Origin of the sequence: Synechococcus sp. R70.1 (genome assembly GCF_047461675.1) — a bacterium.
GTDB lineage: Bacteria > Cyanobacteriota > Cyanobacteriia > Thermostichales > Thermostichaceae > Thermostichus.
In genome coordinates this window covers 11608-67566 of the sequence record NZ_JANSHR010000109.1, presented here as the reverse complement: position 1 = coordinate 67566, position 55959 = coordinate 11608, and the positions used below count along the sequence as shown (strand labels likewise).

Annotated in this window: 56 protein-coding genes; 34 read left to right on the top strand and 22 right to left on the bottom strand. The window is 60.5% G+C overall.

Annotation, left to right across the window (positions count from 1 at the left end; all coding sequences use genetic code 11):
- The first annotated feature begins 450 nt into the window (after nt 1–450).
- Nucleotides 451–606: a chlorophyll a/b-binding protein gene (locus NW807_RS10850; protein WP_414395779.1), complete on the top strand. Its 156-nt coding sequence runs from the start codon at nt 451–453 to the stop codon at nt 604–606.
- Nucleotides 607–662: 56 nt separating this feature from the next.
- Here NW807_RS10850 and NW807_RS10845 read toward each other — a convergent pair whose 3' ends face one another.
- Both NW807_RS10845 and uvrC read right to left on the bottom strand, forming a co-directional pair.
- Nucleotides 663–2333 carry an NAD+ synthase gene (locus NW807_RS10845; RefSeq protein ID WP_414426106.1) on the bottom strand — a complete coding sequence of 557 codons (1671 nt, stop codon included), beginning with the start codon at nt 2331–2333 and terminating at the stop codon, nt 663–665.
- Nucleotides 2334–2386: 53 nt separating this feature from the next.
- Nucleotides 2387–4270 carry an excinuclease ABC subunit UvrC gene (gene uvrC, locus NW807_RS10840; protein WP_414426105.1) on the bottom strand — a complete coding sequence of 628 codons (1884 nt, stop codon included), beginning with the start codon at nt 4268–4270 and terminating at the stop codon, nt 2387–2389.
- A gap of 155 nt (nt 4271–4425) precedes the next feature.
- On the opposite strand from uvrC, the gene NW807_RS10835 reads away from it, so the two are divergent.
- Genes NW807_RS10835 through NW807_RS10820 form a run of 4 tightly spaced genes read left to right on the top strand, consistent with a single transcriptional unit; the run spans nt 4426 to nt 7546 of the window.
- The gene (locus tag NW807_RS10835) at nt 4426–5526 is read left to right on the top strand and encodes a quinone-dependent dihydroorotate dehydrogenase (RefSeq protein WP_414426109.1); all 1101 of its coding nucleotides are present in this window, start codon (nt 4426–4428) and stop codon (nt 5524–5526) included.
- A gap of 22 nt (nt 5527–5548) precedes the next feature.
- On the top strand, nt 5549–6439 hold the full coding sequence (btpA, locus tag NW807_RS10830) for a photosystem I biogenesis protein BtpA (RefSeq protein WP_414426104.1): 891 nt from the start codon (nt 5549–5551) through the stop codon (nt 6437–6439).
- Between the two features lie 19 nt (nt 6440–6458).
- Nucleotides 6459–7373, top strand: coding sequence for a diguanylate cyclase (locus NW807_RS10825; protein WP_414426103.1), 915 nt, complete (start codon nt 6459–6461; stop codon nt 7371–7373).
- Nucleotides 7374–7393: 20 nt separating this feature from the next.
- Nucleotides 7394–7546 carry a hypothetical protein gene (locus tag NW807_RS10820; RefSeq protein ID WP_414426102.1) on the top strand — a complete coding sequence of 51 codons (153 nt, stop codon included), beginning with the start codon at nt 7394–7396 and terminating at the stop codon, nt 7544–7546.
- Nucleotides 7547–7552: 6 nt separating this feature from the next.
- Here NW807_RS10820 and NW807_RS10815 read toward each other — a convergent pair whose 3' ends face one another.
- From NW807_RS10815 to NW807_RS10790, 6 genes are all read right to left on the bottom strand, one after another.
- Complete coding sequence (locus NW807_RS10815) at nt 7553–9178, bottom strand: peptide chain release factor 3 (RefSeq protein WP_414419911.1); 1626 nt, start codon at nt 9176–9178, stop codon at nt 7553–7555.
- 55 nt (nt 9179–9233) lie between these two features.
- Nucleotides 9234–10418: a pyridoxal phosphate-dependent aminotransferase gene (locus NW807_RS10810; RefSeq protein WP_414395767.1), complete on the bottom strand. Its 1185-nt coding sequence runs from the start codon at nt 10416–10418 to the stop codon at nt 9234–9236.
- Nucleotides 10419–10460: 42 nt separating this feature from the next.
- Nucleotides 10461–11021, bottom strand: a complete 561-nt coding sequence (locus tag NW807_RS10805; protein WP_414406260.1) for a hypothetical protein — start codon at nt 11019–11021, stop codon at nt 10461–10463.
- An 88-nt stretch (nt 11022–11109) separates the two neighbouring features.
- Nucleotides 11110–11769 (bottom strand): DUF2232 domain-containing protein, encoded by a 660-nt coding sequence (locus NW807_RS10800; RefSeq protein WP_414406259.1) that lies wholly within the window; start codon nt 11767–11769, stop codon nt 11110–11112.
- A gap of 36 nt (nt 11770–11805) precedes the next feature.
- Nucleotides 11806–12090 (bottom strand): RNA-binding S4 domain-containing protein, encoded by a 285-nt coding sequence (locus tag NW807_RS10795; RefSeq protein WP_414395762.1) that lies wholly within the window; start codon nt 12088–12090, stop codon nt 11806–11808.
- Between the two features lie 63 nt (nt 12091–12153).
- Nucleotides 12154–13212, bottom strand: coding sequence for a serine hydrolase (locus NW807_RS10790; RefSeq protein WP_414426101.1), 1059 nt, complete (start codon nt 13210–13212; stop codon nt 12154–12156).
- 248 nt (nt 13213–13460) lie between these two features.
- On the opposite strand from NW807_RS10790, the gene NW807_RS10785 reads away from it, so the two are divergent.
- Genes NW807_RS10785 through NW807_RS10775 form a run of 3 tightly spaced genes read left to right on the top strand, consistent with a single transcriptional unit; the run spans nt 13461 to nt 15175 of the window.
- The gene (locus NW807_RS10785; RefSeq protein ID WP_414426100.1) at nt 13461–13688 is read left to right on the top strand and encodes a hypothetical protein; all 228 of its coding nucleotides are present in this window, start codon (nt 13461–13463) and stop codon (nt 13686–13688) included.
- Nucleotide 13689: 1 nt separating this feature from the next.
- A complete protein-coding gene (mutY, locus tag NW807_RS10780; RefSeq protein WP_414406256.1) occupies nt 13690–14871 on the top strand; it encodes an A/G-specific adenine glycosylase in 1182 nt (393 codons plus the stop codon).
- 28 nt (nt 14872–14899) lie between these two features.
- The gene (locus NW807_RS10775) at nt 14900–15175 is read left to right on the top strand and encodes a hypothetical protein (protein WP_414426099.1); all 276 of its coding nucleotides are present in this window, start codon (nt 14900–14902) and stop codon (nt 15173–15175) included.
- A 26-nt stretch (nt 15176–15201) separates the two neighbouring features.
- On the opposite strand, the gene folD is transcribed toward NW807_RS10775, so the two are convergent.
- The 3 genes from folD to xseA form a co-directional block, all read right to left on the bottom strand.
- On the bottom strand, nt 15202–16071 hold the full coding sequence (folD, locus tag NW807_RS10770) for a bifunctional methylenetetrahydrofolate dehydrogenase/methenyltetrahydrofolate cyclohydrolase FolD (protein WP_414406254.1): 870 nt from the start codon (nt 16069–16071) through the stop codon (nt 15202–15204).
- 106 nt (nt 16072–16177) lie between these two features.
- Complete coding sequence (xseB, locus tag NW807_RS10765) at nt 16178–16417, bottom strand: exodeoxyribonuclease VII small subunit (protein ID WP_414395752.1); 240 nt, start codon at nt 16415–16417, stop codon at nt 16178–16180.
- The gene (gene xseA / locus NW807_RS10760) at nt 16398–17630 is read right to left on the bottom strand and encodes an exodeoxyribonuclease VII large subunit (protein WP_414426098.1); all 1233 of its coding nucleotides are present in this window, start codon (nt 17628–17630) and stop codon (nt 16398–16400) included. The genes xseB and xseA overlap by 20 nt, the downstream gene beginning before the upstream one ends.
- A gap of 130 nt (nt 17631–17760) precedes the next feature.
- Here xseA and NW807_RS10755 point away from each other — a divergent pair, with 130 nt between their 5' ends.
- The 5 genes from NW807_RS10755 (at nt 17761) to mraY (ending at nt 24126) form a co-directional block, all read left to right on the top strand.
- The gene (locus NW807_RS10755; RefSeq protein WP_414406252.1) at nt 17761–18912 is read left to right on the top strand and encodes an AI-2E family transporter; all 1152 of its coding nucleotides are present in this window, start codon (nt 17761–17763) and stop codon (nt 18910–18912) included.
- Between the two features lie 88 nt (nt 18913–19000).
- Nucleotides 19001–19375 (top strand): DUF1257 domain-containing protein, encoded by a 375-nt coding sequence (locus tag NW807_RS10750; RefSeq protein WP_414406251.1) that lies wholly within the window; start codon nt 19001–19003, stop codon nt 19373–19375.
- 18 nt (nt 19376–19393) lie between these two features.
- On the top strand, nt 19394–20497 hold the full coding sequence (locus NW807_RS10745; protein ID WP_414426097.1) for a pentapeptide repeat-containing protein: 1104 nt from the start codon (nt 19394–19396) through the stop codon (nt 20495–20497).
- A 99-nt stretch (nt 20498–20596) separates the two neighbouring features.
- Nucleotides 20597–22972 (top strand): phosphoketolase, encoded by a 2376-nt coding sequence (locus NW807_RS10740; RefSeq protein WP_414426096.1) that lies wholly within the window; start codon nt 20597–20599, stop codon nt 22970–22972.
- A 77-nt stretch (nt 22973–23049) separates the two neighbouring features.
- Complete coding sequence (mraY, locus tag NW807_RS10735; RefSeq protein WP_414426108.1) at nt 23050–24126, top strand: phospho-N-acetylmuramoyl-pentapeptide-transferase; 1077 nt, start codon at nt 23050–23052, stop codon at nt 24124–24126.
- A gap of 6 nt (nt 24127–24132) precedes the next feature.
- On the opposite strand, the gene NW807_RS10730 is transcribed toward mraY, so the two are convergent.
- From NW807_RS10730 to NW807_RS10715, 4 genes are all read right to left on the bottom strand, one after another.
- Nucleotides 24133–24648, bottom strand: coding sequence for a hypothetical protein (locus NW807_RS10730; RefSeq protein WP_414411682.1), 516 nt, complete (start codon nt 24646–24648; stop codon nt 24133–24135).
- A 143-nt stretch (nt 24649–24791) separates the two neighbouring features.
- Complete coding sequence (locus tag NW807_RS10725; protein WP_414405903.1) at nt 24792–25409, bottom strand: Npun_F5749 family FMN-dependent PPOX-type flavoprotein; 618 nt, start codon at nt 25407–25409, stop codon at nt 24792–24794.
- A gap of 49 nt (nt 25410–25458) precedes the next feature.
- A complete protein-coding gene (locus tag NW807_RS10720; RefSeq protein ID WP_414421242.1) occupies nt 25459–26676 on the bottom strand; it encodes a GNAT family N-acetyltransferase in 1218 nt (405 codons plus the stop codon).
- Between the two features lie 95 nt (nt 26677–26771).
- Nucleotides 26772–27425 (bottom strand): DUF3386 domain-containing protein, encoded by a 654-nt coding sequence (locus NW807_RS10715; protein WP_414395733.1) that lies wholly within the window; start codon nt 27423–27425, stop codon nt 26772–26774.
- A 359-nt stretch (nt 27426–27784) separates the two neighbouring features.
- On the opposite strand from NW807_RS10715, the gene murA reads away from it, so the two are divergent.
- Both murA and NW807_RS10705 read left to right on the top strand, forming a co-directional pair.
- The gene (gene murA / locus NW807_RS10710) at nt 27785–29104 is read left to right on the top strand and encodes a UDP-N-acetylglucosamine 1-carboxyvinyltransferase (RefSeq protein ID WP_414426107.1); all 1320 of its coding nucleotides are present in this window, start codon (nt 27785–27787) and stop codon (nt 29102–29104) included.
- Between the two features lie 59 nt (nt 29105–29163).
- A complete protein-coding gene (locus NW807_RS10705; protein WP_414422977.1) occupies nt 29164–30294 on the top strand; it encodes a geranylgeranyl reductase family protein in 1131 nt (376 codons plus the stop codon).
- On the opposite strand, the gene NW807_RS10700 is transcribed toward NW807_RS10705, so the two are convergent.
- Entirely contained in the window at nt 30291–30818 is a 528-nt protein-coding gene (locus NW807_RS10700; protein WP_414426095.1) for an ATP-binding protein, read from the bottom strand. The two genes, NW807_RS10705 and NW807_RS10700, sit on opposite strands and share 4 nt — an antisense overlap.
- Nucleotides 30819–30990: 172 nt before the next feature.
- On the opposite strand from NW807_RS10700, the gene NW807_RS10695 reads away from it, so the two are divergent.
- From NW807_RS10695 to NW807_RS10665, 7 genes are all read left to right on the top strand, one after another.
- On the top strand, nt 30991–31242 hold the full coding sequence (locus tag NW807_RS10695; protein WP_414411685.1) for a hypothetical protein: 252 nt from the start codon (nt 30991–30993) through the stop codon (nt 31240–31242).
- Between the two features lie 85 nt (nt 31243–31327).
- A complete protein-coding gene (ndhC, locus tag NW807_RS10690) occupies nt 31328–31690 on the top strand; it encodes a photosynthetic/respiratory NAD(P)H-quinone oxidoreductase subunit C (RefSeq protein WP_414405908.1) in 363 nt (120 codons plus the stop codon).
- The gene (locus NW807_RS10685; RefSeq protein WP_414395725.1) at nt 31681–32421 is read left to right on the top strand and encodes an NADH dehydrogenase subunit K; all 741 of its coding nucleotides are present in this window, start codon (nt 31681–31683) and stop codon (nt 32419–32421) included. Before ndhC ends, NW807_RS10685 begins: the two co-directional genes overlap by 10 nt.
- Before the next feature lies 1 nt (nt 32422).
- A complete protein-coding gene (locus NW807_RS10680) occupies nt 32423–32968 on the top strand; it encodes an NAD(P)H-quinone oxidoreductase subunit J (protein WP_414395724.1) in 546 nt (181 codons plus the stop codon).
- A gap of 244 nt (nt 32969–33212) precedes the next feature.
- On the top strand, nt 33213–34475 hold the full coding sequence (locus tag NW807_RS10675) for a class I SAM-dependent methyltransferase (RefSeq protein WP_414426094.1): 1263 nt from the start codon (nt 33213–33215) through the stop codon (nt 34473–34475).
- Between the two features lie 24 nt (nt 34476–34499).
- Entirely contained in the window at nt 34500–35471 is a 972-nt protein-coding gene (locus NW807_RS10670) for a LysR family transcriptional regulator (RefSeq protein ID WP_414421237.1), read from the top strand.
- Nucleotides 35468–36508, top strand: a complete 1041-nt coding sequence (locus NW807_RS10665; protein WP_414426093.1) for an anthranilate phosphoribosyltransferase family protein — start codon at nt 35468–35470, stop codon at nt 36506–36508. The genes NW807_RS10670 and NW807_RS10665 overlap by 4 nt, the downstream gene beginning before the upstream one ends.
- Nucleotides 36509–36546: 38 nt before the next feature.
- Here the strand turns inward: NW807_RS10665 and glgP are convergent, their stop codons facing one another.
- Complete coding sequence (gene glgP, locus NW807_RS10660; RefSeq protein WP_414426092.1) at nt 36547–39153, bottom strand: alpha-glucan family phosphorylase; 2607 nt, start codon at nt 39151–39153, stop codon at nt 36547–36549.
- 135 nt (nt 39154–39288) lie between these two features.
- Here glgP and mnmE point away from each other — a divergent pair, with 135 nt between their 5' ends.
- The 4 genes from mnmE (at nt 39289) to gpmI (ending at nt 43514) form a co-directional block, all read left to right on the top strand.
- Entirely contained in the window at nt 39289–40668 is a 1380-nt protein-coding gene (gene mnmE, locus NW807_RS10655) for a tRNA uridine-5-carboxymethylaminomethyl(34) synthesis GTPase MnmE (protein WP_414405913.1), read from the top strand.
- Between the two features lie 106 nt (nt 40669–40774).
- On the top strand, nt 40775–41275 hold the full coding sequence (dps, locus tag NW807_RS10650; protein ID WP_414395712.1) for a DNA starvation/stationary phase protection protein Dps: 501 nt from the start codon (nt 40775–40777) through the stop codon (nt 41273–41275).
- A 23-nt stretch (nt 41276–41298) separates the two neighbouring features.
- On the top strand, nt 41299–41823 hold the full coding sequence (locus NW807_RS10645) for a tetratricopeptide repeat protein (protein ID WP_414395710.1): 525 nt from the start codon (nt 41299–41301) through the stop codon (nt 41821–41823).
- Between the two features lie 98 nt (nt 41824–41921).
- Complete coding sequence (gene gpmI, locus NW807_RS10640) at nt 41922–43514, top strand: 2,3-bisphosphoglycerate-independent phosphoglycerate mutase (protein ID WP_414426091.1); 1593 nt, start codon at nt 41922–41924, stop codon at nt 43512–43514.
- 13 nt (nt 43515–43527) lie between these two features.
- Here gpmI and NW807_RS10635 read toward each other — a convergent pair whose 3' ends face one another.
- Together NW807_RS10635 and NW807_RS10630 are read right to left on the bottom strand one after the other, a co-directional pair.
- On the bottom strand, nt 43528–43842 hold the full coding sequence (locus tag NW807_RS10635; RefSeq protein WP_414426090.1) for a hypothetical protein: 315 nt from the start codon (nt 43840–43842) through the stop codon (nt 43528–43530).
- Entirely contained in the window at nt 43839–44426 is a 588-nt protein-coding gene (locus tag NW807_RS10630; protein WP_414426089.1) for a DUF3177 family protein, read from the bottom strand. The genes NW807_RS10635 and NW807_RS10630 overlap by 4 nt, the downstream gene beginning before the upstream one ends.
- Nucleotides 44427–44731: 305 nt before the next feature.
- On the opposite strand from NW807_RS10630, the gene NW807_RS10625 reads away from it, so the two are divergent.
- The 8 genes from NW807_RS10625 to NW807_RS10590 all read left to right on the top strand — a co-directional run bounded on the left by NW807_RS10625 (nt 44732) and on the right by NW807_RS10590 (nt 50718).
- Nucleotides 44732–45262 (top strand): hypothetical protein, encoded by a 531-nt coding sequence (locus NW807_RS10625; protein WP_414410377.1) that lies wholly within the window; start codon nt 44732–44734, stop codon nt 45260–45262.
- Between the two features lie 5 nt (nt 45263–45267).
- Nucleotides 45268–46014 (top strand): F0F1 ATP synthase subunit A, encoded by a 747-nt coding sequence (gene atpB, locus NW807_RS10620; protein ID WP_414395700.1) that lies wholly within the window; start codon nt 45268–45270, stop codon nt 46012–46014.
- 227 nt (nt 46015–46241) lie between these two features.
- Entirely contained in the window at nt 46242–46490 is a 249-nt protein-coding gene (gene atpE / locus NW807_RS10615) for an ATP synthase F0 subunit C (RefSeq protein WP_414395918.1), read from the top strand.
- 92 nt (nt 46491–46582) lie between these two features.
- Nucleotides 46583–47056 carry a F0F1 ATP synthase subunit B' gene (locus NW807_RS10610; RefSeq protein ID WP_414426088.1) on the top strand — a complete coding sequence of 158 codons (474 nt, stop codon included), beginning with the start codon at nt 46583–46585 and terminating at the stop codon, nt 47054–47056.
- 54 nt (nt 47057–47110) lie between these two features.
- On the top strand, nt 47111–47620 hold the full coding sequence (locus tag NW807_RS10605; protein WP_414426087.1) for a F0F1 ATP synthase subunit B: 510 nt from the start codon (nt 47111–47113) through the stop codon (nt 47618–47620).
- Between the two features lie 25 nt (nt 47621–47645).
- Entirely contained in the window at nt 47646–48194 is a 549-nt protein-coding gene (atpH, locus tag NW807_RS10600; RefSeq protein WP_414426086.1) for an ATP synthase F1 subunit delta, read from the top strand.
- 32 nt (nt 48195–48226) lie between these two features.
- Complete coding sequence (atpA, locus tag NW807_RS10595; RefSeq protein WP_414411699.1) at nt 48227–49747, top strand: F0F1 ATP synthase subunit alpha; 1521 nt, start codon at nt 48227–48229, stop codon at nt 49745–49747.
- A gap of 26 nt (nt 49748–49773) precedes the next feature.
- A complete protein-coding gene (locus tag NW807_RS10590) occupies nt 49774–50718 on the top strand; it encodes a F0F1 ATP synthase subunit gamma (RefSeq protein ID WP_414410373.1) in 945 nt (314 codons plus the stop codon).
- Here NW807_RS10590 and NW807_RS10585 read toward each other — a convergent pair.
- From NW807_RS10585 to NW807_RS10575, 3 genes are all read right to left on the bottom strand, one after another.
- Nucleotides 50715–52388 carry an ABC transporter permease gene (locus tag NW807_RS10585; RefSeq protein ID WP_414426085.1) on the bottom strand — a complete coding sequence of 558 codons (1674 nt, stop codon included), beginning with the start codon at nt 52386–52388 and terminating at the stop codon, nt 50715–50717. The genes NW807_RS10590 and NW807_RS10585 overlap by 4 nt on opposite strands.
- Before the next feature lie 121 nt (nt 52389–52509).
- Entirely contained in the window at nt 52510–53556 is a 1047-nt protein-coding gene (locus tag NW807_RS10580; protein ID WP_414426084.1) for a Fe(3+) ABC transporter substrate-binding protein, read from the bottom strand.
- A gap of 216 nt (nt 53557–53772) precedes the next feature.
- A partial coding sequence (locus NW807_RS10575; protein ID WP_414426083.1) for a GAF domain-containing protein occupies nt 53773–55959 on the bottom strand: 2187 nt, incomplete at its 5' end.

The window sequence follows — 55959 nt, the reverse complement described above, 5'->3', positions numbered from 1 at the left end:
CGCTCGGCGTTGAGCCTTTCTTCCTGCTTCAGCGACCCATGGCTAGTGGCAGAGTTTACCTCTACTACCCCGCCAGAGGGATCTCCACAGGCGTGACTTCCCCGCAAGCTGCAGGTAGTTGCTCCTTGCCCCCATAAGGCACACCGGCTAAAGACGGAGCCAACTTTAGCCTAGGCAAAACGCCTACTCAAGAAGCAAGAAGATGTACCGGCTAGCCTACTAGCTCAGCCCATCTCCGTCAAGGCAGAAGGTTGGTTATGCCACAAAGTGGCCAACTGTCCGGTGAATCAAGGACTAGAGGAGATCCCTAGTCGGCAAGAAGGCTGCGATTTCCGAATTTTTGTAACAGGGAAGGCAAAGCCTAGCCCCTAAGGCGAGAAGCGGCTGAGGTTGCGATCGTGAAGAAATGCAAAGTATACTGAAGGGCAGGTGCCGCTTGTGGAGGTTTCCATGTCCAACCCCAACCTGTCTGAGCCCAAGTTTGGCTTTAACGAGTACGCCGAGCGCCTCAACGGCCGCGCAGCCATGATTGGCTTTGTGCTGGCCATCGTTATTGAAGCGGTAACGGGCCAAGGCGTCGCCTCCTGGCTAGGTCTAATTCAGTGATCCCCCTCCGGCTCTAGCACCAGATCAAGCCTGCCGTGGAGCAGGCTCTTTGTTCTTTAGCTGATCCCTTCTTGCCGTTTGGCAATCGGCATGCGCCAGCCGGTGCCAAAGGCTCGATCGGTAACCCGCAGGCCAGGGGGAGCCTGGTGGCGCTTGAACTCAGCATTCTGCACCAGCCGCAGCACCTGCTGCACCGTGTCAGGTTCAAACCCCTGGGCCACCAGCTCAGCGGCCGACTGGTGCTGTTCGATGTGCCGCTGGAGGATAGCGTCCAGCAAGTCGTAGGGAGGCAGGCTATCGCTATCTTTCTGGCCAGGTCGCAGCTCTGCTGAGGGGGGCTTGGTGAGGATGGGGAGGGGAATCCGTTCCTGGTGGCGGTTGATCCAGCGGGCCAGGCGGTAGACCCAGGTTTTGGGCACATCGGAAATCACGGCCAGGCCGCCGGACATATCCCCGTAGATGGTGCAGTAGCCCACCGCCAGCTCCGACTTGTTGCCCGTGGTCAAGAGCAGCCGGCCAAACTTGTTGGAGAGGGCCATGAGCAAGGTGCCGCGAATGCGCGACTGCAGGTTCTCTTCCGTGATGTCAGAGGGCAGGCCAGCGAAGGGCTCAGCCAGGAGGTGCTGGTAGCTCTCCATAATCGACTGGATGGGCAGCTTCAGGGTAGGGATCCCCAGGTTCTGCGCCAGTTGGTAGGCGTCCGTCAGGCTGCCCGGGCTGGAATAGGGAGAGGGCATGAGTACCCCCAGCACCCGCTCTGGACCTAGGGCGTCGGCGGCAATGACGGCAGTTACCGCTGAGTCAATCCCCCCCGACAGGCCCAGCAACACCTCGCGAAAGCCGCATTTGCTGACGTAGTCGCGGGTGCCTAAGACCAGCGCCTCGTAGAGCTCTGCTTCCGGCTCCGTTGGCCAGCGGGATCCCTGAACTTCCGGGCCTTCCTCAGGAGGGTGAACCAGCGCCTCCACATCTACCATCAGGCAGTCCGGCTGAAAGGCAGCGGCTTGGGCCACCACCCGGCCCCGGCAGTCTAGGGCGCAACTGGCCCCGTCGAAAATGAGGTCGTCGTTGCCCCCCACCTGGTTGACATAGAGGATGGGCAGGGCGTGCTTGCGGGCCAGGGATCCCAGCATCTCCACCCGCAATTTCTGCTTGCCCAGGCTAAAAGGCGAGGCCGATAGATTGATGAGCAAATCGGCGCCGCAGCGGGCCATCTCGTCTACCGGATCCCGGTGGTAGCGGCGGTGCTGCCAGAAGTCGCGGTCGTTCCAGATGTCTTCACAGATGGTGAAACCCAGGCGATAGCCGCCGTACTGGACGGGCTGGGGCTGGGATCCCGGCTCAAAGTAGCGGTCTTCGTCGAAGACATCGTAGGTGGGCAAAAGCGACTTCTGGAACCAGTGGCGGATCTGCCCCCCCTCTAGCCAGGCCGCGGCGTTGTAGAGAGGCCGCCCCTCCGGTAGGGGGTTGGGCTGCACGGATCCCACCACCACCGGAATGCTATCCCGCAGCCAGTCAGCCAACTGCTGCAAGACTTGGCCTGCCCTCTCGACTAGAGCAGGGTAGAGCAGCAGGTCCCGGGGCGGGTACCCCAACAAGGCCAGTTCAGAAGTAATCGCCAGCTCTGCCCCCTTGGCTGCTGCCGCCTCAACTGACGCACGGATGCGCTCGGCATTGCCGCTGAGATCGCCAACGGTATAGTTAAGTTGCAACAGCGCTACCTTCACTTAGCTCCCTTGGTCGAGAATGGCGGACTCCACGATGATACGCCAGCTCAGACTTAGGTTTGGCCAGAGGCGGGTTGCACTGTTGCTGGCAACTCGGTCTCGGCGTCTGGGTGGAAGTAGCGGTAAATCTGGCGGGCCAGCTTGGGGCCAATGCCTGGCACCTGGGCCAACTGCTCTTCGGTGGCCACTTGAATGCGGGCAAGGGAGCGAAACGCCTCCATGAGCAGCTTTTGGCGCTGCTTGCCTAGGCCAGGGATCTCCTCCAAAACAGAAGCCTGTTGGCGCAGTTTCCGCTGCTGGCGATGGTAGGCAAGGGCAAAGCGGTGGGCCTCATCCCGTAGGCGCTGCAATAGCAGGCGAGCTGGATCTTGGGGTGGCAGCCGCAGCGGCTCGGGATCCCCAGGCCGAAAGATTTCCTCCTCCCGCTTGGCCAAGGCAATGACCGGCAGGTGATCTAGCCCCAGCTCCGCCAGAACAGCCATCACCGCGGCCAGTTGCCCTTTGCCCCCGTCGATGAGCACCAAGTCCGGCTGATCCTCAGGGGTCATTTTGCTAAAGCGACGCCGCGCCACCTCGGCATGGCTGGCAAAATCGTCGGAGTGGCCAGGACGCACCTCGGGGTTGCGAATCTTGTAGCGGCGGTAGTGCTGCTTGGCTGGCAGGCCGTCGATAAACACCACCTGGCTGCCCACCGCATCGGATCCCTGAATGTGGGAAATATCGTAGGCTTCCAGGCGGCGGGGGGCTGACGGCAGATCCAAAACTTCTGCCAAGCGCTCCAGGGCTGCTGCCTCCCGGTCTGCCAAGCGCTGGCTGCGGGCTAGCTCCAGCTGGGCGTTCCGCTCCACCAGGTCAATCAGCTCGGCTTTACTTTGCCGCTGGGGGGCAATGAGACTGACTTTGCGCCCCTTTTTTTGGCTTAGCCAAGACTCGAGAAAATCGCGATCCGGCAGCTCGTACTGCGTCAAGATTTCCGAGGGAATTTCCACCGGATCGCAGTACTGGTAATGCTCCTGCAAAACCCGCTGCAAAATCAGGGCTGGATCGTCGCCCCGGTTTTCGGCCACAAACCCCAGCCGACCCACCAGCTTGCCCGCTCGCACCTGAAACAACTGAATACAAGCCCGCGAGTCGTCCATCGCCAAGGCCAGAGCATCGCGGCTAACTGTCGAGTTGGGCAAAGACACCTTCTGGGATTCGCCCAACTGTTCTAGGCCGCGGATTTGATCCCGATACCGCGCTGCTGCCTCGTAATTTTCTTGCTCGGCCGCCTGGGCCATTTTCTCCTTCAACTCCCGGATGAGCTCGTCCGTCTGCCCCTGGAAGATCATCGCCACTTGAGCAACGGTCTTGCGATACTCCTCGGGGCTGATCAAGCCCTGACAGACACCAGGGCAACGCCCGATGTCGTAGTTCAAACAGGGGCGATCTTTGTAAAGTGGCTTGGGACGCTGGCGCAAGGGAAAAATCCGCTTCACTAGCCCAAGGGTGTACCGCAGCAGGCCTACATCGGTATAGGGACCATAGTACTTATCTTGATTTTGGTCGAGACGGCGGTGGCGGGTAATGTAAATCTGAGGGTAGGGCTCTGACCATGTAATGCACAAATAGGGGTACTTCTTATCCTCTTTGAGGAGAACATTGTAGGGTGGCTGATAGGTTTTAATCAGATTGTCTTCTAAAGCCAGGGCCTCACTCTCGTTATCAGTTACAATAAACTCGATCTCGCACACCTGGGCTACCATGCGCTGAATGCGAGGGGGGAGATCCCCAAGGCAGCGAAAATAGGATCGCACCCTGGAGCGCAACTTCTTAGACTTGCCCACATAGAGGATTTGATCGCTGGCATCTCGCATGAGGTAGACACCAGGCTCAGCCGGGATCTCCTTGAGCCGACTCTCCAGAAGCTCTGGGCTTTGGATGAGAGGGATAGTCATAGCGCTAGCCTCAGGGATCCTGGTTTTGCCCCCATCCCCTTTTCCGGCGGAAGGAGGGGAGTCAAAGCTGTAACCCCAATCTAGCAACAGCCCTGCACCGCAGAGTGCAAGCGAGCTGGCTCAGGTAATATGGCTTGGCCAAGAGGGGTTTAGGGGTGAATCTGTACCGGGATCTGCTGCAGCCGCTACTGTTTTCCGGGCTAAGGGCTGACCCAGAAACCCTCAAGGTGGCGCTCCTACGCACCTTAGAGTGGCTAGATGTTACCCAGGCCACGGGGATCTTGAGTCTTTTGGAACGCCTCTTCTGCTATCGGGATCCCTGCTTGGAGGTGCGGCTGTGGGGGCTGAGCTTCCCCAATCCCCTGGGTCTCGCTGCGGGCTTGGATAAGGACGGCGTAGCTTTGGGAGTCTGGCCCTACCTGGGCTTTGGCTTTGTGGAGGTGGGCACCGTCACTCCCCAGCCCCAGCCAGGCAATCCAAAGCCGCGCCTATTTCGGCTGCCCCAGGATCGGGCTGCCCTCAATTGCATGGGCTTCAATAACCAGGGAGCAGCAGCTTTGGCCGAACGGCTGCGCCGGCTGCGTCAACGTCTTATCCCCATTGGCGTCAACCTGGGCAAAGGCAAAGCCACGCCGCTGGAAGCCGCCGCCACCGACTACCTGGCCAGCTTTCGGGTGCTGCGGGAGCTGGGGGACTATTTTGTGGTTAACGTCAGCTCCCCTAACACGCCAGGCTTGCGATCCCTGCAGGCTGCCAAGCACCTGGAGCCCATCCTGGCCGCTCTCCAAGAGGAAAACCAAGCCAAGAAGCCTCTTCTGGTCAAGATTGCCCCCGACCTAGACTGGCCAGAGATTGACGCCATTCTGGAGCTAGCTCAAGCCTACGGCCTGGCTGGGATCATCGCCACCAACACCACTCTGCGCCGCGACAACCTGAAAACCCGCTTCCTCCCTGGTCTAGGGCCTTTGGCAACAGCAGCCGGCGGCATCAGCGGCGCCCCGCTGCGAGAGCGCTCCACCCAGATCATCCGCTACATCCACCAGGCCACGGGGGGACAGCTGCCCATTATCGGCGTGGGGGGCATCTTTACCCTAGACGACGCCCTGGAGAAGCTTGCTGCCGGCGCCAGTTTGCTCCAGGTCTATACCGGTTGGATCTATGAAGGGCCAAGCCTGGTTCCTCGCCTGCTGCGCGGCCTTGCTGCTAGCCGGCAGGGAGCCTGCTCGATCCCATCCGGGCGTAAGATTGTTGGTTAAGGATCCCCAAGGGAGCCTGCCGGTGAGCCTGCTGCAACACCTTTTCAAAACTTCCCATCCCGTGATCGGAGTGGTCCATCTGTTGCCGCTGCCCACCTCCCCCCGTTGGGGCGGCAACTTGGAGCAGGTTATTGCCCAAGCGGAACAGGCCGCCACGGCCTTGGCTGCAGGGGGCGTTCACGGGATCCTGGTCGAGAACTTCTACGATGCCCCTTTTGCCAAGGATCAGGTAGACGCGGCGGTGGTGAGCGCCATGACGGTAGTTGTCCAGCGGATTAAGACGTTGGTCTCCCTGCCCATCGGGATCAACGTCCTGCGCAACGATGGCTGTAGCGCTCTAGCCATTGCCGCCTGTGTGGGGGCGCAGTTTATCCGCGTTAACATCCTCTGCGGGGCAATGGTGACCGACCAGGGCCTCATCGAGGGGAATGCCTACCGCTTGCTGCGCTACCGCCGCGAGCTAGGGGCCCAAGACATTAAAATCTTCGCCGATGTGCTGGTAAAGCACGCCCAACCTCTTGGCTCCACTAGCCTTGAGGCGGCTATCCTGGATACAGTGGAGCGAGGTCTTGCCGATGCCATCATCGTCTCCGGCGAGGCGACCGGCAAGCCGCCTCTTCTAGAAGATCTAAGGCTAGCCCGCCAAGTTGCTCCTCAGGTACCCCTTCTCATTGGCTCAGGGGCCACCGCTGAGAACATCGGCACTCTCATCCAGCACGCCGATGGAGTGATCGTGGCCAGTTCCCTCAAGCGGCTGGCTCGTTCTGGGGGTATACTGACAGGCCATGCAGAGCTTTTCCCCCTCATTGACCCCATTCGGGTGCGGGAATTTGTAGAGGCGTTGCAGCAGGCGGTAGGGGAGGACCCCCCTGCCTCTACCTACTTAGCCACCCCTACTTCTAGTTGTAGCTAGACTTTGGGGGTTTCTCCTCATGCTGCCGTCTGACTACAGGGGCGGGGATTCTTCTAGTCCAGTACCTGAGTCCCTGGAGGAGAAGGCGTGGAGCCAGCTCAAGGATCAGGTTCCCCGCCTTTGGGTCGTCGACGACGATTCGGTGACTCGCTGCTTCGTGGGCGGGGTTCTCAAAGCCTGTGGCTACCAGGTGGAAACCTGGGAAGATGGCCAGATGGCCTGGGAGCAGCTGCAGGCGCTCGACGAAAACCAGTGGCCGGATGTGGTGATCTGCGATTGGGTGATGCCCAAGCTGTCAGGGCTGGATTTTTGTCGCCGTCTCAAGGGATCTGCCGCTGGCCAGTTTGTCTACTTCATTTTCCTCACGGCCCGCTCTGAACTCAAGGATTGCCTTCAGGGGTTGGAGGCGGGGGCAGATGAGTTTATCGCTAAGCCGGTGGCTCCTGAGGAACTGCGGGCACGGGTGCAGGCAGGGCTGCGTTTACAGCGGCTTGTCCAAGCTTTGGCTCAGGCCAACCGCCAACTGCAAGCCCGCAACGAGCTGTTGGAGTCTCTGTCTTTGACGGATCCCTTGACTGGAGCCTTGAACCGCCGCGCCCTTGACCAGGCACTGCCCCGTTTGCTGCAGCAGGTGGGGCCGCAAGGGAAAGCCCGCTACCGCTACCTCTGCCTATTGATGCTGGATGTGGATCACTTCAAGCAGATCAACGACACCTACGGCCACTTCATCGGCGACTGCGTTCTCCAGGCCATTGTTGAACGGCTGCAGCAGCACCTCCGCCCCTCCAGCCTGCTCTACCGCTACGGCGGGGAGGAATTGGTCTGCGTTACCCCTGGTCTAAGCCCCTCGCGCTGTCAACGGTATGCTGAGTCGCTGCGCCAGGCTATCGCCAGCCTCCCGTTGAGGTTTCGCCCCGTCGCAGCCTGGCTGTAACCATCAGCATTGGCGGGGTCGTGATTAGCGAAGATCACCCCCTGCCGCCAGAGGTTGCCCTCCAGCAAGCCGATGAGGCCCTCTACCAAGCCAAACGGGCAGGACGCAACCGGCTGCAGCTTTTCTGGCCACCAGCACCCTTTTCGGGGAATGCGCCGGAGGAGGTCCTCTGAGGGGCTTTACGGGCTGCTGTTAGCTTCTAGGCTGAGATCGGCAGTGGGAGCAATTTTGCTGAGCTTAATCTTGGGATTGCTACTGACAAATTGCTGCAGAGTCCATTCATTCTTAAAGAGCAGAACCGGCCTATCCTGAACATCCTTGACAATCAGAGTGTTAAACAGACTGGGAAGATCCCGAAGGGCCTCCCAGCCGTTTTCTACCCAGCGAGCCAGCGTGTAGGGCAGCATCTCCAGGCGGGTTTCAACGTTGTATTCATGTTCCAGGCGGTACTGCAGCACCTCAAACTGCAACTGGCCCACCGCGGCCACGATTGGATCCCGTTTGGATTCGTCAAGGGAGTACATAATTTGCACCGCCCCTTCTTCCCGCAGCTCTGACACCCCTTTCTGAAACTGTTTAAATTTGGAGGGGTTGGGATTTTTGAGATAGGCAAAAAGCTCCGGGGAAAAGCTTGGGATCCCGGCGTAGCGCAGCTTTGGGCCAGTGTAGAGCGTATCCCCAATTGTAAAGAGGCCAGGGTTATTTAGGCCAATCACATCCCCAGGGTAAGCTTCGTCAATGGAGATGCGCTCTTGAGCAAACAACTTCTGGGGGTAGGATAGGCGGATTGGGCGGTTGAGGCGGGCATGGTTGACCACCATGTCTTTCTCGAACTTGCCGGAGCAGATGCGCACAAAAGCAATGCGATCCCGGTGGCGGGGATCCATATTGGCCTGCAGCTTAAAGACAAAGCCTGTGAACTCAGGATACTCTGGAGAAATCAGCCCAGCTGTACTTTCGTGGGGCATTGGCGGCAGGGAGTACTCCAAAAACGCATTGAGAAACAGCTCCACCCCAAAATTGGTCATGGCGCTGCCGAAAAAGACAGGAGTTTGTTTCCCAGCATGAACCTGTTTGAGATCCAAACTGGGCATAAGGCCATCCAGGATCTCCAATTCTTCCTTAAATCGGTAGTAGAGATCTTTTTCGATTAGGTCTTCCACTTGGGGATCCCCGAGTTTAATAACTGTATCTTTGACTCGTAGCCGTCCCCCGGAGACTCGCTCAAAGAAGTGAAACTCGTGAGTGCGTCGGTCAAACAAAGCTGTGAAGCGCTCCCCTGAGCCAATGGGCCAGGTAACAGGATAGGGCTTAAGGCCCAGCTCGCTCTCGATTTCGTCCATGAGCTCGAGGGGATCCCGGCTGGGGCGATCCATCTTGTTGATGAAGGTAAAAATCGGCAGCCGCCGCATTTGACAGACTTCAAACAACTTGCGGGTTTGGGGTTCTAGCCCTTTGCCGGCATCTTCTAGCATCACGGCGTTGTCCACTGCCGCCAGGGTTCGGTAGGTGTCTTCGCTAAAGTCCTGGTGGCCGGGGGTATCGAGGAGGTTGAGGCGAAAGTTGCGATAGTCAAATTGGAGCACCGTCGAGGTGATGGAGATACCCCGCTGTCTTTCCAGTTCCATCCAGTCGGAGGTAACCCGCTTTTGAGCGCGGCGGGCCTTCACGGCTCCAGCCTCCTGAATGGCTCCTCCGTACAGCAACAGCTTTTCCGTAAGGGTGGTCTTTCCAGCATCGGGGTGGGAGATGATGGCAAAAGTGCGCCGCTGCTGGATGGCTTTGGCCAGGTCTACTTCCTTCATCGTCAAGAAGCTCCTCTAGGTCAACCAGGGCGCTGGCAGCATCCAGTTTCCCGCCTTAGAGGGAGGAGAGAAAGCGGTGCAGTCGCTCCAGACCTTTTTCCAGGGTGACGCGGTCGGCGGCGTAGGAGAGGCGAATACAGTGATCGGCTCCGAAGGCCACCCCTGGCACGGCAGCCACATGGTGCTCTTTGAGCAGCCGTTGGCAGAACTCCACCGAGCTCAAGCCGGTCTGGCTGATGTTGAGAAAGATGTAAAATGCGCCCTCTGGCTCCGGACAGCTTACCTTTGGCAGGGTGCGGATCCCCTCCAGCATCAGATCCCGCCGTCGCCAGAACTCTTGGCGCATCTTTTCTACCGCTGGCGCTGAAAGGGGGCTGGTGAGGGCCTCTAGGGCACCGTATTGGGCAAAGGTGCAGACGTTGGAGGTGCTGTGGCTTTGCAGGCTGATGGCCGCCTCGACGATGGGCTTTGGCCCTGCCAAGTAGCCGATGCGCCAGCCGGTCATGGCATAAGCTTTGGCAAAGCCGCTGCTAAGGATAGTGCGCGGCAGCAGCTCTGGAGAGAGGGATCCCAGGCTGAGGTGGCGAGCTTCGCCGTAGACGAGCTTCTCGTAGATCTCGTCGCAGACCACGTAGAGATGGGGAACTGAGAGGATCACCTCCGCCAGCGCCTCCAGCTCGTGCCGGTGATAGACAGCGCCGGTGGGGTTGGCTGGCGAGTTAAGAATGAGCAACTTGCTGCGGGGGGTGAGGGCCTGACGTAGCTGGTCGGCAGTGAGCTTGAAGCCCTGGGCCTCTTGGGTCTGGACCCGCACCACTTGAGCGCCTGCCAGAGCCACCATTTCGGGATAGCTGACCCAGTAGGGGACGGGCAGGATGACCTCATCCCCTGGATCCAGCAGCACCATGGCCAGGTTAAACAGGGTTTGCTTGCCGCCGTTGCTAATCAAGATCTGCTCGGGGCTATAGTCCAGGCCGTTTTCCCGACGCAGCTTGTCGGCTACCGCCTGGCGCAAGGCGGGGATCCCAGCGGTGGGGCCGTAGCGGGTTTTGCCTTCCTGCAAGGCGCGAATGGCAGCCGCCCGAATATGTTCAGGGGTGTCGAAGTCCGGCTCGCCGGCGCTCAGGATACAGACGTCCAGACCCTCTGCCTGCATGGCTTTGGCCAGGGCCGAGATCGACAGCGTTGCCGAAGGGGAAAGGCGGGCAACCCGTTGGGACAAGCCAGCAGCAGACACCATCAGTTAGGGATCCTGGGGTACAGTTGGGCTAGTTCTCAGCACCTAGGCTACGGCTGTCAAGAGGCGGCTGCCATCCACCAGCAGCAGCTTGTGACCTTCCCGCTCCGCCAGCAGATCCCAGAACTCCCCCGCCGTAGCCCCTGGCAAAAACCCTTCCAGGCGTAGCCGCAGGGGGGGAAATTGTTTGTTCCCCTGAGGCTTGCGCCGCACTGCTACCCAGATGTAGCCTTCGTGGGGCTCGACAACGCCGCGAATGTTAAAGCCTTCCTCCGCATCTTCAGGGGCAGGCAAAAAAGGCTCATCCTCTGCCGCTGGGTCTTGCTCCTCCTCTGGCAGAGCCAGGATGCGGATGACGCTCAGGCCCAGAGTGCCCCCCGAGCGCGGCTGGGGCTGCACGTAGTACCAGTAGGTTCGGCCGCTCTCAATACAGTGGGTGAAACGGCGCAGCAGCCCGGCGCGGCCAGGGGTGGCCGGGTACTCCACGCCATCGCTGGCAACCAGCGTCGCCTGGGCATAGGTCTTCGGGATTGGCTTCAGGGATCCCTTAATCAAGCCCAGCGCGCGGAACTGGTAGGGGTGGGCAGGGGGGGGAATAGGGTTCATAGGGCCTAGGCAACGAAGGCAGAGCCTCTAGGTCTTAATCTAACTTTACTCTTATGGCGATAGCCTCCCCAAGAAGTATAGGAGGCTGCTAGTCCAGCAAAAATTGCACCCACTTTGGCGGCGGTGGCAGCGGACAGCGGAAGTGCTCCATGACCAAAGCTGCCACCAAATGCACAGTAAATGCATAGACAAGGGAGTTAAAGGCAATAAACCCTAGGACCACCACCTGAACCATCCAAGGTTCCGCCACCCAGTACAGGCCGAATCGGCCCAGAGACACGTCCAGCAGCCAGTTGGTCAGGCCAGTGAGCTGGATGGTGAGATAGATCCAGAGGTTTTCTCCCAGCAGCAGCGAGGAGAGCAGCAATTGGAAAACCAGACCAAAAGTGCTGAGGGCAGCGCCGCTGACCACCGAGAGATACCAGGAGAGGCGTTGCCGCCACAGGCAGGCACACCAATAGCCTAGAAGGCCGTAGGGAATGACATAGAGGATACTGCGGGTGGGCCCCATCAGCACCGTCAGCAGCAAGGCGGAGACCCCCAGCGCCATGGCCCCAGTGCGGGGATCCCAGCGCATCACGGCCAGTGCCACCGGGATAGGGAAAAACAGGCGCATAAGCGGGGCCAGCGGCGTGTAGCTCAAGATCCAGATCAAAGCGGCAGTGCTGGCCAAGAAAGCCGTCTCCACCACCCTCAACGCAGGAGAAGGGGGTGGCGAGGGGGGTAAAGGGGGAGAATCACCCTGCACAGGAGGCTCAGCTAGGAAAAGACAACTGTTCCCAGCTTAGGCCAGCAGTGGCCGAGTTGGCGGAGTGGGATCTTGGCGCCAGGCGCAAGCTCTGGCACCCTCCCAGCGCACCTGCCAAACTTGGCCTGCCACCGCCACTGCATCCCCTGGGCGCAACTTGCGCCCCCGCCGGGTTTCCACCTCGCCGTTGACGCGCACCTGCCCCGCCTGGATGAGCTGCTTAGCCCGCCCGCCGGTGGGGACAACTCCCGTCAGCTTGAGAAATTGACCCAGCTTAATGTAGGGATCTCCCCCTCCAGAAGCTCGAGCCGTTGTGGCCATAGCGTTCTTGCTCGTCGGCTAATTCCATTCTCAGGCGCTCTGCTGGCAAGGTGCTGAGATGGCCTAGGGCTGCAAAGCTGAGGTTGCCGGAGCTTCTACAGTCGACCAGAACTTGTAGGCGGCCTGGGAGAGTTTGGCAATCAGCTCCTCCGCTCTGGGATCGTTGGGGGTTTCCCGCTTCACCCACACCGCTGCTATGTAACGCCGCCCGTTGGGCAGATCGAGGATCCCGGCATCTCCGACCACCGAGCTAAGGGTTCCCGTCTTGTGGGCAATGCGCACTTCTGGGTCTAGGCCAGGGCGAAAGTAGGAGGGCCGCTGCGTGCGCCAGAGGATGTCCAAAAAGCGGTCGCGGCTGCGACGGCTAAGCAGGCGCCCCTGCTCCACTTGGCTGAGCAGCCAGACCATATCGCGCGGGCTACTGGTGTTGGTGCCCTCTAGATCTGGCAGCCATTGGGAGATCTGCGTGTGTTGCAGCCCCCACTGGCGAAACTTTTGGTTGAGGGCTTCTCGACCGCCCAGGCGATCCAGGATCAAGTTGGCGGCGAAGTTGTCGCTGACGGTGCTCATGAGGGTGGCTGCCTCAAGAGCAGAGACCTGGGATCCCAGAGGACGGGTTTGCAAAAGGCCAGCTCCCCCCCCCTTGAGCTCTTTCCGCAGCGTCAGCTTTTCCTCTAGCCGCACCTGCCCAGTTTCCACCGCCTGCAAAAAGGCTAGGAGAATCGGGATCTTGAGGACACTAGCAGCAGGAAAAACCTGATCCGGCCTCACCCCCGCAAAGGCGCCAGTTTCCACCTCCCAAAACAAGGCTCCCACCGTCAGGCCCGGCTGGTCAGCCAGGGCCGCTAAGCGCTCCTGCAGAGCAGGGATTTCCTCTCCTTTGAGGAAGTCTGTGGGCAAGGCAGGGGGGGGATCCCCAGATCCTGCTGCCACCTGCTCTGTCTGGGGAGGGGCGGTGGATTGCAGCAGGCGCGACAGGCCAGCCATCGTCAGACCCAGAATTAGGCTGAAGCCCAAGCCCCTGAGCAGCACCTCCTTAAAAGCCCTGGGCCGGCGTAGGCGAGAGGGACGAGTTGCCCGTTGGCGCACTCGGGCAAGGGCCTTTTGGCGAGAAAGGCGCAAGAGGGATCCCGCAGCAGGTAGCAGACGCTCAGAAGCAAGGTGTTGATGAGGCCCTGCCTGCCGGGATCTTTCTGGAGCTGAGCTGCTGATTCTTCCCTCCCTTCCTCTAGCCATGCCTGCCCCAACGCCACTCTTTTGGCCAATAATGGCAACTTGCCTCCGGAACCTCAGTTTAACAAAGCACCCCCTGGCCAACCCAGCCATAGCCGGGGGGAACCTGCCCCGGTGTAGAGTCGGAGGGGGGCTAGTTGGCTATCCTGAAAGTAGGCTCTTGGGAAAAACTTTCCAGCTCCTGCGCTTGGTTCCCCACCCCACCGCTGGAGCTGGGGGAGGCGGCGATGGCTAACTACAACCGCGGCATTATGCAGTTCAAGGGGGCGGATAGCCCCATTGTGGTGCTGATCTCGGCCAGCGTTGTGGCGGGGGTCGTCTCGGCCTTGATCTGGTGGGCCCTGCACTTTGCCTACGCAGCTTGAGATGCCATCTCTGCAACCCGGGGAGGTGGAGGTAGAGGCGGCAACCGTCGACGGGCAACGGCTGGGCTGGGAAGAGGCAGTTCAGCAGCGCCTGAGGCGTTCTTTGCTGCAGTGGTACCGCAAGGAAGGCCGGGATCTGCCCTGGCGGCGCACCCGAGATCCCTACGCCATCTGGGTAGCGGAAGTGATGCTGCAACAGACCCAGGTGGCTACCGTGATCCCCTACTTTCAGCGCTGGATGGAGGCTTTGCCCGGGATCCCCGACTTGGCGGCAGCCTCCCAAGAGCAGGTGCTGAAATTGTGGGAAGGCCTGGGCTACTACCGGCGGGCGCTAAATCTGCACAAAGCCGCTCAAATCCTGATGCGGGAACATGGAGGGCAGTTTCCCCGCGATCTGCAGCAGGTGCTGGCGCTGCCAGGGATCGGGCGCACAACGGCTGGGGGCATTCTCAGCGCTGCCTTTGACCTACCCCTGCCGATTTTGGAGGGGAACGTCAAGCGGGTGTTGGCTCGCCTGGTGGCTTTGCCCCAGCCACCAAGTCGCTGCCTGCCTCTCTTGTGGCGGCTTTCGCAGCAATTACTGGATCCCGAGCAGCCGCGCACCTTTAACCAGGCTCTGATGGACTTGGGCGCTACTGTCTGCCGGCCCAGGCGGCCTCGCTGTGGTCAGTGCCCTTGGCAGGCCGATTGCGCCGCTTACCATCGAGGTCAACAGCACCACCTGCCTATGGCTGAACCCCGTCCCTTGCGCCCTCACAAACAGATTGCGGTGGCCATTGTCCTGCGGGAGAACGAGATCCTCATCGATCGGCGCCCGGAAAGCTCGATGCTCAGCGGCCTGTGGGAGTTCCCCGGTGGCAAGATCGAGCCGGGAGAAACCCCTGCGGAGTGTGTGGTGCGGGAAGTGAAAGAGGAAGTGGGCATTGACATCGCCGTGGTAGCGCCGCTAGCCACCGTTGAGCATGCCTACACCCATTTCACCATCACCCTCATGGCTTTTATCTGCCGCTATTTGGGCGGAGAAGCTCAGCCTTTACAATGCAGTGAAGTCCGCTGGGTCAAACCGGCAGAGCTGTCGCAGTTTCCTTTTCCAGCAGCTAACCAAAAGCTATTTCCCTACCTGTACACTTGGCTAGAAGAACACGGGCTTTGCCAGGAGCCCAAAAGATCTTTGCCAGGATGATACCTAATCGCTGCAGTGAGGCGCAAATATGCTGGTCACTTTGGAGAAAGCAGGGGAGATTCTCGCCAAGGGATCCCATACGGCCATTCCGACCACCGATGGCAAGGTCGCTCTGGTGCCCAAGGGAAAAGAAGACCTCAAGCTAACAGCCACCGAAGCCATTAACTTGATGTTCTATGTCGTTCGCTCCACTGACCCTCCGGAAAAGGTGATGGTGCAACTGCAGGAAGCTGTGGCCAAGGCACAAGCCCCCGATCCCGCCGAAGAGCGCGCCAGAAGATATCGGGAAATCCGCGGCGTCTAGCCGGAGGGGGGTGCACGCATTTTGGCCTAGAGGCGGCTGCGCAGTTTGTAGCTCTCCAGGGTGTTGGCCAGCAGCATGGTTACCGTCATTGGCCCCACGCCACCCGGCACGGGTGTGATGGCAGCAGCCCGCTCTTTGACCGCCTCGTAGTCCACATCTCCCACCAACTGCTCCGACCCGTCAGGGCCTTGGATACGGTTAATGCCTACATCGACAACCACGGCCCCTGGCTTTACCATTTCTGCCTTGAGTAAGCGGGGACGCCCCACCGCCATGACCACAATGTCGGCACTGCGGGTTACTTCGGCCAAGTTGGGTGTGCGGGAGTGGGCCATGGTAACCGTGGCGTCGGCGGCCAACAGCATCAAGCTCAAGGGCTTGCCCACCAGAAGGCTGCGGCCGACCACCACCGCTTTTCGTCCGGCAACCGGGATCCCTTCTGCCTCCAGCAGGCGCATCACGCCTAATGGGGTACAACTGCGCAGGCCGGGCTCGCCGCGCACCAGCCGGCCCAGGTTGAGGGGGTGGAGGCCGTCCACGTCCTTGGCAGGATCGATGGCTAGAAGGGGCGGGATGGGATCCCAGCCAGGGGGCAGCGGCAGTTGCACCAGGATGCCATCGACGCGCTCGTCCTGGTTGAGTTGGGCAATGGTGTCGAGCAGATGGGCGGGGGAGTCCTGGGCGGAAAAATGGCGACCAAAGGAGGCGATGCCCACCCGCTCACAGGCCCGCTCTTTGCCGCGCACGTAGGCAGCACTGGCAGGATCCTCTCCAACTCGCAGCACTGCCAACCCTGGGGGGCGCCCCACCCGCGGGAGCCAAGCTTGCACTTGGGCAGCCATCTCGGCTTGCAGGCGAGCAGCTAAGGCTTTGCCATCCAAGATCTTGGCAGCCATGGAGGGCGCCCCACGAGGTCTTGACAACTTGACTATCTTCAGGAGCTCGGCTCCCTTCGTCAAGCCTTGCTGCCGTCGAGAACCAGCAGCACGGGCATTGATGTCCCTAGAACTCGCGCAGCTCTTCTTCGTCGTCGGGCCCTAGCTGCTCAATGATGATCTCCACCTGCTGCCGTTTTTCCTCCAAAAACTCGGCGCAGCGCTTTAGAGTTTGGGCGGCCTGCTGGAAGCGCTCCACCACCTCCTCCAGATCCAGCTCCCCCGATTCGATCTGGGCAATCAAACTTTCTACTTCGGCAATGGCTGCCTCGTAGCGCCAGGGATCCTCACGTTTGCGGCGGCTCATGGCTCTCCTCCACTCGAACCCAGAAGCTTCCCCCGGCCAGCTCTATGCGCAGGCGGGTCTGAGGTGGCAGGCAGGGGTTGCGGACGAGAGATCCCCGCTCGTCGCGCACGAGGGCGTAGCCCCGCCGGAGGACGGCCGCGGGATCGAGGGCTTGGAGGTGCTGCTGGAGAGCTTGGTGGCGCTGTTGCTGCTCTTGAAGGCGATGGCGCACGGCCTGAACTAGGCGCTGTTGCCGTTGCAGCAGGTGCTTCTGGGCCTGGTGCAGCAGCCGCTCGGGATGAATTTGGAGCAGACGGTGGTGGGCATGGTGCAGGCGCTCCTGGGCCTTCTCCAAAACCTGCAGGGTGCAGGTGACCAGCCGCTGCCGGAGCTGGGATCCCTGGCGCTGCAATTCCCGCAGATCCGGCACAACCCGTTCGGCTGCCGCTGTGGGGGTGTGGGCCGCATAGTCAGCGGCGTAGTCCGCCAAGGTCTCATCCCGCTGGTGGCCGATCCCAGTTACCACCGGAATGCGGCATTCGGCAATGGCCCGCACCACCCGTTCATCGTTAAAGCAGGCCAAATCCTCGCCGGCTCCGCCTCCTCGGGCAATCAGCAGCACCTCCGCCCGCCCATCCCGTTCCACCCGGCGAATGGCCCGCACAATGGACTCGGGGGCCGCTTCCCCTTGCACTTGAGCTGGCGAAAACAGCACCCGCAGCCCCGGGTAGCGCTGGTTGAGGGTGCGGCGGATATCTCCCCAGCCGGCGGCGTCGGGAGAGCTGACGACGGCAATGCACTGAGGGTGGGTGGGCAGAGGCCGCTGGTTGTCGAACAGGCCCTCGGCGGCAAGGCGGGCCTTGAGCTGCTGGAATCTCCACGCCAGGAGGCCTTCCCCTGCTGGCAGCAGTTGCCAGATGACCAGGCGGTAGTAGCTGCCGCCGCTGTAGATGCCAACTTGCCCCAGCGCCAGCACCTGTTGACCCACTTTTGGCCAGAAGCTGAGCCGGGCCGTCTGACTTTGCCACACAACCCCCCTGAGGATGTCGCCGCTTTCTGGATCCACCAGGGTCAGGAACAGGTGGCCCGTGTGGTTGCGCTGACAACTGGAGACTTCTCCAACCACCCACAGCCGGGTCAAATAGGGATCCCCGCCCAGCAGCGACTTGAGGTAGCGGGACACTCCCCCAACCGAGAGGAGGGGAACTTCCTCGCCCAGCAGGGACTCTATCACCTCCTCTAGGTTACTACAGCTACCCAGAGCCCTTGCTTGTGGATCGGGATTCGGCATACGCAGCTCCCGGATACCGCTGGGAATGTCCGAGATCCCATCTAGAATAGGCGACGACAAACCAAGGGAGGAGGTGGCTGCGGTGACTTTTGCCCATTGGCTGGGGCTGGGGGCGCTGCTGGGCCTGTTGGCGCTGCTCTGGCAGATTCGACAGATCCTGCTGCTGGTGTTTGCAGCCATCGTCCTGGCAGTAGCCTTGGATACTCTAGCCCAGATTCCCCAGCGCTACGGCTTTCGCCGCGGCCCCTCCCTTCTCATCACGGGCTTGACGGTTTTGGTGGGCGCGGTCTTGGTGGGGCTCATCGTGGTGCCGCCTCTACTGGAGCAGTTGCGCCGGCTGTTGACCGACGTGGTGCCTGCGGGGATTGTGCAGGCGCAGCGGCTGTTTGAGAGCCTAATCCTCTTGCTGCCGACCGACCTTGAGCTGCCGACGCTGCGGGAGTTGGCCAATAGTCTTGTGCCCCAGGCCACCGAATTGGTGCGCCAGGTGCGCGACTTTTTCTCCCAGTCCTTCACTGCTTTCTTTGCCACCCTGCTCAACTTCTTGTTTGTGCTCATCCTCACCATCTTGCTGTTGTTAGATCCCCCGGCCTACAGCCGCGCCTTTGTTTCCGTTTTCCCGGCCTTCTACCGCCCCCGCGTTCGCTACATCCTCAAGCGCTGCGAGCTGGTGCTGCGGGGCTGGCTGGTGGGGATCTTGTTTACCAGCACCTTGGTGATGGTGCTGAGCGGCATTGGCCTCTGGATTTTGGGTGTGCCCCTGATCCTAGCCAACGCGGTGCTAGCGGGCCTGTTCAACTTCATCCCCAACATTGGCCCCACCCTGAGCGTGGTTGCCCCAATGCTGGTAGCCCTCACCGACGCCCCCTGGAAGTCCCTAGCAGTGCTAGGGCTGTACATCTTCATCCAGCAGCTTGAAAGCAGCGTCTTTACCCCGCTTGTCATGTCGCGCCAGGTGTCGCTTTTGCCCGCCTTGACGCTGATAGCTCAAATCACCTCGGCCTTTTTCTTCGGGGTGCTGGGCCTATTCTTGGCCGTGCCCTTGGCGGCCATCCTGCAGGTGTGGATCCAGGAGGTGCTGATTCGAGATGTGCTGGATCCCTGGCGAGGCCCGCGAGCCCGCCCCTTGCTCCTGTCTGAGCTGGGAAGGGATGGGAGCTCGCCCTCCCGGCAGCCGGAGAGAACAGATCCCAAGCTGCTCCCCCCCTCGGGCGGAGAGGTTTAAAGCGTCAAGCTCCTTAACATTTGTCCTAGAACCGCAAAAGCGCTCCTATAGTGAGGATCCCCCTCTCCGTGTTGGGATGGGAAGCGCCATGTCCCACTTCACCACCCTGCAAGTGCAGATTAAAGATGCCGAGCTGCTGGAAGAAACCCTGAAGGAATTGGGCTACAGCGTGGAGCGGAACGCCAACCTGCGGGGCTACCTCTGGAACCGCACCCGCGCCGACTTGGTGATCCGGCAAAAGAACGGCTTCGACATCGGCTTTCGCCGCAAGGGGGATCACTACGAGCTGGTGGCCGATCTCTGGGGAGCCGGCATCGATCCCCAGACGTTCCTAGCGCCGATTTTGCAGCGCTACGCCTACAAAAGCCTGCTGCGCTCGGCCCAGCAACAGGGCTATGCCATCGAGGCGGAAGAGCGCCTGGAAGATGGCACTATCCGCGTGGTGGTGGGGCGCTGGGTGTAACTGAGCCCACCTCTGCTGATGAACAGCAATCCTCAGCCAGCGGTGGGGTCTAGCCCTCGCCCTTGGGATCTGGTGTTGGGAGGACAAGCTGCCGCCAGCGGTGCCCCGCCTTACGCCTTGGTCTTAGGGGGTCTTGAGGGGGCGCGGCGGCGGCTCACTCGGGGTGAGGAGGCGGTGCGTCTAGCCACCTTGCCCCAGTTGCTGCAGTACGGGCCGGCAGGTCTAGCGGAGCTAGTAGCAGCCCTGGCCGGCAACAGCTCCTGGGCGGTGCGCTTGGCAGCGTGGCGGCTGCTCTCCCAGCTCGAGCAACCCGAGGCAGAGGAAGCGTGTCGGACCTACAGCCCCTTTCGGCCGGTGGGAGGAGCGCAGGGGGTAATCGTGGCCTATCGGCGCGGGGAGCGAGACTTTGCCTACGCCGACTTGGAGGGAGCGGATCTGCAGGAGGCACGGCTGGGGGGTGCCAACTTCTACGAAGCCAATTTGAGAAAGGCTAACCTGCGCCTTTGCAACTTTAACGGCGCCCACCTGCGCCAAGCGGATCTGCGCCAAGCCAATTTGCAAGGGGCCAAGCTCAGTGGCGCCCTCCTAGAAGGAGCGGATCTGCGGGGAGCCGACCTGAGGGGGGTAAAAGTCAGTGGCACCAGCCTGCGCGGATCCCAGCTTTCAGACGCCACCCACTTGGAGGAGCGGCTGCGCCACATCTGGCAGTTGCAAAACTGGGGGGGAGAGGGGCAGGATCTGGCCGGCCAAGACCTCAGCAAAGCTGACCTGCGGGGGCTGGTGCTGCGGCAAATTTGTCTAAGGGGAGCCAACCTCAAGCGGGCGGATCTGCGCGGATCCAACCTGGAGGAAGCGGATCTGCGGGGGGCCAATTTGCAGCGGACAGATCTCCGGGGGGCCAACTTGCAGAATGCCGACCTAGAGGGGGCCGATCTCCGCGGCGCCGAGCTGCGCCAGGCCCAGTTGCAGGGAGCTAACTTGCGCCGCGCCGACCTCAGCGGGGCTAATTTGGAGCAAGCCAACCTAGAAGGCGCCCAGATCGAGGGCCTCAAGCATAGCGGCGCCCGGATTGCCGGCCTGATCTTCCCCGACGGCACCCCCCTCAAGCCTTGGTGGTGGTAGGCCGACCCTCCCTCCCAAATCCAAAGGAATCCCAAGATCCCCACGCCCTTCTCCAAACCTAGCTCACCATGGGAGTAGAGATACCTAGGGGGTGGAGCTATGGTTTTGGCAGAACAGCTCTCGAGAAAACCGCTCACCGACGAGGAACTGCGCAAGATCGACGCCTACTGGCGGGCTGCCAACTACTTGTCAGTGGGGCAGATCTACTTGATGGACAATCCGCTGCTGCGGGAGCCCTTGAAGCCAGAACACGTGAAGCCGCGCCTATTGGGGCACTGGGGCACTACTCCAGGGCTGAACTTTATTTACGTGCACCTCAACCGCATCATCAAGCGGGAAAACCTCAACGTCCTCTACATCACCGGCCCCGGCCACGGCGGCCCTGCCCTAGTGGCCAACACCTACTTGGAAGGCACCTACAGCGAGGTGTACCCCAACATCACCCAAGATGTCGAAGGTCTGCGCAAGCTCTTTAAGCAGTTCTCCTTCCCCGGCGGCGTGCCCAGCCATGCGGCTCCGGAAACCCCCGGCTCCATCCACGAGGGGGGAGAACTGGGCTATGCCCTGGCCCATGCCTTTGGGGCTGCCTTTGACAACCCCGATCTGCTGGTGGCCTGTGTGGTGGGGGATGGAGAAGCGGAAACCGGCCCTCTAGCTGCCTCCTGGCACTCCAACAAGTTTCTCAACCCCATCCGCGACGGGGCGGTGCTGCCCATTCTCCACCTCAACGGCTACAAGATTGCCAACCCCACCATCCTGGGCCGCCTCAGCCGCGAAGAGCTGCAAAGCCTGTTTGTGGGCTACGGCTACAAGCCTTACTTCGTGGAGGGCTCCGAGCCGGCAGAAATGCACCAGTTGATGGCCGCCACCCTCGACACCGTTATCCATGAAATTCAAGAAATCCAGCACTATGCCCGCAGCAAGGGGGATCCCACTCGTCCCCAATGGCCGATGATCATCCTGCGCACCCCCAAAGGTTGGACTGGCCCCAAAGAGGTGGACGGCAAAAAGGTAGAGGACTTCTGGCGCTCCCACCAGGTACCGCTGGCGGATCTGGCCCAAAAGCCGGAGCACCTCAAGATCCTGGAAGAGTGGCTGCGCAGCTACAGGCCAGAAGAGCTCTTCGACGAAAACGGCCGCCTGCTCCCCGAGCTGCAGGAGCTAGCTCCCAAGGGGGAAAAGCGCATGGGCGCCACTCCCTATGCCAACGGCGGCTTGCTGACGCGGGAGCTGAGGATGCCAGATTTCCGCCGCTACGCCGTAGACGTCCCGCGCCCTGGCACCACGGAAGCCGAGGCCACCAAGGTGCTGGGGCAATTCTTGCGGGATGTGATGAAGCTCAACCCCCACAACTTCCGCCTCTTTGGCCCCGACGAGACGGCTTCCAACCGGCTGGATGCCGTGTTTGAGGCTAGTGACCGCACCTGGGTGGCCCCTATCTACGACTACGACGAGCACCTCTCCCCTGACGGGCGGGTTATGGAGATCCTGAGCGAGCACGTCTGTCAGGGCTGGCTGGAGGGCTACCTGTTGACCGGTCGCCACGGCTTCTTCTCCTGCTACGAGGCCTTCATTCACCTGGTGGACTCGATGTTTAACCAACATGCCAAGTGGCTGAAAACCTCCCGGCACATCCCCTGGCGGCGGCCCATCCCTTCCCTCAACTACCTGCTGACTTCCCACGTGTGGCGGCAGGATCACAACGGCTTCAGCCACCAGGATCCCGGCTTTCTGGATCACGTGGTCAACAAGAAAGCCGATGTTATCCGCGTCTACCTGCCCCCCGATGCCAACACCCTGCTCTCAGTGGCGGATCACTGCCTACGCAGCCGCCACTACGTCAATGTCATCGTGGCAGGCAAACAGCCGGCTCTGCAGTACCTGGACATGGATGCCGCCATCAAGCACTGCACCCAGGGCCTGGGGATCTGGGAATGGGCCAGCAACGACCAAGGCTCCGAGCCGGATGTGGTCATGGCCTGCTGTGGCGATGTGCCCACCATGGAAACCCTGGCGGCGGTGGACTTCTTGCGGCAGCACCTGCCGGACATCAAGATCCGGGTGGTGAACGTGGTAAACCTGATGAAGCTGCAGCCGCCCAGCGAACACCCCCACGGCATCAGCGACAAGGAGTTCGTCAGCATCTTCACCCCTGACAAGCCCATCGTGTTTGCCTTCCACGGCTACCCTTGGCTGATTCACCGCCTCACCTACCGCCGCCCCAACCACCACAACCTCCACGTGCGCGGCTACAAGGAGGAAGGCACCACCACCACTCCCTTCGACATGTGCGTCCTCAACCAGGTGGATCGCTTTAACCTAGCCAACGATGTATTGGAGCGGGTGGAGCGCTTCAAATACCGACGGGATCACCTCCAGCAGTTGATTCGGGACAAGCTGGTGGAGCACAAGCAGTACATCTGCAAGTACGGCGAGGATTTGCCAGAGGTGCGCAACTGGAAGTGGCCCTACTAGGGGATCCCCCTCTGAGCCGCGGGCAAGCTAGAGTTTTCCCAAGCTTGGAGATTGAGGGTGTGAGGGGTTTAGAAAAGATGGAGGGGGATACCCTTTCCCGGCTGGAGGTGGAGGAGGCGGACTGGGGCGGGGCGGCGATCTCCCTAGTTCTGGGCCTAGCGCTCTCGGCCTTGGTGATGGGAAGCCGGCCCCAGGTGCTTCTTCCCTTTGGGCTGAGCGTGCTGGGATCGGCGGTGCTGGGATCCCTGCTTCTTCCGCTCTTGCGGCGCTGGAAGGCAGGGCAGGTCATCCGCGAGGAGGGACCCCAGTCCCACTACAAAAAAGCGGGCACGCCAACCATGGGCGGCCTTAGCTTTTTGCCGGTGGGGCTGCTGGTAGCCGGAAGCTGGAGCGGCTGGGATCCCCAGTGGCTGGCGGTGGCCCTCCTGACCCTGGCCTACACCTTGGTTGGCTGGCTGGACGATTGGCTGGTCATCCGGCAGCGCTCCAACAAGGGGTTGCCCCCCAAAGCGAAGCTTTTGCTCCAGGTGGGGATTGGCCTGGTTTTTTGCGGCTACTTGGCCTGGCAAGGGATCCCAACGGTTCTCACGCTTCCGGGAATAGGCTCCCTCCCCCTAGGCGGGCTGTTTTGGCCGCTGGCTTTGTTTGTGCTGGTGGGCACCAACAACGCCGTCAACCTTGCCGACGGCATGGACGGCCTGGCCGCAGGGGTGGTGGCCCTTGTCCTGGCAGGGCTGGGGCTGACGGCAGCGGATCCCGTTTTGGCGCTCGTGGCCTTTGCCTTGAGCGGCGCCTGTCTGGGCTTTCTGGTGCACAACCACCATCGGGCCCGCCTGTTTATGGGGGATACCGGCTCCCTAGGCCTGGGGGGCGCTCTGGCGGGGCTGGCGCTGCTGGGAGATCAGCTCTGGGCTCTGGCCTGGATGGGCGGGATATTGGTAGCGGAGGCGCTGTCGGTAATCCTACAGGTAGGCTACTTCCAATACACCAAACGCAAGACCGGCCAAGGCCAACGGCTGCTGCGCATGTCTCCTCTCCACCACCACCTGGAGTTGGGGGGCTGGTCGGAGGTGCAGGTGGTGGGGTGCTTCTACGGGCTAACAGCGCTATTGGTGGGGGTGGGCTGGCTCTGCTGGCAGGGGTCTGGAGGGTGAGCCTCTCTAGGGCTGCAAGATCATCGACCAGGAGCCGCTTGCCTCATCCCAAAAAGGCGCCAGCGACTCTCCCACCACATTTGGCCCCCAGTAGCGGCGGGTTCCATCTAGGGTAAAAGCCACCACAACATCGCCGGGGCCAATCTGCAGCGGCTCCTCCCCTAAGCTCAGCAGCAAACCCTGGCTGCCTCCTTCGCCGGGGGCAAAATCCCAGTGAGCCGTTTCGGGGTTGGTCAGCCGACTGCTGCTGCGCAACAAGATCACTAAGCGAATGGGGTGGGGAGTGCGGTTGCCAACCCGAAAGGGGCCGGTGCGAACCGATTTCGAGGTTAGGACAGAGGTCCCCCCCTGCCTAGACGAACTGGGCGGGGATGTGGCAATTAGGGGAGCTGCGATCCCCCTAGGAACAGCCAGACTCCAAGCCAGGGCAGCAGCCAAGCCCAAGGATCCCCGCCGTACGCTAGCCGGCAATGACCTGCCGGCCACTTGGGCAAAGCGCTTTGAGAGGGCGGAAATGGCCATCAGAATTCCTGCTAGCAGGAAGGCTAGGTGTCGGATGGAGAGCGCTACCTCCCCAACTGCTCTCGGGCGGCGTTGCCCTAGGGGGTAGCACGTCTATTCTCTTCCTATTCTCTCGGAAAGCGAGAGGAAAAACAGCTCCCCTGCTAGGGATTGACCGCTCGACATTGCCATCCCTGCGGGCTGCGCTCATAGAGGGTTCGCCGTTGGGGGTAGATTGCATCCCCCCTAAGCTGCAGGTGATCCACCTCCGTTGGATCCAACAGCAGGAGGACAAAAGTGGGCGGCGGCGAAGAGGCCTTTTCGGGGGTTAGCTCGGCAACAAAGGCCTCTGGTGGAGCAAGAGGACCTTTGGGTTCTGGCCAAAACCAGAGCAGCCGTCCTTCTTCTGGAATTTGTTGCCACAACTGTTGCCGCTGCTGCTGCGCTTGCGGATCCGGATGGCCAGCGGTGATGGCTTCCAGGGTGCCGGCGATGCGGAATTGCTCGCGCGTTTTGGCAAAGTACCAGCAGATCTGGGCCAGGGGACAGTGGGCAATCTGGTGGATCTTCTCGCTGCGGCTGTCCACCGCTAACTGGATGCGGTCGGTCTCGCCCAAGAACCCCCGGAAGACCACTGTGCGGTTGCGCGGCCGCCCGCAGGGATCCACCGTGGCCAACTGCAAATAGCGTGCAGCCGGGTCGCTGCGGTTGCGGTGCAAAGCCGCTTGGAGCTTTGCCCGCCAGGAAGAAGCCTCGGCCGGGCTATCCTTCAACTTGTCCATAGAGGTTCGCAGATGCCCGCCAAGCAAGACTTAACCGCCAGGGGGGAGCCTACCCTTGCGGATCCCTGGACTGCCCTGGCCCGGCGTTGGGATCCAGCGCAGGGGGATGAAAGCGGTGCTCCAGCCAGCTCTCCGCTGCCCCCTCAAACCGCTCTGGCACCGGCTGTTTCATTGGCAGTTTTTGGAACACTAGACTGAGATACTCGCTGTACCACGGCGAGCGGACTTCCCGCACCTTGTACCACACCGAGCGTGACATCAACAGCGTCCGCTCCACCTCCTGGGCTCCCAGCTTAAGCAAGAACTCTTCCCGTTCCGGCTGGTAATCGGTGGAGGCCAACGCCAAAGCCTGCGGCGGATAGGCTTGGGTGAGCTGGGCCATCTTGGCCATGAGCTCTGGGTAGAGCCAGGTGTAGGCGGGGTGAACCGTAAGCTTGGCCACATGCGGCTGCTGCCCCGTCCGATCCAGCTTGAGGTTGAAATAGCCGATGGCGGTTCTCCGCTCGGGCTCGTAGACACACATCTCCAGCCGTTCGGTTTGGCTGACGGCACACCTGGCCTGCTCCAGAAGCCACTCCAGGGGGCTAGTGCGGAAGTCGCCCACGTTGCGGTCGTACACCTGGCGCACCGTGGCCGGCATGGATCCCGTATCCAGTTGGTAGATGGCGTAGGCATCTCGGTTAGTCACCGGCACCAGGTTGGGCAGCTTGGGCTCGTGTTGGCTGAGGGCGGCCAGGATCTCGGGCGGGATCGACCAGTAGGTAATCTGGGCTAGGGGCTGGAAGCCATTGTGCCGGTAGAGGGCTATCGCCCCCTTGTTGTGGATGTTCACCTCCAGAATCCAGGTGCGGGCCTCGCGAAAGTGCTCCATGCAGTGTTTGAGCAACTTAGACCCAATTCCCTGACGCTGGGCCGAAGGCGCCACCGCAATGTGATCCACCCGCCAGGTGCTGCGGGAATGGTTAAAGGGAGAAACCTGAATAACCCCCTGGATTTTGCCCTCCAGCTCCGCCACATGCACGGTAAACATGTGCTGGAAGCGGTTGGGAAACAGGCTTAGGGCTCTTAGAAGCCCGTACCACTGGCGCAGCCTCCGCAGTTGGCGACGAATGTCTACCGAGCGACTGCCATACTCTTCTTCAAAAGCTTGCGCCAAAATCTCCTCCACCGCCTCCAGATCCCCCAGTTGGGCCGGGCGGAGAATCAGCTTGGGAGCCTCGCTGGGGGCTTCGGAATCTGGAGTAGGTTTTACCGTTGTCCTGTCCATGTTAAAGTTCCGGGGGGAACATTCAAAGCATAGCCCAGAATCCTCCTTGGAGGTTGTTGCGGCCCCGAAAAAATTTTTTGTGGTCGCTTGGCCAGTTAGGCGCTGGCATCGAGCAACGCAAAGTTGCTGAAGCTAAAGCGCTTCTCAACAACACCAGCTTCCGTCTCGGTTTGAATGCGCCGCTCGGAGAGGATGTAGTACTTGCCCACTTTGGTGTAGAGGTCTTCAAATTGGCTGCGCCCACCCTTTTGCTCACCGGTCTTGGCGTCGTGGTAGACAGAGTCGTAGCGGTGGGAGAGGTAGCCTTCGCCGGTGTCGTGGCTGCTGAAGGTGTGAATGGTAACTACCACGCCGTGAATGTGCCGATGCACCATGGTAATTTGGTTGTCGCGCACGTGGTAGCGATCCCCCTCGGCTTTGCCTCCCACGAGGATCTCCACCGAGCCATCGGGCAGGATTTGGCCGTAGCGAAACGTGTTTTGGCCGTGGGCTTCGGCAAAGCTGCGGCGCACCCGGTGGACAGAAATCTCCCACATCTGCTCTTGGATGGCTTTCCGAGCTTCCTCATCTTCCACACCGGTTACCGTGGCTTTCAGGTCTGCCCCCAGGCGCACCTGACCCACAAACATGCGCTCTCCATCCCAGTAGGTGACCTCTGCGCTATAGCCCGGAAAGTCGGGATCCCAGGTGTAGCGATTTTCGTAGGCAGCCCGAAACAGTTCTTCTGCAGAAACGCGAGTTGCGGTCATCAGGGATCTCCTTCTTGCAAGAGATTCTCATCACTCTCCATTGTACCGCTCTCCCCTGTTGGGCTAAACCCAGCCGCCCGCGCTGGGAGCCTGCATTCAGGGAAGTGGCTGAGCGAATCCTCCTCTGCCACTATAGGGTAGAAGCAGGGCTGTAGGAACTTCTCTTCCTTCCTCACTCCCGGTTTGGGCCTGCTAGTTTAGCCGCTGCTGTGATCCCCAGAGTATTCTCTGAAGTGCCTACCTTTTCTTTTGTGTGAGGAGGAAGATTGAAAGATTTTGACAATCGCGGCAACAGAGCGTTCTCTCGCATTGACCCGGCGGGGCTCTTGGAGCCTGAGCTGTGGCCGACCTCCACAGGGATGGCAGCCTCGTCAGAGATAGCAGGGCCGGTGCTAAAAATTGTTGGCAAGCAGACCCTAAGCGGCCACGTTCCCATCGGGGGATCGAAAAACTCAGCTTTGGCTCTCATGGCCGGATCCCTCTTGGCCCCTGCCGCTTGTCGAATTCACAACGTGCCGCGCCTGCTGGACATCGAACGCATGGGGCAGATCCTGGCCACCCTGGGGGTTAAGGTGTCCCATGTCGGCAATACCCTTGACCTAGACGCCAGCTCCCTGAGGACTTGCCAGGCTCCCTACGAATTGGTCAGCCAGTTACGGGCCAGTTTCCTTATCATCGGACCGTTGGTGGCGCGGCTGGGAGTGGCCAAGGTGCCCCTACCGGGCGGCTGCGCCATTGGCTCGCGTCCCGTGGATCTGCATGTGCGGGGTTTGCAGGCGTTGGGGGCAACGGTTCAGATTGAGCACGGGGTGGTCCACGCCTATGCCCGTAAGCTGGTGGGAACCCGCATCTACCTCGACTATCCCAGCGTTGGTGCTACGGAAACTCTGATGATGGCTGCTACGCTGGCCGAAGGGGAAACGGTGATTGAAAATGCCGCCCAAGAGCCAGAGGTAGCGGACCTGGCCCGTTTTTGTCAGGCGATGGGAGCCCGCATCCGTGGCGTAGGCACCAATACCGTTGTGGTGGTGGGGGTGCCGCGTCTGCATGGCACAGAGTACACCGTCATTCCCGATCGCATCGAGGCCAGTACCTATCTCATCGCTGGAGCGATTACCCGCTCTGAGCTCACCGTGGGGCCGGTGATTCCGGATCACCTGCGGGCGGTGATTGCCAAGCTGCGGGACATGGGGCTGCGGGTGGAGGAAGAAGGCCCCAACCGTCTGCGCATTGCCCCGGCTCAACTCAGCTCAGGCTGGATCTGTCAGGCCACCGATATCCAAACCCTGCCCTACCCGGGTTTTCCCACCGATGTGCAGGCGCCAATCATGGCTTTGGCTGCTCTCAGCGAGGGCAGTTGCACCATCGAGGAGACAGTGTTTGAAAACCGAATGCACCACATCCCGGAGCTTAACCGCATGGGCGCGGACATTCGTCTCAAGAACCGGGTGGCCATCGTCCGGGGGGTGCCGTCTCTGTCAGGGGCGCCGGTGGTGGCTACGGACTTGCGGGCGGGGGCGGCCTTGGTGTTGGCTGGCCTGGCGGCCGAGGGCTGCTCCACCATCTACGGGCTCCACTACATCGACCGCGGCTACGAAGCCATCGACGAAAAGTTGCGCAATGTCGGGGCCAAGGTGTATCGCTGTAACAACCCGGCAGAAGACCCGACTACGGCCTAGAGTCAGCCAGGGATAACCCCTTCCCGGCTTCAGCGTTCCCTGAATGTAGGTGTCAAGCCATGTCCTACGTGTATGACTGTGTCATCGTCGGCGCTGGCCCTGCCGGCGGAGCTGCCGCCTACCACCTAGCCAAGCGCGGGCGCTCGGTGCTGGTCCTGGAAAAGGATCCCTTGCCCCGCTACAAGCCCTGCGGGGGCGGCGTCTCCCCCATGGTGGCAGCCTGGTTTGACTTTGACTTCAGCCCCGCCATCTCGCTGAAGATTCGGCAAATTCGCTACACCTGGCGGGGTGGGGATCCAGTGGTGGTCGAGTTGGATCTGAAAGAGCCAGTGTGGATGGTGCGACGGGAGGTTTTCGACGCCTACCTAATCCAGCAGGCCCAGAAGCAGGGGGCCACCCTCTGGGCTGGATGTGCCGCTGCCGGCCTTGAGTGGCAAAGTGACCGCTGGCAGGTAATGACTCCTGCTGGCCCGGTCTGGGGCCGGTACGTGATTGGGGCTGATGGGGCCAAGGGGTCGATGGCGAAGTGGCTGGGCTTCCGCAGTCGCCAGTGCCGCCTGGCCGCTGCCCTGGAGGCGGAAGTAGCTGGCTTGGAGCCGCAAACTGCCGCTGCTCACTTTGACTTCGGCAGCGTTAGCAATGGCTACATTTGGAACTTCCCCAAGGCGGACGGCTACTCAATTGGGGCTGGCACCTTTCGGGGTGGCCAGAAACAAAACCTGCGGGAAATAGCCAGCCAGTATGCCCACAACTTTGGCATCGACCTCAAGTCGGTCAAGTCCTTTGGCCATCCCCTCTGCCTTTGGGACGGGGATCAACCCCTGCACAGCCAAAATGCGCTCCTGGTGGGAGATGCCGCCTGTGTTGTCGACCCGTTTACTGCCGAAGGGATCCGTCCCTCCCTCCTCACTGGCATGCTGGCGGCGCAGGCCATCGACCAAGCCCTGGCAGGGGATCCCGAAGCCCTGGCCAACTACTCCGCCCGCGTCCAACAGGAGTGGGGCGCAGAGATGCGCTGGGCCAAGCGGATTGCGGCTCTGTTCTACCGCTTTCCCGGCGTGGGCTACCGAGTTGGCGTCAAGCGACCGGGAGCCACCCGGCGTATGGGCCAAATCTTGGCTGGCGAGCTGCGCTATAGCGATGTGGCTAGCGCCGCTATTCGCCAGTTGAGTGCTGGTCTCTTGGCCTAGACAGCTTGCTGGGAACTGCAGCCAGGATCGTCAAAGCGCCGGCTAATCAACAGACAGTTGCGGCCATCGGCCTGGCGAGTGTAGCTCAGGTGGGTGGAGAGGGCCTTCATCAGCAAAATGCCCCGCCCTCCCTCGGATTCGGCGTCGGGGAGAGGGTTGGCTGCTAGGTTTTGGGCAAAGCCCTCCAAGTCAAACTCCTGACCCTGATCCCAGATGCGTAGCTCTAGCCCCTGCGGTGTCAGCGTCAGCTGGATATCGATAGGCGTGCTGGCAGGCAGGGCGCGATGGGCATGGCGGACGGCATTGGTAAACCCTTCCGCCAGAACCAACTGGCACTCCAACCAGATGGGATCTGGAATACCCGCGTTGCGAAAGGACTCAAACCAAGTCAAAACTTCACCTAGGGCATCCAAAGTCGTGTCAACCCTCAGCGCAAAGGCTCGTTTTTCCTCTGCCGGAATCTCTGCCTCACTCAAATTGCGCCCTACTCCGAAGTTCTCCCTCAGCAGGAATGACCCGGTCAAATTCTAAACCAACCTGCTTCAGCCGCTTACCCCCCCTTTTAGGGGGCACTGAGGCTTGCTGTAGCCGCGCCTTCAACTTCCCAAGGGAATGAGAAGCTGCCCAGGAAGAAGCTAAGGGGAAGGGTCTGGGCAGTAGGGGTTAGGATCTGTGAAGATTTGGCCTGTTCTGGCTATGAGTCTCTCTACCTGGAAGCGCTGGTTGGACTCTTTTCTCATTGCCCTGGCCCTTCTGATGTTTGCCGGCTTTGTCTGGTTTGTTTTCTCGGTAACAGCAGCCTTCTTCGGGATTACCCTAGGCTACAAGCTCTGGCTGCGGCTGTGGCTGCCCTGGTTTCAGCCGTTGCTGGGGATCCTGACAGCCGGCGCTTTGCTAAGCGGCGTGTGGAGTTGGCTCTCCCGCAATCGAGACCATCAGCAGTCCTAAAGATCCGCCGGCGCCAAGAGGCCACGGACTGGCTCTATACTGAGAAACGTATCTAAATGTTGAGCACCTGAGGCAGTCTGGCGTCGTGTTTGTCCTATCTGGCTACGAGTACCTGCTGGCTTTCCTCATTGTCTGCGCCCTGCTGCCAGTTTTGGCCCTAGGGGCCTCAGCCCGTTTGTCTCCCAAACGGCAGGGAGCCCTGCGAGTCAGCACCTATGAGTCGGGGATGGAGCCGTTTGGGCAGGCCTGGATTCAGTTCAACATCCGCTACTACATGTTCGCGCTTGCCTTCGTCATTTTCGATGTGGAGACTGTGTTCCTCTACCCTTGGGCAGTAGCTTTTCACCGCCTGGGGCTGCTGGCTTTTGTGGAGGCTTTGATTTTCATTGCCATCCTCGTGGTGGGTCTTGTCTACGCTTGGAGAAAAGGAGCGCTGGAATGGTCATGACCTCTAAGGAGCCGGAAGTTTTGTTTCCGGCCTCTCCTCCGCAAGTTACTACGGATCTTTCCAACAATGTTATTCTCACAACGGTAAACGACCTCTACAACTGGGCCAAGATGTCCAGCCTCTGGCCGCTGCTCTATGGCACCGCCTGCTGCTTTATCGAGTTTGCGGCGATGCTGGGATCCCGCTTTGACTTCGACCGCTTTGGCCTGTTGCCTCGGACTTCGCCGCGCACCGCTGATTTGCTCATCACAGCGGGAACGGTAACCATGAAGATGGCGCCGGCGCTGGTTAAGCTCTACCAACAGATGCCCGAGCCCAAGTACGTCATTGCCATGGGAGCTTGCACCATCAGCGGCGGCATGTTCAGCTCTGATTCCTACACCGCTGTGCGAGGGGTGGATAAGCTCATCCCCGTGGACGTGTACATTCCCGGCTGCCCGCCCCGACCTGAGGCCATCATGGACGCCATTGTCAAGCTGCGCAAGAAGATTGCTGCTGAGGACATGCGGGAGCGGGGCCGTCTGCAGCAAACCCACCGCTACTACACCGTCAAGCACAACCTTAGACCTGTGCCCGAAGTCATCACTGGCAAGTACTTGGAGAGCGAAACCCGCCAGGCTCCGCCGCCGGAGCTAGCTGCCGCCATTGGCCTGCCCGTGCCGCCGGCCTTGCAGACTGCCGACTTCAAGCGGGTAGAGCAACAGCTCAAAGCCTTGCAAGGAGGGGCCTGAGATGACGGATCCCAAAACGCCGGAAAGTCCGCCTCCTGCCTCTGAGCCAGCCGAGTCGCTGGCAACGCGGGAGCGAGGTCCAGTTTCTCAGTTTCTTGCTGACAACGGCTTTGACCACCAGTATCTGGGCAGGGATGCGGCTGGAGTAGAGCTACTGGAGGTGGAGCGGGACTTTCTCCTGCCCGTATGCACCGCTCTCTACGCCTATGGCTTTAACTATCTTGCCTGCCAGTGCGGCTATGACCTAGGGGCAGGCCAGCCGTTGGTTAGCCTCTACCACTTGATTAAGCTGACGGACGGAGCGGATCGCCCGCCGGAGGTGCGCGTCCAGGTGAAACTGCCCCGCGACGATCCGCGGGTGCCCTCGGTGTACTGGATCTGGAAGTCGGCTGACTGGCAGGAGCGGGAGACCTACGACATGTACGGCATTATCTTTGAAGGTCACCCTAACCTAAAGCGGATCCTGATGCCAGAAGACTGGATCGGCTGGCCGCTGCGCAAGGACTACATTACGCCTGACTTTTATGAGTTGCAGGATGCCTACTAAGAGGGCTCCCTCAACCACCTGGCTGGCGTTTGCAGGATAAGCGAAAATGTGGCCGTTTTTGCTCTTGGCAATCTACGCAGGAGGGGTTTGGTACTCGCTCCGCAAGGCAGATCGCCTCTACTCGGGATCGGGAAAATGGCTGGTCTCAGCTCTCTGGCCAGTCCTGCTTTTCACAAACCGTCGGTTTCGCCAAAATTGGCGCCGCCCCTTGCAGAGATGAGTCTCCTAGCCTATAGGCACCTTGTTGCACCCCCAGACGGACCAACAACTTCGGGATCTCATCGCTAGCCGCATCCGCGCCCAGGGGCCAGTGACTTTTGCCCAGTTCATGGAGTGGGCCCTCTACGAGCCGGAGCTGGGCTACTACGAGCGGGGCTACCCCATTGGCCCTGACTACTTAACGGCTCCCCACCTGGCGCCCGACTTTGCCCACCTGTTGGCGGAGCAGATTCACCAGTTCTGGCAAGTTCTAGGCTCCCCTTCTGCTTTTGCGGTCGTTGAGATGGGGGCAGGCAGCGGTCGCCTGGCTGAAGATTGGTTAACCTACGTGCGCTCGGCTTACCCTGCGTTTTGGCAGGCTCTAGAGTACGGGATCCTGGAACGCTCTGCCTCTTTGCGGCGGCTGCAGCAGGAGCGCTTGGCGGGCTTTGGGGAGAAGGTGCGCTGGCTGGCGTGGGACGAAATCCCGGAGGAATCGGTAACTGGCTGTTTTTTCTCCAATGAGCTGGTGGATGCCTTTCCGGTCCATCGGGTGCAGGTGCAGGGGGGGTCTCTGCGGGAAATCTACGTGGATTGGACAGAGGGAGGGTTTCAAGAGGTGCTGGGGGATCCCTCGACCCCCGCGCTAGAAGCGTACTTTGCCCGGCTGGGGATCCCAATTACCACCTACCCCTCTGGCTACCAAACCGAGGTCAACCTCAAGGCCCTCGAGTGGCTGCAGCTTCTGGCCCGCAAGCTGCGGCGGGGCTACGTGCTGACCATCGACTACGGTTACCCTGCCCAGCGCTACTACAGCCCCCAGCGCTCCCAGGGCACGCTCCTAGCTTACCGCCGACACGCCACCTCTACGGATCCCTATAGTCGGGTGGGGTGCCAAGATCTCACGGCCCATGTGGACTTTACAACCCTGGAACAGGTGGGGGAATCCCTGGGACTCAAGCGACTGGGCTTCACGCAGCAAAGCTATTTTCTGGTAAACCTGGGGTTGGCGGAACGGCTGGCCGCCCTCAGCCAAACAAGCGATGGGTCAGGGGGCGTGGGCCAGGTGCTGCAGCGGCGCTTTGCGCTCCAAGCGCTGATCGATCCGCTGGGGCTAGGCAGCTTTGGGGTGCTGCTGCAGGCCAAGGGCTTGAGTGAGTTGGAATCTACCCAGCGGCTGCGGGGCTTTGCCGAGCCGGAGCTAATGCCTATGGGCGGGGCGGGCTTGCAAGTGAACCCTACGGCAGGGTTTGGTAGCGGCACTTACAGCAGTTCGAGAGATCCCTGGCTAAAATCCCGCGGCAGCTAGGCCGTAACTCCTGAGAGGTTCTCGGTGCGCTTGGAGCTGTTGCAGGCTTTTCTAAACGTCGTCGAAAGTGGCAGCTTTTTGGCTGCAGCCCGCCGCAGTGGCCTAAGCCAGTCTACCATCAGCCGCCAAATTCAGGCCTTGGAGGAAGAGGTGGGCGCCCCGCTACTGCACCGCAAGAGCCCAGTGGCCCTGACGGTGGCGGGGGAACGGCTCCTACCCCATGCCCGGCGCATCTGTCAGGAGTGGCAGCAAGCCCAAGCCAGCATTCGGGAATGGCTGCAGGGCGGGCAAAGCGAGCTCTGCGTTGCCGGGATCCACTCCCTGACTGCCTATCGACTGCCGCCGGTGCTGCAGGAGTTCTGCCGAGAGTACCCGCAGGTGCAGTTGCGGGTTACAGCTCTAGGCAGCGACCGCGCCTTGAAGGTGCTCAAGGATGGGTTGGTGGATGTGGCTTTGGTGATGGAAAATCCCTGGCTAAGGCGGGGGGACGAACTGGTAGTGGAGCCCCTGTATTCCGAGCCCATCCAGGTGTTGATGGCCACCAGCCATCCCCTCAGCCGCTACGAGCGGATCCCTTGGCCGGTGTTGGCCGAGTACCCCCAGGTCGTGTTTAAAGATGGCTATGCCATGCGCACTTGCGTGGAGTCCCACCTGGCCCGCCAGGGGTTAACTCTCAAGGCAGCGCTGGAGCTGAACACGCTGGAGGCTTTTCGCGGTGTCGTTCGCCAGGGGCAGTTGATTGCTCTCCTGCCAGAATCGGCTCTAGTGGACTGTCACGCCGACCCAGGGTTGCAGGTGCGGCCCACCGACCCCCCCTTGTTGCAGCGACAGGTAGTGGCAGTAACCACCCGTGATCGCTATCAGATCCCGCCCATTCGCCGGTTTTTGCAGTTAGCAGCCCAGTTGCTCCGCCAGCCTGCTTCCGACGCCAAGGCAGATAGGGATGCCTCCTGGGTTTCTGCCAAGTTCGCTCGCCCTAGACTGCCAAAGCTATGAGCCACGAGTTTCGCGAGCTTTTGAAGAAAATCAGCAGCGGCACCCACACTCACGAGGATCTCACCCGCGGCGAAGCCGCCCAGGCCACTCGGCTGCTCCTTGCGGGCAAAGCCACCCCGGCCCAGATTGGGGCCTTTTTGATTGCCCACCGCATCAAGCGCCCCACCGCCGAAGAGCTGGCTGGTATGTTGGATGCCTATGCCGAGTACGGCCCTCGCCTTCCCCAACGAGATCTGCCCCATCCCTTGGTTATCTTTGGCCACCCCTACGACGGCCGCTCGCGAACAGCGCCGCTGGGGGTGTTAGTGGCTTTGGTATTGGCGGCAGCAGGAGCAGCTGTTTTGCTCCATGGTTCCGGCTGTTGCCCTCCCAAGTATGGTCTACCCTTGGAGGTGGTTTGGCGAGGCTTGGGGGTGGACTGGCGAGGATGGTCGCTGGAGCAGGTGGGCCGATGCCTGGAGCAAACTGGCTTGGGATTTTTGTACTTGCCAGACTGCTTCCCCCAAGCGCAAGCTCTGATGGAGTACCGGGATCAAATCGGCAAGCGCCCTCCCCTGGCTACGCTGGAGCTGGTCTGGGCACCCTATGAGGGCCCCTTCCACCTGGTGGCCGGCTATGTGCATCCGCCCACCGAGGCTACAATGCTGGAGTTGTTTGCCCTGCAAGGGATCCAAAACTTTACCACGGTCAAGGGACTAGAAGGCAGCAGCGACCTGCCGCGGGAGCGGACAGCTATCCTCAACCACCGCGGGGAACGGCTGCTGCTTAAAGCCCGCGACCATCACCTGGCCGGCCCGGAGATCCCGCTGGCGGAGGAGAAAGAGTTGCTGCGGCAGATGCACCAGCTCCTCAACGGGGATCCCTCCCCCCTTGCCCCAGCGGTACTCTGGAATGGCGGCAGCTACCTCTGGCTGCTGGGCTATGCTCAATCTCTCAGCGAGGGGATCCAGCAAGCAGAGGAATTGCTCCGCTCTGGCCGAGTGAGGGAAAAGCTGCAACAGCTCCAACACCTAGCTTGCCTGGCCCAGCCTTCCTAAAAAGCAATTGGCCCAGCTCTTGAGGAGGGCCTGACCGGCTAGGCCCAGAGCATCAGCCGCAGCTCATAGGGATCGGGCATATCGGGGTGAAAGGGCAATAGGCGGATGGCCAACCCCTGCAAGCCGCTGCTCTCGTAGCGAACTTGGCCACAAAAGATGGCGCGATCCCCCACTGTCTCCACGTAGCGCAAGGGGGTTGCCCGGCCGTTTTGGATCTGGCCCTTGTCGTCCACCGACCCCTGGTAGGCTTGAACAATCACATCCTGCGGCTGCAGGGATCCCAGCTGCACCTCCACCGTTACGGTGAGGGGTTCCCCGGCCATCACCACTTCCTGGCCCTGGCTATCCCGGCCGGCAGAAGGCTTGCCAGTGGGCTGTCTTGGGTTTTCAATCCGGACGTCGAGAACCCGGAGGTTGTACCAGTTCTCCTGCAGATGGTTTCGCCAACGGGTAAACTGGCGGGCCGCCTGGAAGTTGTTGCGCCGCATGCGGTCAAAGGAGTTGCTCAACGGAATGTAGGCTCGCTCGGCATACTCCCGAACCATGCGCTGGGTGCTGAAGCGAGGGCAGTTGAGGCGGATTGCCTGCTTCATGCGCTGAATCCAGGCATGGGGCAGGCCATCGCTGCCGCGTTGGTAGAAAAGAGGAGCTACTTCCTTTTCCAGGAGATCGTAGAGGGCGTTGGCCTCCACCTCGTCCTGGTAGGCGCGATCCTCAAACTCCTCGCCGCGGCCAATGGGCCAGCCAGTCTGGTAGTAATCTGCCTCATCCCACCAGCCGTCCAAGGTGCTCAGGTGCAGTCCGCCGTTAGCCGCTGCCTTCATGCCGCTAGTACCGCTGGCCTCGCGGGGGCGCAGGGGGGTGTTCAGCCACACGTCCACCCCGGCCACCATTAAGCTAGCGATGTACATGTCATAGTCTTCGATAAACACCAGCCGCTGGCGGAACTCTGGCTGGCGCGACACCTGGACAATCTGGCGGATCAACTCCTTGCCGGCTGTATCGCGAGGGTGGGCCTTGCCGGCAAAGATAAACTGCATCGGGTACTGGGGATGGTTGATCAGGGCTTTGAGCCGCTCCAGGTTGTGGAGCAAGAGAGTGGCCCGCTTGTAGGTGGCAAAGCGGCGGGCAAACCCAATGGTAAGCACCTCTGGGTTGAGGGCTTCTGAGGCCCGTTGGATCTCAGCCGTCGAGGCTGCCCGCTTTTGCAGCTGCTCCACCAGGCGCTGGCGGGTGAAGTCAATGAGGCGAGCGCGGCTGTGCTCGTGCGCCCGCCACAGTTCCGCATCCGGGATCCGATCCACCTTCTGCCAGAGAGGATCCGAGGGAGGAGCCTCCGCCCACTCCGGCCCCAGGTAGCGGTCGTAGAGAGCTTGGTTTTCCTCCCCCACCCAGGTGCGGACATGCACGCCATTGGTGATGGAGGTAATCGGCACCTCCTCTTGCGGGATCCCAGGCCAGAGGGGGCCAAACATCTTGCGGGCGACCGCCCCATGGAGCTTGCTGACGCCGTTAACAAACGAGGCCATGTTGATGGCCAGCACCGCCATGCTGAAAGGGGACTGGAAGTCGCCTGGATTTTCTCGACCCAGGGCCAAAAAGTGCTCCCGACTTAGGCCCATCTGGCGGTAGTAGGAGCCCAGGTAGTAGTCGATTTTGTCTGGCGGGAACAGGTCGATCCCCGCAGGCACTGGCGTGTGGGTGGTAAACAGCTGGCTCGACTTAGCCACCTGCCAGGCCTCCTCAAAGCTCAGCCCTTGCTCCACCATCAACAGGCGGATCCGCTCCACTGCCAAAAAGGCAGAGTGCCCCTCGTTCATGTGGTAGACAGTGGGGTGGATCCCAAGGGCGCGCAGAGCCCGTACACCACCGATCCCCAGCATCATCTCCTGGTGGATGCGCACATCCTGGTCGCCCCCGTAGAGCTCGTCGGTGATGTCCTGGTCGTACTGGCTGTTGGGCTCGATGTTGGTGTCGAGAAGGTATAGGGGCACTCGCCCCACCATGGCTTTCCAGATGCGGGCAAATACCTTGCGGTTGGGGTAGTCCACCTCAATGCGAATCTCGCGGCCCTCCGCGTCTCTTTGCAGCTCCAGGGGCATGTTAAAGAAATCGTTGGTGGGGTAGCGCTCCTGCTGCCAGCCATCGGGGCTGAGGTACTGGCGGAAATACCCCTTCTGGTAGAGTAGGCCCACACCCACGAGCGGCAGGCCCAAGTCGCTGGCTGCCTTGAGGTGATCCCCGGCCAACACCCCCAAACCCCCTGAGTAAAGAGGCAGACAGTCGGCCAAGCCAAACTCCGCGGAAAAATAGGCGTAGCATTCCCCTTCCACCGCATGGGATAAGCGGTACCGACGGTACCACGTGTCTCGTTGGAGATAGCTATTTAGTTGCTGGCTAGCTCGCTCCAGTTGGGCTAAGAACCCCGGATCCTCTGCCAATTCATCCAGGCGTTCCTGCCGGATCTGGCCCAAAAGAGCCACAGGGTTGTGCCCGCAGGCATCCCACAGATCTGGATCCATGCGCCGGAACAGGGTGCGGGTTTCTACGTTCCAACTAAAATGCAGGTTGTAGGCCAAAAAGCGCAGGCTCTCCAAGGCAGGCGGCAGGTAAGGGATTACCCTAAACGTGCGTAACGGCTTCATATTTTGTTAGGACAAGTGCAGGTCGCCACTGCCAAGCTACCCTGACCCTGGCGGGAGAGCTTAGCTTTTTACAGCTTCTTTCGAGTTAAGGCCGGGCTCCTGCCTACAGGGAACTAAGGCATAGCCCATTCACCTATGGATCCCACTACACCCCTGGCCGACACCATTGCTGCCATTGCCACCGCTGTGGTGCCCGAGCAGGGCAGCATTGGCATTGTGCGCCTTTCCGGCTCGCGGGCTCTGTCCATTGCCCAGGCGATCTTTACTCCCGCCCGCCGCAATGCCACCTGGGAGAGCCATCGCCTTCTCTATGGCTGGATCCATGACGAGAAGGGCCACCCACTGGACGAAGCTCTGGCTGTGTGGATGCAGGCCCCCCGCTCCTACACCCGCGAGGATGTGGTGGAGTTCCATTGCCACGGCGGCATTATGGTGGTTCAGGCTACCCTGCAGCAGTGCCTGCGCCAGGGAGCCCGGCTAGCGCAGCCAGGGGAGTTTAGCCTGCGCGCTTTCCTAAACGGTCGCATCGATCTAACCCAGGCCGAAAGTGTGGCTGATCTGGTGGCAGCCCGCTCTCCGCAGGCAGCTCAAATGGCGCTGGCGGGTCTGCAGGGCAAACTGGGACAGTCTATCCGCGCCCTGCGCCAGGCGCTCCTGGGCTTATTGGCCGAGATCGAGGCGCGAATTGACTTTGAAGAGGATCTGCCCCCTCTGGATGTCCCGGCTTGGCAGGCCCGGCTGCAAGACATTCAGGCTCAGATGCAGGCCCTGCTGGCCACTGCCGAACGGGGGCAACTGCTGCGCACTGGGGTGAAAGTGGCCATTGTCGGGCGGCCCAATGTGGGCAAGTCCAGCCTGCTCAACGCCTGGTCAGGGCAGGATCGCGCTATTGTCACGGATCTACCTGGCACCACTCGGGATGTGGTGGAATCCCAGTTGGTGGTGAGAGGGATCCCCGTCCAGCTCCTGGATACCGCCGGCATTCGCGCCACTGACGATCCGGTGGAGCGGCTGGGGGTGGAGCGCTCCCAACGGCTGGCCCAGACCGCCGATGTGCTGGTGCTGGTCATCGATGCTCAGGCGGGCTGGACGGAGGCTGATGCGGCTATCTATGCCTCCATCCGCCACCGCCCCCTGATTCTAGTGATCAACAAAACTGACCTCGCCTCCCCCAACGGCATTTCTCTCCCCCCCGAAATCACCTACCGTGTCCCTGCTGTTGCCGCCCAGGGCAAGGGGATCCCAGAGCTGGAAGAAGCCCTGGAGCAGCTTGTTACCCAGGGGCGACCCCAGCCCAACTTGGAGGTCAGCCTCAACCAGCGCCAGGCCGCCGCCCTCCGCCAGGCCCAAGCCAGCCTAGAACAAGTGGCCCAGGCCATGCGGGAACAGCTCCCCCTCGATTTCTGGACCATCGACCTGCGGGGGGCGCTGCACGCCCTTGGCCAGATCACCGGCGAGGAGATCTCCGAGGCAGTCTTGGATCAGATCTTTAGCCGCTTTTGCATTGGCAAGTAACCGCTTGCTAACTCATACTCATTCTGAGTTTGTGTTAGTATAGGCCCAGTTGGGAGCTGACAAATCGATGGCCCCAGCGGGTTCCACAACAATTGGGAGGTTGGCTATGGTTAGCGCCGAAAAAACCCGTCTCTACCCCACTCAGCTCGACCTGCCGGCCGAGGCCCGCGCGCAACTGGTGGAGCTGCTCAACCAGTCTTTAGCGGACACCCTGGATTTGAAGACTCAGGTGAAGCAGGCCCACTGGAACGTCAAAGGCATGAACTTCATCGCCCTGCACGAGATGTTTGACACCTTTGCCAGCACCCTGGAAAACTACGTGGACATGCTGGCCGAACGGGTTACGGCCCTGGGGGGCATTGCCCGCGGCACGGCCCGCATTGTCGCCCAAACCTCGAGCTTGCCTGAATACGACCTGACGGCTGAAGACGGTCGGGCTCACCTGCAGGCTTTGGCGGCCCGCTACGGTCAGTATGCCGCTGCCGTTCGGCGCAACATTGACCGCGCCACCGAGCTGGGGGACGCCGACACTGCCGACCTGTTTACCGAGATCTCGCGGCAAATCGATAAAGATCTCTGGTTTATCGAGGCCCACCTGCAGGCTTAAAGAGCTAATTGTGGGGTAACAAAATGGTTGCCAGTGCTTCTCTCCTTTACTTGGCAGCTTTGGCAGGCATCCTGGGGGTGGTGGGTTTCTTTGTCTTGCGTGGGGTGCTGCGCCTATGGGCGCAGGAAAAAGTCATTCGCGAGCTCCAGCCCCGCCTAAGCAAGGGCAAGGGATCCCCCCAGGAGCACTACGAGTTGGGCAGCGTCTACCTGCAAAAGGGTCTCTACGAGCAGGCCATCGTCCAGCTCAAAAAAGCCCTGGAAGTGGCTGGGGAAAACATCCCCCCGGTTTGCAACGCTCTTGGCTTTGCCTACTTTAGCCAGGGGCAATACGATCTGGCCATTCGCTACTACAAAGATGCGGTGGCGGCAGATCCGGCCTATGTAACCGCCTGGAATAACCTGGGCCATGCCTACGAGAAAAAAAATCTCTACGGCCCTGGCCTGGAAGCCTACGAGACCGTGTTGAAGCTGGATCCCCAAAATGCCATTGCCAAGCGCCGCGCCGAGTCCCTGCGCAAGCGTCTGCAGCCCAGCTCCCGCGGCTAATTGACAATTGCTGGCCTTAAAAGAAAGTGGAGGTTAGGGATCCGGTACCGTATTGCCGGGGCTGGTATCATGTTTTGGAAAACGCGAGAGACCGCTTCATGAATGCACAGTCGGTGGCACCGGTAGTTTTGGTCATTCTAGATGGCTGGGGTTATCGCGAGGCCGCGGAGGGCAACGCCGTGCTGGCTGCCCGAACCCCCGTCATGGATAGCCTATGGGCTACCTATCCCCATACCCTGCTGCAAGCTTCGGGGCGGGCCGTGGGTTTGCCAGAAGGGCAGATGGGCAACTCCGAGGTGGGCCACCTAACTCTGGGAGCAGGGCGGGTAGTGCCGCAGGAGTTGGTGCGCATTAGCGATGCCATTGAGACGGGATCCCTTTTTCAAGAGCCTCTTTTGGTGGAAGTTTGTCGTCAACTCAAGGGGCGGGGAGGCCGGTTTCATTTCATCGGGCTCTGCTCTGCAGGAGGGGTTCACTCCCACATTGACCACCTCTACGGCCTGCTGAAACTGGCAGCGCAGGTGGGGATCCCTGCCTACGTTCATGCCATTACCGATGGCCGCGATACTCCCCCTTGTGAAGGGGCAACAGTTCTGGCCGCCCTCCAAAAAGAGCTGCAATGGCTGGGCAACGGCGTCATCGCCACCCTGAGCGGCCGCTACTACGCCATGGATCGGGATCGCCGTTGGGAGCGCACCCAGAAGGCCTACGAGGTTATGACGGAAGATGGCCCTGGCTGTGGCCGCAGCGCTGCCGAGGTGATGGAAGACTTTTACGCCCAGGGTATTACCGACGAGTTCATTCCCCCCACCCGTCTGGCGCCGGGAGCAGTAAGGCCGGGAGATGCAGTCATCTTCTTCAACTTCCGCCCGGATCGGGCCCGCCAGCTTACCCAAGCTTTCGTCTGCCCCGACTTTTCCGGTTTCCAGCGCTGCCTTATTCCGGACCTCACCTTCATCACCATGACCCAGTACGATCCCACCTTGCCGGTGCAGGTGCTCTTTAAGCCGCAGAACCTGGATCACCTGGTAGGGCAGGTGGTAAGCGAGGCTGGCCTTAAGCAATTGCGCATTGCCGAAACGGAAAAATACGCCCACGTCACCTACTTCTTCAACGGCGGCCTCGAGCAGCCCTTCCCTGGGGAAGATCGCATCTTGGTTCAAAGCCCGCTGGTGGCCACCTACGACCAAGTGCCGGAGATGTCGGCGAGGAAAGTCACCGACAAGGCTATCGAAGCCATTGCCCGCGGCGAGTACAGCCTGGTGGTGCTGAACTACGCCAACCCTGACATGGTGGGCCACACCGGCAACTTTGAGGCCACGGTGCGGGCTCTGGAAACGGTAGACCACTGCCTGGGTCGCCTGCTGGCGGCAGTGGTAGACGTAGGAGGCACCACCCTTATCGTTGCGGATCACGGCAACGCCGAGCAGATGTGGGACGACCAGGGCAACCCCTGGACCGCTCACACCACCAACCCCGTGCCCTGCATTCTGGTGGAGGGCGAAAAGCGCAAGATCCCGGGCCGCGGTGGCGACGCCAGGCTGCGTTCCGGCGGCACCTTGGCTGATGTCGGACCCACCCTGCTCGAGATCTTGGGCTTGCCGCAGCCCCCTGAGATGACGGGGCAGTCCCTCCTGCAGCCGGCAGAATACACCCTCCTGCAGCGGCAGCCGGCGCCTGTGGGGCGCTAAAACCCGCCCTCCCCTACTCGGCTACTGGGATCCCTTCTTGGATTAGCCAAGCCCTCACCTCCTCCCAGCTGCGGTAGAGAGCTAAAACCTGGGAGTGCTCAGGGTGGTAAGGGGCCCTGAGGCGCTCTAACTGTAAGAAGCGAGCCTGAGGAGGGATCACCGGCACCTCTGGATCGGGGGGGGTGGGCCGGCGCAGGGAGCTGCTGTAGCCGCGGTAGATGAGCACCAAGTCCGTTTCCCCCTCGCTTTCCACCTCCACCCGCAGCACCTCCTGGGGGTGGGCTTGGCTGTAGCGCTCTAGAGCCAGCGGCCAGGGCAGGGCGCTCATGCTGCCAACTCCCTTTTCTCCTCAGGGGGCCGCAGCCGCCAAACGAAATAGACGCTGTAGAGTAGGTAAGCTACCAAGCCCCAGGCCCCTAGGCTCCCGAGCAGCTCGGGGGATACATTGGGATGGAAGATCTCTCGAAAGCCCAGCGGCGGCTCAAACCAGGCTCGACACTCCAGCGACAAAGAAGCCTGGAAGGCGCAGGGCACAAAGGCTCCCGAAAAGAAGAACCCGACCCCCATATAGCCAGTCAGGATCCACCGCCAGAGCAAGAAAGCCCGCGCTGCCCAGCTTCTCGACTGCTCGAGGGCGGTGCTCCAATCCCGCCAGAACCAAAGGCTGAGCGGGATCAAAAGCCGTGCCATTGCCCCGCTCAGGAAACTGATGGGCAGGCCGCCAATCATGAGATATACGGTTACCGCCAACAGGCTAGACACCCGCCAGTAGGCAATCAGAAGCTGGATCAGGGGCCCCAGCCCCACCGCAAAAGCCCAAACCAAGAGAGCTAGCGGCACCACCACGGTCAGCGCCACAGCTAGGCTGTAGTCCGCCCAAATGGCTTTCAGCAGCCACTCCTGTGGGATCATCTTCTCCTTCTCTCCTTCCTGACCCTAGTATGCCGGGATCTGCAGCAGGATCCCCCAGGGGTACAGAATACTACCCCTCCCCAAGACTTTACGCTGCAGGCTTTTGGAAAGTTTTCCAATTCTCGCCATTGCCCATCCAGGAAGGTGGTAGATTCTTAAAGGAACACCTCGTGGGCCAGCCGTCTTTCTGGAGGGCAGATGGGAGTTTCCTAGGGCCTTGGTTTGGCCTAGTGTGTTAAGTATTGTTACTCAGCCATGGTATTTTGGGTTAAGGCCGACCCCTAAGAGGTAGGAATCCCGCTTCCATGTCCCCTTCTTTCAGACTTCTCTCCCACAGTCCCAGCCGCTGGAAGGCAGCCCAGTGGAAGCCCAGGCCCTTGCCTCCCCTAGAGGACGTGCCCCTTTCCCAAAACGATGAGGAAGAGAGGGGTTGCCAAGCTTCGCTGCAGCCAGAGCCAACCTCTCGCGAGGGGACAGTGGGCAGAAGCTATGCGGCACTGCAGTTATGGCTGGCGCTAGTTACCCTTAGCGTGAGCCTGGCCATTGCCCTGGGGTTGGCTTTGGTTTACTCACCAGGGGTTGCAGGCAACTACTTGCTAGGGGCAATGGTCGGCGTAGTCTATCTGCGCATGCTGGGCCGCAGCGTGGCAGAGCTGGGCAAAACTCGCAGCCGTTTAGGGGTGACGCGCCTGGCTTTGTTTGTTGGGCTGATGGTTTTGGCTGCGAAGGTGAAGTCCCTACAGATTTTGCCCATCTTCTTTGGGTTTATGACGTATAAGGTCACCCTGCTCATCTACCTCGTCCAGACGTTGAGCCGTTTATCTTCCTCTTCCTGATGCTTATGAGCCCGTCCTTCTCCTCGCCTTTTCTCCTAGCAGAGCTTGAGGTTGGCCATCACCTCTACTGGCACCTGGGCAAGTTTACGGTCCACGGCCAGGTTCTGATTACCAGTTGGATTGCCATTGCCCTGATTTTGACGGTGGTGCTGCTGGGCACTCGTCAACTGCAGCGGGAGCCCGCTGGCTTGCAGAACTTTGTTGAGTATGTTTTGGAATTTGTGCAAAGCATTGCCCGTGCCCAGATTGGCGAGAAAAACTTCCGGCCCTGGGTGCCCTATGTTGGCACCTTGTTTCTGTTTATTTTTGTCTCCAACTGGATGGGGAATCTTTTCCCCTGGAAGTTGATCCCGTTGCCGGAAGGGGAGCTGGCTTCTCCCACCAACGACATCAACACCACTGCCGGCTTGGCGCTGCTTACCAGTATCATGTATTTCGTGGCCGGCATCAGCAAGCGGGGGCTGTCCTACTTTAAAAAGTACATCGAGCCCACGCCGGTTCTCTTGCCCATCAACGTTCTGGAGGACTTCACCAAGCCCCTCTCCCTAAGCTTCCGTCTGTTTGGCAACATCTTGGCCGAGGAGCTGGTGATTGCGGTGTTGGTGTTGCTGGTGCCCTTGTTGATCCCGGTGCCGGTGATGATCCTGTTCCTGTTTACCGGAGCCATTCAGGCTTTAATCTTCGCAACCCTCTCGGCGGCTTACATTGGAGAGGCGCTGGAAGGCCATGGGGGTGGGGATCACCACGATTGAGCTGCCGAGGAGTCGGCGAGGGCTGGGGTGCTCAGCTCTCCCCACCTCTTCCGGGGGTTGTTGCCGGGGCTTGGTAAGGTTTGTTGGGGCCGAGGGCCTGTGCCCAGAGGTCGCCGACAAGGGGGCGATCGGCTCGGAGACTCCAGCCAGATCACCTCAAACCAAAGGCGCTGTTGCAGTCGTGCCTACTTCTGTTCTGTAACGACGAGGAGAATCTCACGATGGCTATGGATTCGTTAACCTCTGCTGCCTCTGTTTTGTCTGCTGCTCTGGCTATTGGTTTGGGATCCCTGGGTCCAGGGCTGGGCCAAGGGAATGCTGCTGCTGCGGCCATGGAGGGGCTGGCCCGCCAGCCAGAGGCGGAAGATAAGATCCGCGGCAGCCTGTTGATCAGCCTGGCCTTCATGGAAGCTCTGACCATCTACGGCTTGGTGGTGGCGCTGGTGCTTTTGTTTGCTAACCCCTTCGCCTCCTAGTGCTGTCGTCTTGGGGGCAGTCTGGACAGTCCCTGCCGGCTTGCCCCCTAGTCTTGCTTCAGCTCAGATCCCGTTTCTGTCCCTGAGGCCCCATGCTCTCCTCAGCCCTTTTGGCCGTCGAGGCCGCCGAGAAAAATGGTCTCTTCGACTTGGATGCCACCCTGCCCATCATCGCCATTCAATTTCTGTTGTTGGTAGCCGTGCTTAACTCTCTCTTCTACGAGCCGGTTACTCGGGTTATTGACAGCCGCAACGACTACATCCGCTCCACCCAGGCGGAAGCCCAGGAGCAGTTGGAGAAGGCAACGGCCCTGGCCCAAGAGTACGAGGCTGAGATTAGCCGAGCTCGCCTACAGGCGCAGGCCGTGATTGCCGAGGCGGAAGCGGCTGCTGCTCGCATCCGTTTAGAGAAGCTGGCGGCAGCTCAGGCAGAGATCCAAGCCAAGCTGGAAGCGGCGCGGCGGCAGGTTGAGCAGGAAAAGCAAGCAGCCCTTGAACAGCTGCAGCAGCAAGTGGAGGCCATCGCCGCCCAGATTACCGAGAAGTTGCTAGGCAGCGTCCGTTGAGTGGCTGGTTAAACGTTCCTTGGGGAGTAGCTTGTGATGCTAGGGTTTAGCTGGATGCCCGCTTGGCTTTTGGCCGTGGCTGAGCCAGGGATCCTCGAGGCGGTTCTAGAAAGCAACCTCATCAACATCGCCATTATCCTAACTTTGCTGTACCTCTTGGGTCGCCGAGTGGTGGGGGAAGCGCTGGCTAAACGGCGGGAAGGCATCCTCGAGGAGCTGCGGCAGGCGGAGCAGCGCAAGCAGGAAGCCCTCGAGAGGCTGGCGAAGGAACAGCAAAAGCTGGCGCAGGCCCAGCAGGAAGCAGAGCGCATTCGCCGTCAGGCGGAAGCTAGCGCAGAGGCCCGCCGTCAGGAGCTGTTGCGGCAGGTGGAGCAGGAGATCGAACGGCTGCGCGCCAAAGCGGCAAGGGATCTCGCCGCCGAGCAGGAGCAAATTCTCCAAGAGCTGCGCCGCCAAATTGTTCGCCAAGCGCTGCGCAAGGTGGAACAGGAGCTTCCGCAACACCTCAATGAGCAGATTCACCATCGCCTCATTGAGCAAGGGATCCAGATGCTTGCCCGCTAGGTGAGTTCAGGAGAAACGGAAACCCATGCTGAACCGGAAAATGGCTCTTAGGGTAGTGGATCCCTACGCCGAGGCCTTGGTTTCTCTGGCTTCTGGACAGGGGTTGCTGGACGCCTTTACCGCCGATGTGCGCTTTATTGCCGCTGTTTGGCAGGCCACGCCGGAGCTGGGCCAGTTTCTGGCTAGCCCCCTGGTGAAGACGGAAGCCAAGAAAAACCTTCTGCAGCAGGTGTTTGCCGATCAGATCCACCCGCTGCTGCTCAACGCCCTTCAGCTGTTGACCGACCGCCGCCGCATCATGTTCCTTGGGGCTCTCTGTCAGCGTTTCTTGGAGCTGCAGCGGAAACTGCAAAACATTGTTCTTGCGGAGGTAACCGCTGCAGTGCCCTTGACCGAAGCCCAGCAGCAATCCATCCGGGAGCGGGTAAAGGACTTCACGCAAGCCAGCAGCGTGGAGCTGCAGATTAGCCAAGATCCCACGGTGCTAGGCGGAGTGATCCTCAAGATTGGCTCCCAGGTCATTGACCTCAGCTTGCGCGGCCAGTTGCGCCGGCTGGCGCTGCAGCTAGCTTAAGTTTTGAGATCCCCTTTCCTGAGAGGACTGCCATGCCTACCATTCGCCCAGATGAGATTAGCACCATCATCAAGCAGCAGATCGAGCAGTACAACCGGGAGATGCAGGTCTCCAATGTCGGCACGGTTCTGCAAGTAGGAGACGGCATTGCCCGCATCTATGGCTTGGAGAAGGTGATGGCCAGTGAGCTGCTGGAGTTTGAGGATGGCACGCTGGGCATTGCTCTCAACCTCGAGGAAGACAACGTTGGCGCCGTGCTGATTGGCGACGGCCGTAACATCCAAGAAGGCTCTACTGTCAAGGCCACAGGCAGAATTGCCAGCATTCCCGTAGGGGAAGCCCTGCTGGGCCGCGTGGTCGATCCCTTGTGCAATCCCCTCGACGGCAAAGGGCCGATTCACTGCACCGAGACTCGCCTCATTGAGTCCCCAGCTCCCAGCATCATTGACCGCCGCTCGGTGTATGAGCCGCTCCAGACCGGCATCACCGCCATCGACGCCTTGATCCCCATTGGGCGGGGACAGCGGGAGCTCATTATCGGCGACCGCCAAACGGGTAAGACCACCCTTGCGGTCGACACCATCCTCAACCAAAAAGGACAGGACGTCATTTGCATCTATGTGGCCATCGGCCAGAAGCAGAGCAACATCGCCCAGGTGGTGAACATCCTAACCGAGCGGGGGGCAATGGACTATAGCATCGTGGTGGCTGCTGGCGCCGACAGCCCGGCCCCCCTACAGTGGCTGGCTCCTTACTGCGGGGCCACCATTGCCGAATACTTCATGTACCAAGGCAAGCACACCCTGGTGGTCTACGACGACCTGTCCAAGCAGGCAGTAGCCTACCGCCAGATGTCGCTGCTGTTGCGCCGTCCCCCCGGTCGGGAAGCCTATCCGGGCGATGTGTTCTATCTGCACTCGCGGCTACTGGAACGGGCAGCCAAGCTCAACAGCCAATTGGGCGAGGGATCCATGACCGCCCTGCCAATTGTGGAAACCCAGGCCAATGACGTGTCGGCCTACATTCCCACCAACGTTATCTCCATTACCGACGGCCAGATCTTCCTGGAGTCGGATCTGTTCAACGCTGGCATTCGCCCAGCCATCAACATTGGCATTTCCGTTAGCCGCGTTGGCTCGGCGGCGCAAACCAAGGCTATGAAGAAGGTCGCTGGCTCCCTGAAGGTGGAACTGGCGCAGTATCGGGATCTGGAAGCCTTTGCCCAGTTTGCCTCCGACTTGGATGAGGCCACCCAAAAGCAACTGGCCCGCGGCCAACGGCTGCAGGAGATCCTCAAGCAGCCCCAATATTCGCCCCTGTCTTTGGACCAGCAAGTAGCCATTATCTATGCGGGAACGCAGGGCTACCTGGACGACATCCCGCTAGAGAAGGTCTCCAGCTTCAAGCAGGGCCTGCTGTCCTACTTGAGCACCGCCCATCCCAAATATGGCGAAATCGTCCTCTCCACCAAGCAGCTTACCGAGGAGGCGGAAGAGATCCTAAAAACCGCCATTGCAGAGTTCAAGCAAAGCTTTGTAGCTCAGGCAGCCTAGGGGCAGATCCAACAAGAGAGAGGGTTATGGCCAAGCTAAAGCCAATTCGGGATCGCATCAAGGCAGTGAAGAACACCCGTAAAATCACGGAGGCCATGCGCCTGGTGGCGGCAGCGCGGGTGCGGCGGGCTCAGGAGCAGGTGATGGCTACCCGTCCCTTTGCCAATCGCCTGGCCCAGGTTTTCTATCGGCTGCAGACGCGGCTGCGGCTGGAAAATGTTGAGCTGCCCTTGCTAAAGCAGCGCCCTGTAGCAACAGTGGGCCTGCTAGTGGTGGCTGGGGATCGGGGTCTGTGTGGCCCCTACAACGCCAACGTTATCAAGCGTACTGAAGAGCGAGTGGGCGAGCTGCAGGAAACAGGGCAGCAGGTGCAGCTTTACCTGGTAGGCCGCAAGGCGGTGCAGTATTTTCAGCGGCGCTCTGCCCCTATCGCCAAGACCTACGTGAATCTGCCGCAGATCCCCACTGCCGCTGAAGCCGCTCAAATTGGGGATGAGCTGCTCTCCGCTTTCCTCTCCGAGAAGGTGGATAAGGTGGAGCTCATCTACACCCGCTTTGTCTCGCTGATTAGCTCGCGGCCAGTGGTGCAATCCCTGCTGCCTCTAGACCCTACGCGCCTGGCTGCTCGCGACGACGAGATCTTTAACCTGCTGGTGCGGGGGGGAGAGTTTACCGTCGAGCGCAGCAAGATCGTTGCTCCGGTCTCAGCCCCGCCGCCGGACATGATCTTCGAGCAGGATCCCGTGCAAATCCTGGATGCGCTCCTGCCTCTGTACCTGAACAATCAATTGCTGAGGGCTCTGCAGGAGGCAGCAGCCAGCGAGCTGGCGGCCCGGATGACAGCTATGAGCAATGCCAGCGACAACGCCACTGAGCTTATCCGTACCCTCACCCTTGCCTACAACAAAGCTCGGCAAGCGGCCATTACCCAGGAGATCCTCGAGGTGGTGGCAGGTGCCGAGGCCCTCTAGGTCTCTTCCCGTCCGGAAGAGTACAAGTTACGTCGCCGGGCCATTTGGGAGTTGAGCAGGATGACAGGCAAGAGCCCCACCAAGACCATTGCCAAAGCAGGGGCACCGGCCTCGGCCAGGCGTTCGTCGGCAGCCATGCGGTAGGTGTAAACGGCCAGGGTATCAAAGTTAAAAGGCCGCAGCACCATCGTGGCTGGCAGCTCCTTCATCACATCCACAAATACCAGCAGCATTGCCCCCAAGATCCCGCCTCCCATCAGCGGCAGGTGCACTCGCCACAGGGTGCCCAGGGATCCCTGCCCCAGGCTGCGGGCTGCCTCGTCCAGGCTGGGGGGGATGCGCAGCAGGGTTGCCTCGACGGTGGCTAGAGCCACTGCCAAAAAGCGCACCAAATAGCCAAATACCAGGGCGGCGATGGTGCCGCTAAGAACCAAACCGGGTGGCTGCTGAAAGAGCACCTGCCGCCAGTAGCTCAGCAGTTGATCCAGTCGCCCCAGGGGAATCAGAACTCCCACGGCAATCACCATACCTGGCAGCGCGTAGCCTAAAGAAGACAAGCGCACTGCCAGCCGCAGGCTCCAGGTGGATCCCCGCTGCAGCCGCAGCCCATACAGCACCACCACCGACACCGAAACGGCAATCACCGCTGTGATGGTGGCTAGTAGAAGGCTATTCCGGGCGTAGCTCCAAAAGTGGCGGCCCACCGCTCCCTGGCGCAGCGTCATCTGGAGCAGGATAAGGGCGGGGACGACAAAGCCTAGCCCAACCGGGATCCCACAGGCTAGCCACGCTCCCACCGCTCGGATCCCCTGCAGACGGTAGCGGGCTAGAGCTGGCCTAAGCCCTTGGCGATAGTAGCGCGCCCGCCGGCGCAAGAATTGCTCCAAGCCCGTCAGCAGCAACACCCACAGCAACAGCAGCGCCGAGAGCTGAGCTGCTGCCACCGGATTGCCGAGGGCCGTCCAAGTGCGGTAGATGCCGGTGGTAAAGGTATCGACCCCGAAGTAGCTGACGGTGCCGAAATCGTTCAGGGTCTCCATCAACGCTAGGAGGCAGCCAGCCACGATCCCTGGCCGCGCCAAAGGCAAAGCCACCCGGAAAAAGCTAGCCCAGGGCCCGTAGCCTAGGGAACGGCTCACCTCCAAACAGGCCACCGACTGTTCCTGGAAAGCTAGCCGCGCCGAGAGATACACATAGGGGTAAAGAGTCAGCGTCATCAGCAGGATTGCCCCCCCCAGCGAGCGAATGTTGGGGAACCAGTAGTCGCCGATCCCCCAGCCGGTGACCCGCCGCAGCCAGATCTGGAAGCCCCCAGTTACTTGCAAAAAATCGGTGTAGGCATAGGCCAACACATAGGTAGGGGCCGCCAGGGGCAACACCAGCATCCACTCCAGCCAGGCCCGCCCCCAAAACTCGCACATCGTCACCAGCCAGGCGGTGCCGCTGCCCACCAGGATGACTCCCAGCGCCACCCCCGCCATTATCAGCAGGCTGTTGCGCACATATAGCCCCAAGACCGTGTCAACCAGGTGCCCCCAAACCTGCCGCTCGTCGGCAAGGAGGCTGAGCAGCACTGTTAGCGTGGGAATCAAAATTAAGCCCGTCAAGGCTACGGTCAGCAACGTCCAGCCGCTGAACCATCGCCTCCAAGCGCTCTTGAATTTAGCCAAGCTAGCTTTCCCATCAACTGCAATGGCAATTCCTGAGAGCTGGCAAAAATCTGATCTAGCCATACCGGGGAGCCAAGAAGAAGGCTCTCGGCAACCCCGGCATTTGGGGTGAACCTAGCCCTTACCGCCAACCAGCCCGATCCATGACTTTCAGGGCCTCGGGGGTAACGCGGCCAATGCTGGCGGCGTTGATCGTGTCTTCCTTGAAGGTGCCAAAGCTGGCCACCACCGAGTCGATCTCCGCCCCCCGCAGCACCGGGTACTCGTTGTTGCTCTGGGCAAAAATGGCCTGCGCCTCTGGGCCGGAGAGAAACTCCAGAAACTGGATGGCCGCTTCTTTGTTGGGAGCTGTTTTCAGAATGCCGGCGCCGCTGATGTTGACGTGGGTGCCGCGATCCTCTTGGTTGGGGAAGAAGACGCCGATTTTCTCGGCTACGGCGCGATCTTCTGGATTGTCGGATTTGATCAAACGCGCCAGATAGTAGGTGTTGACCAGGGCCACGTCTCCTACGCCAGCGGCTACGGCTTTGATTTGATCAATATCTCCCCCCTCCGGCGGGCGCGCAAAGTTGGCCACCAAGCCCCGCGCCCACTTTTCCGTCTCCGGGATCCCGTGCGCCAAGATGATCGAAGCCGTCAGAGACTGGCTGTACACATTGCTGGAGGAGCGAGTGAGCACCTTGCCCCGCCACTTGGGGTTAGCGAGATCCTCATAGGTGGACAGCTCCTTGGGATCCACCTTGTCCTTGTTGTACATGATTACTCGCGCCCGCTTGGTCAGGCCGAACCAGTAGCCTTCCGGATCCCGCAGGGATTCTGGGATGTTTTTAGCGAGCGTCTCCGACTGGATAGGTTGAAACAAGCCTTCGTTTTGAGCCCGCCACAGCCGGGCCGCATCCACTGTCATGAAAATGTCAGCGGGGCTGTTGGGTCCCTCGCTGCGGAGGCGCTGGAGAATCTCGTCGGCGTTGCCCTGCACCCAGTTTACCCTAATGCCCGTTTTCTGTCTGAAAAGTTCGTATAGTTTTTCATCTGCGCTGTAGTGCCGAGAGGTGTAGAGGTTGACCTCCCGGTTGGCGCCGCGAGCCGAACGCCCCAGCGAGCCTACTGTCAAGGCTACCGATCCCAAAACAGCTGCGTTAACCAACTGCCGTCGCGATAAGCGCATACCCAGCTCCTAAACTCAAAAAAAATCTCAGGGAAAGCTGCTGCACTGATTTCGTCAGCAGCAACGGATCTAGCCCTCGAAGCGGACCAACCCTTCCAAATCCTGCTTTTCTAGACCAAGCTTATTGAGAGTCTGTATCAGTAGCTTCGCCCTAGGCAATGATAGGGGATCTCAAGTACTGAGTCAAGCTCTTAGGAGCTATTCTCAGCAAGCAGATTAAAGTTGCGGCAGATGGGGCAGGTGGAGCGTAAAGGTTGTCCAGCCGGCGGCGCTGCTGACCTCGATGGATCCGCGCAACTGATCCACCATCTGTTTCACCAAGGCCAGGCCTAGACCCGTGCCCCCTTCCTTCCAGGGATCATTGCTGGGAATGCGGTAAAAGCGCTCAAAGATGCGCGTGAGCTCCTCGGCAGGGATCTCTTGACTATTGCTGACCTGGATGCGGCTTCGACAATTTTCCGTTTCGATCTGCAAGCGGATGGATCCCTGGGGTGGGGTGTATTTCACCGCATTGTGCAGCAACTCGCGCAGGATTCGCCCTAAGAGCAAGGGATCGGTCGTGAGGGAGCTCTCCAGGGGAACGCTGGCTTGGAAAGTTTGCCCCTTGGCGCGGGTCCGCTCTTGGGTAACCGTCAGCAGATCCCCCAGCAGCTCCCGCCAGGTGAGGGCTTGGATGTTCAGGGCACAGGCCCCGGCTTGTAGCCGCTGCAGATCCAGCAGGTCGTTGATGAGATCGATTTCCCGCTGGCATTCCCGCTCGGCAATAGCCAGGTATTGGGCTCGCTTCTCCTCAGAGGGAGCTATCTGCAGCATTTTGAGAGCCATCCTTAGGCTAGTGAGGGGAGTGCGCAGCTCGTGGCTGACGGTGCTGATGAAGTCGTCTTTCAATTGGTTGAGGCGCTCTAGAGCTTGCACCTGCTCTTGGGCAGCTTGGAACAAGCGCGCCTGGCGCAGCCCAATGGCACATTGGTTGGCCACCTGCTGGATAAGTCGGATCTCCGGGTCGTCGAAAGGACGCCGAGCCGATCGAAAGATCCACAGATCCCCCAGGACTTGGCCTTTATCTAGCAAGGGACAAGCCATCACTACTTGGCGGTCTTCCAGGGCTTTCCCTGAAAAGCAAAATAGACAAGACTGCCCCCTGAGCAGTTGTCGATGAACGTCTCCGTAAGGGCCTCTCTGCAAAGGTACAGAGAGATTTAGGTAAGACTTCGAGCGGGGGCAATACTCGTAGCGGATGGTGGCAAGGGTGAAATCGGCGTTGTAAAGGCTGATGTTGCAGCCATCGGCATCTAGACTTTCTCCCAGCTCGCGCACGGCGGCGCTGAGGATCTCAGCTTCGTCGAGAGAATCGCGCACGCGGTTGGTAATGCTTCTTAGGAGAGCCTCAAATTGCAAAGCCCGCTCTAGCTCTGCAGTGCGCTGCCGCACTTTTTCTTCTAGCGTTTGGTTTAGAGCTTTTACCTGCTCGTACAACTGAGCCTGTTGCAACGCGATAGCCAACTGGTCGGTCAGCTTCTGCAAAAGCTCAATTTCCCACTCCTGCCACGGGCGGCTGGATTGGCAGTGCTGCGCCACCAAGAGGCCCCAAAGGTCTTCACCCCGTCGGATTGGGATCACCAAGTTGGCCTGGGCCTGGAAAGATTCCAAGAGCTGCCGATAGCAAGGATCCAAACTGGCGGTCGCCACATTTTCGATGGCTTGCACAAAGCCCTGCTGGTACTTGGGATGGCAGGGATCCCTGTGGAAATACTCATCCCACACGTAGCGGCCCAAGTGACTAGGCCAGGGATCCACCACCGACTCAGCGGCCACAAACCCCCCTACCCCCTCCTGCAACTGGTAGATCATTACCCGATCCACCTGGAGAAACTCCCGCACCTCGGCAGTGGTTGTTTGCAAAATAACTGGCAGGTCTAGAGCTTGTCGGATCCGCCGCAGCAAAGCCCCTAGTAGTCGCTCCCGCTCTGCTTCTTGCATCAACAGATCCTGAGCCTGCTTAAGAGGGGTTATGTCCACAACAACGCCACAGACGGCATAGGGATCCCCCTGGCAATCTCGCAGGGCAAATTTGGTAACCCACTGGCTCAATTGCTTGCCATTGCGGGAAAAAGTCCGCTCGTAGCTGACAGGATCCGGAGATTGGAGAGCTTTCTGATCCTGCTCTCGGAACTCGCGGGCCTCTTCGGGAGTGAAAAGCTCATCATCCAGCTTGCCAATAAGTTCTCCTAGCTCAGAACCTCTCTGTTGTAGATAAAACCTGTTGGCGTGAAGATAGCGCCCCTCCAGGTCTTTGAGGAAGATGGAAAAAGGGATCCCATCCAGAATAGCCTTAAGCCGAGCTTCGCTTTCTTGTAGAGCCAGCTCTGCTTCTTTCTGCTCCGTAATATCTTCGGTAATGCC

Coding starts and splice junctions, on each gene's coding strand:
- NW807_RS10720 (WP_414421242.1), bottom strand. CDS start 26,676: ATGGACAGGACAACGGTAAAACCTACTCCAGATTCCGAAGCCCCCAGC.
- NW807_RS10730 (WP_414411682.1), bottom strand. CDS start 24,648: ATGGCCATTTCCGCCCTCTCAAAGCGCTTTGCCCAAGTGGCCGGCAGG.
- NW807_RS10635 (WP_414426090.1), bottom strand. CDS start 43,842: ATGAGCGCCCTGCCCTGGCCGCTGGCTCTAGAGCGCTACAGCCAAGCC.
- NW807_RS10630 (WP_414426089.1), bottom strand. CDS start 44,426: ATGATCCCACAGGAGTGGCTGCTGAAAGCCATTTGGGCGGACTACAGC.
- NW807_RS10705 (WP_414422977.1), top strand. CDS start 29,164: ATGTCCTACGTGTATGACTGTGTCATCGTCGGCGCTGGCCCTGCCGGC.
- dps (WP_414395712.1), top strand. CDS start 40,775: ATGGTTAGCGCCGAAAAAACCCGTCTCTACCCCACTCAGCTCGACCTG.
- NW807_RS10810 (WP_414395767.1), bottom strand. CDS start 10,418: ATGGTGTCTGCTGCTGGCTTGTCCCAACGGGTTGCCCGCCTTTCCCCT.
- NW807_RS10590 (WP_414410373.1), top strand. CDS start 49,774: ATGGCCAAGCTAAAGCCAATTCGGGATCGCATCAAGGCAGTGAAGAAC.
- NW807_RS10825 (WP_414426103.1), top strand. CDS start 6,459: ATGCTGCCGTCTGACTACAGGGGCGGGGATTCTTCTAGTCCAGTACCT.
- NW807_RS10740 (WP_414426096.1), top strand. CDS start 20,597: ATGGTTTTGGCAGAACAGCTCTCGAGAAAACCGCTCACCGACGAGGAA.
- glgP (WP_414426092.1), bottom strand. CDS start 39,153: ATGAAGCCGTTACGCACGTTTAGGGTAATCCCTTACCTGCCGCCTGCC.
- NW807_RS10645 (WP_414395710.1), top strand. CDS start 41,299: ATGGTTGCCAGTGCTTCTCTCCTTTACTTGGCAGCTTTGGCAGGCATC.
- atpB (WP_414395700.1), top strand. CDS start 45,268: ATGAGCCCGTCCTTCTCCTCGCCTTTTCTCCTAGCAGAGCTTGAGGTT.
- NW807_RS10850 (WP_414395779.1), top strand. CDS start 451: ATGTCCAACCCCAACCTGTCTGAGCCCAAGTTTGGCTTTAACGAGTAC.
- mraY (WP_414426108.1), top strand. CDS start 23,050: ATGGAGGGGGATACCCTTTCCCGGCTGGAGGTGGAGGAGGCGGACTGG.
- mnmE (WP_414405913.1), top strand. CDS start 39,289: ATGGATCCCACTACACCCCTGGCCGACACCATTGCTGCCATTGCCACC.
- NW807_RS10680 (WP_414395724.1), top strand. CDS start 32,423: ATGACGGATCCCAAAACGCCGGAAAGTCCGCCTCCTGCCTCTGAGCCA.
- atpE (WP_414395918.1), top strand. CDS start 46,242: ATGGATTCGTTAACCTCTGCTGCCTCTGTTTTGTCTGCTGCTCTGGCT.
- NW807_RS10750 (WP_414406251.1), top strand. CDS start 19,001: ATGTCCCACTTCACCACCCTGCAAGTGCAGATTAAAGATGCCGAGCTG.
- NW807_RS10695 (WP_414411685.1), top strand. CDS start 30,991: ATGAGTCTCTCTACCTGGAAGCGCTGGTTGGACTCTTTTCTCATTGCC.
- NW807_RS10610 (WP_414426088.1), top strand. CDS start 46,583: ATGCTCTCCTCAGCCCTTTTGGCCGTCGAGGCCGCCGAGAAAAATGGT.
- NW807_RS10745 (WP_414426097.1), top strand. CDS start 19,394: ATGAACAGCAATCCTCAGCCAGCGGTGGGGTCTAGCCCTCGCCCTTGG.
- NW807_RS10605 (WP_414426087.1), top strand. CDS start 47,111: ATGCCCGCTTGGCTTTTGGCCGTGGCTGAGCCAGGGATCCTCGAGGCG.
- mutY (WP_414406256.1), top strand. CDS start 13,690: ATGCCATCTCTGCAACCCGGGGAGGTGGAGGTAGAGGCGGCAACCGTC.
- xseB (WP_414395752.1), bottom strand. CDS start 16,417: ATGAGCCGCCGCAAACGTGAGGATCCCTGGCGCTACGAGGCAGCCATT.
- uvrC (WP_414426105.1), bottom strand. CDS start 4,270: ATGACTATCCCTCTCATCCAAAGCCCAGAGCTTCTGGAGAGTCGGCTC.
- NW807_RS10815 (WP_414419911.1), bottom strand. CDS start 9,178: ATGAAGGAAGTAGACCTGGCCAAAGCCATCCAGCAGCGGCGCACTTTT.
- folD (WP_414406254.1), bottom strand. CDS start 16,071: ATGGCTGCCAAGATCTTGGATGGCAAAGCCTTAGCTGCTCGCCTGCAA.
- atpA (WP_414411699.1), top strand. CDS start 48,227: ATGCCTACCATTCGCCCAGATGAGATTAGCACCATCATCAAGCAGCAG.
- NW807_RS10775 (WP_414426099.1), top strand. CDS start 14,900: ATGCTGGTCACTTTGGAGAAAGCAGGGGAGATTCTCGCCAAGGGATCC.
- NW807_RS10665 (WP_414426093.1), top strand. CDS start 35,468: ATGAGCCACGAGTTTCGCGAGCTTTTGAAGAAAATCAGCAGCGGCACC.
- gpmI (WP_414426091.1), top strand. CDS start 41,922: ATGAATGCACAGTCGGTGGCACCGGTAGTTTTGGTCATTCTAGATGGC.
- NW807_RS10685 (WP_414395725.1), top strand. CDS start 31,681: ATGGTCATGACCTCTAAGGAGCCGGAAGTTTTGTTTCCGGCCTCTCCT.
- NW807_RS10580 (WP_414426084.1), bottom strand. CDS start 53,556: ATGCGCTTATCGCGACGGCAGTTGGTTAACGCAGCTGTTTTGGGATCG.
- NW807_RS10625 (WP_414410377.1), top strand. CDS start 44,732: ATGTCCCCTTCTTTCAGACTTCTCTCCCACAGTCCCAGCCGCTGGAAG.
- NW807_RS10715 (WP_414395733.1), bottom strand. CDS start 27,425: ATGACCGCAACTCGCGTTTCTGCAGAAGAACTGTTTCGGGCTGCCTAC.
- NW807_RS10805 (WP_414406260.1), bottom strand. CDS start 11,021: ATGAACCCTATTCCCCCCCCTGCCCACCCCTACCAGTTCCGCGCGCTG.
- murA (WP_414426107.1), top strand. CDS start 27,785: ATGGCAGCCTCGTCAGAGATAGCAGGGCCGGTGCTAAAAATTGTTGGC.
- NW807_RS10795 (WP_414395762.1), bottom strand. CDS start 12,090: ATGGCCACAACGGCTCGAGCTTCTGGAGGGGGAGATCCCTACATTAAG.
- atpH (WP_414426086.1), top strand. CDS start 47,646: ATGCTGAACCGGAAAATGGCTCTTAGGGTAGTGGATCCCTACGCCGAG.
- NW807_RS10725 (WP_414405903.1), bottom strand. CDS start 25,409: ATGGACAAGTTGAAGGATAGCCCGGCCGAGGCTTCTTCCTGGCGGGCA.